General features: G+C 45.8%; 66 protein-coding genes and 1 riboswitch (2 of these 67 cut by a window edge). Of the genes, 52 read left to right on the top strand and 14 right to left on the bottom strand.

Translation table 11 applies throughout. The features are described from left to right. Positions 1 to 29 carry the start of a sensor histidine kinase gene (locus LOZ80_RS18200; RefSeq protein WP_238172644.1) on the bottom strand. The gene continues 1330 nt to the left of window position 1, outside the view, so the window shows 29 of its 1359 coding nt (coding positions 1–29); the start codon lies at positions 27 to 29; its stop codon lies off the left edge, out of view. 129 nt (positions 30 to 158) lie between these two features. On the opposite strand from LOZ80_RS18200, the gene LOZ80_RS18195 reads away from it, so the two are divergent. Both LOZ80_RS18195 and LOZ80_RS18190 read left to right on the top strand, forming a co-directional pair. Then, positions 159 to 1079 (top strand): CPBP family intramembrane glutamic endopeptidase, encoded by a 921-nt coding sequence (locus LOZ80_RS18195; protein WP_238172643.1) that lies wholly within the window; start codon positions 159 to 161, stop codon positions 1077 to 1079. A gap of 12 nt (positions 1080 to 1091) precedes the next feature. Further along, a complete protein-coding gene (locus LOZ80_RS18190) occupies positions 1092 to 2081 on the top strand; it encodes an aldose 1-epimerase (protein WP_337951023.1) in 990 nt (329 codons plus the stop codon). On the opposite strand, the gene LOZ80_RS18185 is transcribed toward LOZ80_RS18190, so the two are convergent. Further along, positions 2066 to 2422, bottom strand: a complete 357-nt coding sequence (locus LOZ80_RS18185) for a YmaF family protein (protein WP_238172641.1) — start codon at positions 2420 to 2422, stop codon at positions 2066 to 2068. The two genes, LOZ80_RS18190 and LOZ80_RS18185, sit on opposite strands and share 16 nt — an antisense overlap. An 85-nt stretch (positions 2423 to 2507) precedes the next feature. Continuing rightward, positions 2508 to 4610: an LTA synthase family protein gene (locus LOZ80_RS18180; protein WP_238172640.1), complete on the bottom strand. Its 2103-nt coding sequence runs from the start codon at positions 4608 to 4610 to the stop codon at positions 2508 to 2510. A 197-nt stretch (positions 4611 to 4807) separates the two neighbouring features. Here LOZ80_RS18180 and LOZ80_RS18175 point away from each other — a divergent pair, with 197 nt between their 5' ends. Next, entirely contained in the window at positions 4808 to 5485 is a 678-nt protein-coding gene (locus LOZ80_RS18175; protein ID WP_238172639.1) for a queuosine precursor transporter, read from the top strand. Between the two features lie 49 nt (positions 5486 to 5534). On the opposite strand, the gene LOZ80_RS18170 is transcribed toward LOZ80_RS18175, so the two are convergent. Then, a complete protein-coding gene (locus tag LOZ80_RS18170; protein ID WP_238172638.1) occupies positions 5535 to 6167 on the bottom strand; it encodes a DsbA family oxidoreductase in 633 nt (210 codons plus the stop codon). Between the two features lie 57 nt (positions 6168 to 6224). Then, positions 6225 to 7046, bottom strand: a complete 822-nt coding sequence (locus LOZ80_RS18165; RefSeq protein WP_238172637.1) for an AraC family transcriptional regulator — start codon at positions 7044 to 7046, stop codon at positions 6225 to 6227. 119 nt (positions 7047 to 7165) lie between these two features. Between LOZ80_RS18165 and LOZ80_RS18160 the strand changes: the two genes are divergently transcribed. The 9 genes from LOZ80_RS18160 (at position 7166) to LOZ80_RS18120 (ending at position 17288) form a co-directional block, all read left to right on the top strand. Continuing rightward, positions 7166 to 9193 carry a beta-galactosidase gene (locus LOZ80_RS18160; RefSeq protein WP_238172636.1) on the top strand — a complete coding sequence of 676 codons (2028 nt, stop codon included), beginning with the start codon at positions 7166 to 7168 and terminating at the stop codon, positions 9191 to 9193. 957 nt (positions 9194 to 10150) lie between these two features. Continuing rightward, positions 10151 to 10789 (top strand): transposase, encoded by a 639-nt coding sequence (locus LOZ80_RS18155; protein WP_238172635.1) that lies wholly within the window; start codon positions 10151 to 10153, stop codon positions 10787 to 10789. 92 nt (positions 10790 to 10881) lie between these two features. Continuing rightward, on the top strand, positions 10882 to 11130 hold the full coding sequence (gene yidD, locus LOZ80_RS18150) for a membrane protein insertion efficiency factor YidD (protein WP_238172634.1): 249 nt from the start codon (positions 10882 to 10884) through the stop codon (positions 11128 to 11130). Positions 11131 to 11485: 355 nt separating this feature from the next. Further along, the gene (metG, locus tag LOZ80_RS18145; protein ID WP_238173028.1) at positions 11486 to 13492 is read left to right on the top strand and encodes a methionine--tRNA ligase; all 2007 of its coding nucleotides are present in this window, start codon (positions 11486 to 11488) and stop codon (positions 13490 to 13492) included. 114 nt (positions 13493 to 13606) lie between these two features. Next, on the top strand, positions 13607 to 13900 hold the full coding sequence (locus tag LOZ80_RS18140) for a hypothetical protein (protein WP_238172633.1): 294 nt from the start codon (positions 13607 to 13609) through the stop codon (positions 13898 to 13900). A gap of 134 nt (positions 13901 to 14034) precedes the next feature. After that, positions 14035 to 14961, top strand: coding sequence for a metal ABC transporter substrate-binding protein (locus LOZ80_RS18135; protein WP_443147039.1), 927 nt, complete (start codon positions 14035 to 14037; stop codon positions 14959 to 14961). Between the two features lie 19 nt (positions 14962 to 14980). Further along, a complete protein-coding gene (locus tag LOZ80_RS18130) occupies positions 14981 to 15760 on the top strand; it encodes a metal ABC transporter ATP-binding protein (RefSeq protein ID WP_189016699.1) in 780 nt (259 codons plus the stop codon). A gap of 12 nt (positions 15761 to 15772) precedes the next feature. Next, on the top strand, positions 15773 to 16573 hold the full coding sequence (locus LOZ80_RS18125) for a metal ABC transporter permease (RefSeq protein WP_238172631.1): 801 nt from the start codon (positions 15773 to 15775) through the stop codon (positions 16571 to 16573). A 1-nt stretch (position 16574) separates the two neighbouring features. Beyond that, on the top strand, positions 16575 to 17288 hold the full coding sequence (locus LOZ80_RS18120; RefSeq protein ID WP_189016705.1) for a cytochrome c biogenesis CcdA family protein: 714 nt from the start codon (positions 16575 to 16577) through the stop codon (positions 17286 to 17288). A 15-nt stretch (positions 17289 to 17303) separates the two neighbouring features. Here LOZ80_RS18120 and splB read toward each other — a convergent pair whose 3' ends face one another. Further along, complete coding sequence (gene splB, locus LOZ80_RS18115) at positions 17304 to 18365, bottom strand: spore photoproduct lyase (RefSeq protein WP_238172630.1); 1062 nt, start codon at positions 18363 to 18365, stop codon at positions 17304 to 17306. 163 nt (positions 18366 to 18528) lie between these two features. Between splB and mntR the strand changes: the two genes are divergently transcribed. Together mntR and LOZ80_RS18105 are read left to right on the top strand one after the other, a co-directional pair. After that, the gene (gene mntR, locus LOZ80_RS18110) at positions 18529 to 18954 is read left to right on the top strand and encodes a transcriptional regulator MntR (protein ID WP_238172629.1); all 426 of its coding nucleotides are present in this window, start codon (positions 18529 to 18531) and stop codon (positions 18952 to 18954) included. Positions 18955 to 19066: 112 nt separating this feature from the next. Continuing rightward, the gene (locus tag LOZ80_RS18105; protein ID WP_238172628.1) at positions 19067 to 20035 is read left to right on the top strand and encodes a patatin-like phospholipase family protein; all 969 of its coding nucleotides are present in this window, start codon (positions 19067 to 19069) and stop codon (positions 20033 to 20035) included. Here the strand turns inward: LOZ80_RS18105 and LOZ80_RS18100 are convergent. Beyond that, positions 20022 to 20279 carry a hypothetical protein gene (locus tag LOZ80_RS18100; protein ID WP_189016718.1) on the bottom strand — a complete coding sequence of 86 codons (258 nt, stop codon included), beginning with the start codon at positions 20277 to 20279 and terminating at the stop codon, positions 20022 to 20024. The genes LOZ80_RS18105 and LOZ80_RS18100 overlap by 14 nt on opposite strands. After that, positions 20276 to 21220 (bottom strand): DUF1385 domain-containing protein, encoded by a 945-nt coding sequence (locus LOZ80_RS18095; protein ID WP_238172627.1) that lies wholly within the window; start codon positions 21218 to 21220, stop codon positions 20276 to 20278. Before LOZ80_RS18095 ends, LOZ80_RS18100 begins: the two co-directional genes overlap by 4 nt. Before the next feature lie 152 nt (positions 21221 to 21372). Here LOZ80_RS18095 and LOZ80_RS18090 point away from each other — a divergent pair, with 152 nt between their 5' ends. The 5 genes from LOZ80_RS18090 to LOZ80_RS18070 all read left to right on the top strand — a co-directional run bounded on the left by LOZ80_RS18090 (position 21373) and on the right by LOZ80_RS18070 (position 25442). Beyond that, complete coding sequence (locus LOZ80_RS18090) at positions 21373 to 21861, top strand: YqhR family membrane protein (RefSeq protein ID WP_238172626.1); 489 nt, start codon at positions 21373 to 21375, stop codon at positions 21859 to 21861. A gap of 78 nt (positions 21862 to 21939) precedes the next feature. Next, positions 21940 to 22371 carry a type II 3-dehydroquinate dehydratase gene (gene aroQ, locus LOZ80_RS18085; protein ID WP_238172625.1) on the top strand — a complete coding sequence of 144 codons (432 nt, stop codon included), beginning with the start codon at positions 21940 to 21942 and terminating at the stop codon, positions 22369 to 22371. Between the two features lie 18 nt (positions 22372 to 22389). After that, positions 22390 to 23463, top strand: coding sequence for a M24 family metallopeptidase (locus LOZ80_RS18080; protein ID WP_238172624.1), 1074 nt, complete (start codon positions 22390 to 22392; stop codon positions 23461 to 23463). 15 nt (positions 23464 to 23478) lie between these two features. Next, positions 23479 to 24042 (top strand): elongation factor P, encoded by a 564-nt coding sequence (gene efp / locus LOZ80_RS18075; protein ID WP_079409532.1) that lies wholly within the window; start codon positions 23479 to 23481, stop codon positions 24040 to 24042. A gap of 137 nt (positions 24043 to 24179) precedes the next feature. After that, a complete protein-coding gene (locus tag LOZ80_RS18070) occupies positions 24180 to 25442 on the top strand; it encodes an aspartate kinase (protein WP_189016735.1) in 1263 nt (420 codons plus the stop codon). Between the two features lie 7 nt (positions 25443 to 25449). On the opposite strand, the gene LOZ80_RS18065 is transcribed toward LOZ80_RS18070, so the two are convergent. Genes LOZ80_RS18065 through LOZ80_RS18055 form a run of 3 tightly spaced genes read right to left on the bottom strand, consistent with a single transcriptional unit; the run spans position 25450 to position 27517 of the window. After that, positions 25450 to 25914 (bottom strand): DUF441 domain-containing protein, encoded by a 465-nt coding sequence (locus tag LOZ80_RS18065; protein ID WP_238172623.1) that lies wholly within the window; start codon positions 25912 to 25914, stop codon positions 25450 to 25452. A gap of 55 nt (positions 25915 to 25969) precedes the next feature. Next, positions 25970 to 26710, bottom strand: a complete 741-nt coding sequence (locus tag LOZ80_RS18060) for a 2-phosphosulfolactate phosphatase (RefSeq protein WP_238172622.1) — start codon at positions 26708 to 26710, stop codon at positions 25970 to 25972. A gap of 3 nt (positions 26711 to 26713) precedes the next feature. Then, entirely contained in the window at positions 26714 to 27517 is an 804-nt protein-coding gene (locus tag LOZ80_RS18055; RefSeq protein WP_238172621.1) for a phosphosulfolactate synthase, read from the bottom strand. A 213-nt stretch (positions 27518 to 27730) separates the two neighbouring features. Between LOZ80_RS18055 and LOZ80_RS18050 the strand changes: the two genes are divergently transcribed. The 27 genes from LOZ80_RS18050 to LOZ80_RS17920 all read left to right on the top strand — a co-directional run bounded on the left by LOZ80_RS18050 (position 27731) and on the right by LOZ80_RS17920 (position 50801). Beyond that, positions 27731 to 27994, top strand: a complete 264-nt coding sequence (locus tag LOZ80_RS18050; RefSeq protein WP_079409538.1) for a YqhV family protein — start codon at positions 27731 to 27733, stop codon at positions 27992 to 27994. 72 nt (positions 27995 to 28066) lie between these two features. After that, entirely contained in the window at positions 28067 to 29050 is a 984-nt protein-coding gene (spoIIIAA, locus tag LOZ80_RS18045; RefSeq protein WP_238172620.1) for a stage III sporulation protein AA, read from the top strand. A 6-nt stretch (positions 29051 to 29056) separates the two neighbouring features. Beyond that, the gene (gene spoIIIAB, locus LOZ80_RS18040) at positions 29057 to 29575 is read left to right on the top strand and encodes a stage III sporulation protein SpoIIIAB (protein WP_238172619.1); all 519 of its coding nucleotides are present in this window, start codon (positions 29057 to 29059) and stop codon (positions 29573 to 29575) included. Between the two features lie 62 nt (positions 29576 to 29637). Further along, positions 29638 to 29841 (top strand): stage III sporulation protein AC, encoded by a 204-nt coding sequence (spoIIIAC, locus tag LOZ80_RS18035; protein ID WP_029197158.1) that lies wholly within the window; start codon positions 29638 to 29640, stop codon positions 29839 to 29841. A 10-nt stretch (positions 29842 to 29851) separates the two neighbouring features. Further along, positions 29852 to 30241, top strand: a complete 390-nt coding sequence (gene spoIIIAD / locus LOZ80_RS18030; RefSeq protein WP_090822608.1) for a stage III sporulation protein AD — start codon at positions 29852 to 29854, stop codon at positions 30239 to 30241. Positions 30242 to 30307: 66 nt separating this feature from the next. Then, on the top strand, positions 30308 to 31465 hold the full coding sequence (spoIIIAE, locus tag LOZ80_RS18025; protein WP_268240177.1) for a stage III sporulation protein AE: 1158 nt from the start codon (positions 30308 to 30310) through the stop codon (positions 31463 to 31465). 13 nt (positions 31466 to 31478) lie between these two features. After that, entirely contained in the window at positions 31479 to 32225 is a 747-nt protein-coding gene (spoIIIAF, locus tag LOZ80_RS18020) for a stage III sporulation protein AF (RefSeq protein ID WP_238172618.1), read from the top strand. Between the two features lie 4 nt (positions 32226 to 32229). After that, positions 32230 to 32868, top strand: a complete 639-nt coding sequence (spoIIIAG, locus tag LOZ80_RS18015) for a stage III sporulation protein AG (protein ID WP_189016762.1) — start codon at positions 32230 to 32232, stop codon at positions 32866 to 32868. 38 nt (positions 32869 to 32906) lie between these two features. Continuing rightward, positions 32907 to 33701: a SpoIIIAH-like family protein gene (locus LOZ80_RS18010; RefSeq protein ID WP_238172617.1), complete on the top strand. Its 795-nt coding sequence runs from the start codon at positions 32907 to 32909 to the stop codon at positions 33699 to 33701. 157 nt (positions 33702 to 33858) lie between these two features. Beyond that, a complete protein-coding gene (gene accB / locus LOZ80_RS18005; protein WP_238172616.1) occupies positions 33859 to 34353 on the top strand; it encodes an acetyl-CoA carboxylase biotin carboxyl carrier protein in 495 nt (164 codons plus the stop codon). Positions 34354 to 34418: 65 nt separating this feature from the next. After that, a complete protein-coding gene (gene accC / locus LOZ80_RS18000; protein WP_238172615.1) occupies positions 34419 to 35777 on the top strand; it encodes an acetyl-CoA carboxylase biotin carboxylase subunit in 1359 nt (452 codons plus the stop codon). Positions 35778 to 35922: 145 nt separating this feature from the next. Beyond that, on the top strand, positions 35923 to 36336 hold the full coding sequence (locus LOZ80_RS17995) for an Asp23/Gls24 family envelope stress response protein (RefSeq protein ID WP_189016774.1): 414 nt from the start codon (positions 35923 to 35925) through the stop codon (positions 36334 to 36336). An 87-nt stretch (positions 36337 to 36423) separates the two neighbouring features. Then, on the top strand, positions 36424 to 36984 hold the full coding sequence (gene amaP, locus LOZ80_RS17990) for an alkaline shock response membrane anchor protein AmaP (protein WP_189016777.1): 561 nt from the start codon (positions 36424 to 36426) through the stop codon (positions 36982 to 36984). A gap of 14 nt (positions 36985 to 36998) precedes the next feature. Next, the gene (locus tag LOZ80_RS17985) at positions 36999 to 37226 is read left to right on the top strand and encodes a DUF2273 domain-containing protein (protein ID WP_238172614.1); all 228 of its coding nucleotides are present in this window, start codon (positions 36999 to 37001) and stop codon (positions 37224 to 37226) included. A 128-nt stretch (positions 37227 to 37354) separates the two neighbouring features. Then, complete coding sequence (gene nusB, locus LOZ80_RS17980) at positions 37355 to 37813, top strand: transcription antitermination factor NusB (protein ID WP_238172613.1); 459 nt, start codon at positions 37355 to 37357, stop codon at positions 37811 to 37813. A 103-nt stretch (positions 37814 to 37916) separates the two neighbouring features. Continuing rightward, complete coding sequence (gene folD / locus LOZ80_RS17975; RefSeq protein WP_238172612.1) at positions 37917 to 38783, top strand: bifunctional methylenetetrahydrofolate dehydrogenase/methenyltetrahydrofolate cyclohydrolase FolD; 867 nt, start codon at positions 37917 to 37919, stop codon at positions 38781 to 38783. 8 nt (positions 38784 to 38791) lie between these two features. Next, a complete protein-coding gene (gene xseA / locus LOZ80_RS17970) occupies positions 38792 to 40162 on the top strand; it encodes an exodeoxyribonuclease VII large subunit (protein WP_238172611.1) in 1371 nt (456 codons plus the stop codon). After that, on the top strand, positions 40149 to 40403 hold the full coding sequence (gene xseB, locus LOZ80_RS17965; protein WP_238172610.1) for an exodeoxyribonuclease VII small subunit: 255 nt from the start codon (positions 40149 to 40151) through the stop codon (positions 40401 to 40403). The genes xseA and xseB overlap by 14 nt, the downstream gene beginning before the upstream one ends. Positions 40404 to 40452: 49 nt before the next feature. After that, complete coding sequence (locus LOZ80_RS17960) at positions 40453 to 41310, top strand: polyprenyl synthetase family protein (RefSeq protein ID WP_238173027.1); 858 nt, start codon at positions 40453 to 40455, stop codon at positions 41308 to 41310. A 108-nt stretch (positions 41311 to 41418) separates the two neighbouring features. Continuing rightward, positions 41419 to 43305, top strand: coding sequence for a 1-deoxy-D-xylulose-5-phosphate synthase (gene dxs / locus LOZ80_RS17955; protein ID WP_238172609.1), 1887 nt, complete (start codon positions 41419 to 41421; stop codon positions 43303 to 43305). A gap of 37 nt (positions 43306 to 43342) precedes the next feature. Continuing rightward, positions 43343 to 44179: a TlyA family RNA methyltransferase gene (locus LOZ80_RS17950; RefSeq protein ID WP_238172608.1), complete on the top strand. Its 837-nt coding sequence runs from the start codon at positions 43343 to 43345 to the stop codon at positions 44177 to 44179. Positions 44180 to 44320: 141 nt separating this feature from the next. Continuing rightward, complete coding sequence (gene ahrC / locus LOZ80_RS17945; protein WP_238172607.1) at positions 44321 to 44770, top strand: transcriptional regulator AhrC/ArgR; 450 nt, start codon at positions 44321 to 44323, stop codon at positions 44768 to 44770. Between the two features lie 15 nt (positions 44771 to 44785). Beyond that, entirely contained in the window at positions 44786 to 46516 is a 1731-nt protein-coding gene (gene recN / locus LOZ80_RS17940) for a DNA repair protein RecN (protein WP_238172606.1), read from the top strand. A 118-nt stretch (positions 46517 to 46634) separates the two neighbouring features. Beyond that, on the top strand, positions 46635 to 47975 hold the full coding sequence (gene spoIVB, locus LOZ80_RS17935; protein WP_238173026.1) for a SpoIVB peptidase: 1341 nt from the start codon (positions 46635 to 46637) through the stop codon (positions 47973 to 47975). A 233-nt stretch (positions 47976 to 48208) separates the two neighbouring features. Beyond that, positions 48209 to 49003 (top strand): sporulation transcription factor Spo0A, encoded by a 795-nt coding sequence (spo0A, locus tag LOZ80_RS17930; RefSeq protein WP_189016808.1) that lies wholly within the window; start codon positions 48209 to 48211, stop codon positions 49001 to 49003. A gap of 501 nt (positions 49004 to 49504) precedes the next feature. After that, a complete protein-coding gene (locus tag LOZ80_RS17925; RefSeq protein WP_238172605.1) occupies positions 49505 to 49960 on the top strand; it encodes a DinB family protein in 456 nt (151 codons plus the stop codon). Between the two features lie 331 nt (positions 49961 to 50291). Further along, on the top strand, positions 50292 to 50801 hold the full coding sequence (locus LOZ80_RS17920) for a DUF402 domain-containing protein (protein WP_238172604.1): 510 nt from the start codon (positions 50292 to 50294) through the stop codon (positions 50799 to 50801). Positions 50802 to 50882: 81 nt separating this feature from the next. On the opposite strand, the gene LOZ80_RS17915 is transcribed toward LOZ80_RS17920, so the two are convergent. Next, a complete protein-coding gene (locus LOZ80_RS17915) occupies positions 50883 to 50996 on the bottom strand; it encodes a YjcZ family sporulation protein (protein WP_238172603.1) in 114 nt (37 codons plus the stop codon). Positions 50997 to 51337: 341 nt separating this feature from the next. On the opposite strand from LOZ80_RS17915, the gene LOZ80_RS17910 reads away from it, so the two are divergent. Next, complete coding sequence (locus LOZ80_RS17910) at positions 51338 to 51544, top strand: XRE family transcriptional regulator (RefSeq protein ID WP_238172602.1); 207 nt, start codon at positions 51338 to 51340, stop codon at positions 51542 to 51544. Positions 51545 to 51666: 122 nt separating this feature from the next. Here the strand turns inward: LOZ80_RS17910 and LOZ80_RS17905 are convergent, their stop codons facing one another. Next, positions 51667 to 51759 carry a YjcZ family sporulation protein gene (locus tag LOZ80_RS17905; protein ID WP_145655433.1) on the bottom strand — a complete coding sequence of 31 codons (93 nt, stop codon included), beginning with the start codon at positions 51757 to 51759 and terminating at the stop codon, positions 51667 to 51669. 361 nt (positions 51760 to 52120) lie between these two features. Between LOZ80_RS17905 and LOZ80_RS17900 the strand changes: the two genes are divergently transcribed. The 3 genes from LOZ80_RS17900 to LOZ80_RS17890 all read left to right on the top strand — a co-directional run bounded on the left by LOZ80_RS17900 (position 52121) and on the right by LOZ80_RS17890 (position 54057). Then, positions 52121 to 53077 carry an MBL fold metallo-hydrolase gene (locus LOZ80_RS17900; protein ID WP_443147070.1) on the top strand — a complete coding sequence of 319 codons (957 nt, stop codon included), beginning with the start codon at positions 52121 to 52123 and terminating at the stop codon, positions 53075 to 53077. Between the two features lie 7 nt (positions 53078 to 53084). After that, entirely contained in the window at positions 53085 to 53552 is a 468-nt protein-coding gene (locus LOZ80_RS17895) for an SRPBCC family protein (RefSeq protein WP_238172601.1), read from the top strand. A 79-nt stretch (positions 53553 to 53631) separates the two neighbouring features. Further along, positions 53632 to 54057: a hypothetical protein gene (locus LOZ80_RS17890; RefSeq protein ID WP_238172600.1), complete on the top strand. Its 426-nt coding sequence runs from the start codon at positions 53632 to 53634 to the stop codon at positions 54055 to 54057. 50 nt (positions 54058 to 54107) lie between these two features. On the opposite strand, the gene LOZ80_RS17885 is transcribed toward LOZ80_RS17890, so the two are convergent. Further along, complete coding sequence (locus LOZ80_RS17885; RefSeq protein WP_238172599.1) at positions 54108 to 54683, bottom strand: guanylate kinase; 576 nt, start codon at positions 54681 to 54683, stop codon at positions 54108 to 54110. A gap of 168 nt (positions 54684 to 54851) precedes the next feature. Between LOZ80_RS17885 and LOZ80_RS17880 the strand changes: the two genes are divergently transcribed. After that, positions 54852 to 55082 (top strand): hypothetical protein, encoded by a 231-nt coding sequence (locus tag LOZ80_RS17880; RefSeq protein WP_238172598.1) that lies wholly within the window; start codon positions 54852 to 54854, stop codon positions 55080 to 55082. Between the two features lie 48 nt (positions 55083 to 55130). Further along, a riboswitch (cobalamin riboswitch) is annotated at positions 55131 to 55337 on the top strand. 139 nt (positions 55338 to 55476) lie between these two features. Then, positions 55477 to 55877, top strand: partial view of a precorrin-3B C(17)-methyltransferase gene (cobJ, locus tag LOZ80_RS17875; protein ID WP_238172597.1) — the beginning only. 1300 nt of this gene lie beyond the right edge of the window; 401 of the gene's 1701 nt are visible here — the first part of the coding sequence; it begins with the start codon at positions 55477 to 55479; its stop codon lies off the right edge, out of view.

The raw sequence follows: 55877 nt of genomic DNA, 5'->3' as shown, positions 1-55877 counted from the left end.
AGCCATAATGCGAATAATACGAAAAGCATGAGTCCTCCGACGGTTGCGAGATTATTTCTTCTATTGTGGCATGGCTCTACCATTTGCACAAGAGCATCCTTTCCAGTGAAGATGGAAGGATATAGGCGATTTCTCGCGAATAAGTGGTGAGAAGGGAGTTGGTTCTCATCGCAGGGAAGAAGTCTACAGCGGTATCTATCCTTAAAATGATTGGGAAAATACTTGTAACCCTTATTTTCATTGTTGTCATAACCGTGATATTATCAATTGCAGTAGCAGTTATTGTCATTCTTCGACACCCTGGTCAAGAGCTTGGCATGGCTGATGTGGCCAATGATGACTTCTTTGTGAAGGCGGCTTTATGGGCTCAAATAATAGGCTTTATTAGTGGCGTTCTCATCTCTTATGCGATCTTTGAGCGTCGTAAAGGATGGCCGCTTGGCTTACGAAGCACCAAGATTAGCCGTAGGTTTGGTGAGGGCCTGTTGACAGGGGCAGTATTAATTTCTGCGAGCACCTGTTTGATCTGGTTGCTAGGCTACATCCTGTTCCACCGCAATCCGTGGTCGTCTTCGCTAGGATTTGAATTGGCAGGAGGTTTCCTATTATTTATTGGCGTTGCGATCAATGAAGAGCTATTTGCTCGCGGCTACTTGCAGGGGATCGTGAAAGCGCGATTCGGGACGAGGGTTGCCGTTGCCGTTTCGACACTCGTCTTTGCTTTGATGCATAGCTTTAATCCTGGGATGTGGGACACGCCAATTCCGCTCATCAATTTGCTGTTAGCGGGCTTGCTGTTCGGTTTAAGCCGGGAATATTCCGGAGGGTTATGGATGCCGATAGGCATGCACCTATCCTGGAATTATTTGCAGGGTTGTGTGTTCGGCTTTCAGGTTTCGGGCACGCCAATGCCATCGTTATTCACATTGAAAATGACGTATTCGCCGACTGATTTTCTGATTTCAGGAGGATCTTTTGGGGCCGAAGGCAGTATCGTTACGACGGGTGTGCTGCTTGTGGGCATCACGGCAATCGTCCGATTTTATCGCAGACGATCAGGTTCTATCCATACGAACTAAGGAGGTTTCATAATGATGAATCCATATGAAATAATAACAAGTGAGTGGGAAGGGGAGTCGACGCTTCGCCTCGTCGACCATGCTGCTGGGGCCGAGGCCGAGATTATCCCGGCCATCGGACTGCATCTGTTCCGCTTCGATGTGCGGAACCAGTCCTACATCGCGAAGCCGGCCAGCGTGGCTGAGCTTCGCGTCAAGTCTTCGCGCTACGGCGTGCCCATTCTGTTCCCGCCGGGGCGCGTCAAGCAAGCGGCCTTCCCCTTCGAAGGCCGCGAATACCGGCTCCCCGCGAATCGGGAGCCCGATCATGCCCACGGCGAGCTGCGCGAGCGGCCGTGGAAGGTTGTAGCCAGCGGCGCGGATGCGGCTGGCGGGGCTTATGTTTCCGCGGAGTTTGACTTCGCGGAGCACCCGGATGTGCTGGCGTACTGGCCGCACGCCGCATGTTTTCGCTTCACGTACCGTCTGAAGGACGGCACGTTGTCGCTCAGCGGTGAAATCGCCAACCGCAGCGGCAGCACAATGCCGCTCTCGCTTGGATTTCACCCGTACTTCGCTTTCGCGGAGGGCGAAGCCAGCCGCGTGCGGGTCGTCATCCCCGCAGCGGCAGAATGGCCGCTGAGCGAGGACGGCTACGCGGCAGGGGAACCGACTCCGTCGACGCTGACAGCCGCGCTGAAGCAAGGCACGCTCGTTACAGAGCTGCCGAGTTATCCTGGCGGATCGCAGATGCTAAGTGTCGAGTCAGGGCCGCAAACTTGCGAGCTTCATTATGAAGCGAGAGCAACGAAGCTTGTATTCAATATGGGAGACAAGTTTCCCATTCATGTCCTTTTTACAGCACCTTGGACAGAGGCGGTTTCACTTGAACCCTATACGAGTATCATGAATGTTTTCAATGAGCCGTTTAAACCACAATTATCTGGCGCGCAAGGGTTATCAGCGGGTGAAACCTTCTCGTTTGAGTGGTCGATCCGAATTGAGTCTTACCATGGCTCATAACTCATGCCAATAGAAGAGTAGCCACTATAGCTATGTTGATGCAGTTCACGGATCAAACCGTCATTCTTCGCAGATAGAACCAGTGCGCCTGAGCGGGACGTGTTATACGCATTCAATTCAACAATGCCATCAAGCAAATGGAAGTGAGTTCCATCTTGAAGAGCGATCGCCGGGCCTGTGATCCCATAGAAATTATGATAGTGACCGTAGCGAATACCTGTGATGCCTTGATATTGATGAACATGACAATCATAAGCGGTCCCGTTCACGCTGAATGTATAAACCCTTATTAAGTGATGATGATCCAATTCATCTGAGGTTTTGGACTCAAAAAAGTGCACATGCGCAGGCGGCGTGCGATAGCGGATAGCAAAAACCCCCTTAGGAAACAGGATATATTTTCATCCTATTCCTAAGGGGGTTTTGTCATGACGCAGGAAGCGGGTAAAAGTTGGATTGCCCAATCTTCATTTTTTTATCATCATAGATGCGAACCTCAACTTGATGGGTTTTGTCAGCTTCTAGAAGAGGATTAGCCGTATCGGATAAGTCAACATAGAGCGTATCCTCACCGTCAAAATTTGATTTGAAGGATTGTCCGTCAATATAGACGTTGCATGAGGAATAGAAAGGTGTTCCAGTTACCTTAAGCGTATGTTCGCTGAGCAACACTTTCGTTATAACAGGATCGCCGTAACCTAGGATATAGGCAGGCTGGACAATGGTATCTTTGAATCCTTTGGCTTCATACCCATAGCGGCTGCCGAACAAGTTGTCATATTGCAGCAACTCATAATTTGCAAGATCGGATTCTTTAATTCCATAAGAAGCCCACATTTCACTTGGCGGGATGACCGGTATTTTTTGAGATAATCCGTAGAGATAGTCTGTATAATAACTTCCTTGGATGCCAGCCATATGAAGTAACTTGGGGCCGAGGAAGGCAGGACTCAACTTGAGATCCCGTTTCTCTTGATCGGCTGGCAGGAAATTGTTCCAGATAAGAAATGGCGTGTAATGCGTTTTTGTATATAAATCAGGATCGTTAGGAAGCACATATTTGGCATCTCTGTACACCTTATAGTCGTTTTCAAAGAATGGGAAATGATCTCCGAAAAAAAGAATAATCGTTGGTTCATCTTTTTTGGAATAGTAGTCTACAAGAGTTTGCAGCGCTTTGTCAGTACCCGAAATTCCCTGAGCATACGTTTCCAGAATACCTTTGGATTCCGAAGAAATATTTCCGGTAACAGCAATCGTGTTTTGAGCGAATTTCCCTGGCTTATACGGATGATGATTTTCCATGGTATTCGCAAAAACAAAATCAGGCCCTGAACTTTTCTCAGTTTCCTCGATAATTTTTTTCACAACAGCCCGATCGGCATAATTAGGCCCTTCAAAATCATTGGGGAAAAATTCGCTTGCGATAAAACGCGAGAAGCCGAAATGCTTATATACCTTTCTGCTATCAAAAAAATAACTGAAGAACGGATTGATTGACGTAGCCGTATATCCTTGCCTTGTTGCAATACTGGCTAACGAGTCCACACCGTGGTTCATGTATTGAATATATGGCAATATTTTATCGGGAGATTGACCGAAAAAGCGCATGGAATTACCGGACAATACCTCAAACTCTACATTGGCTGTACTGCCGCCGAACTGCGGTGACAGCATGTAGCCGCTAGTAAATGTTTTTTGCAGTTTGTGCAGATTTGGAATAGGATCACGGCTAAAAGTAATAGTACTCATTTGTGTCGGATCCATAAAAGATTCTCCCAACATGACAATGATATTTGGCTTTTTATCACTGGCAACTTTGTTTTCTGGAATCTGAGCTAGAATGGAATTAATAGCTTTTTTACTGTAGCCAGCTGGTTTGGATACATTCAGAAAACCTAACATTTTGACTGATGAATAGAGGTACCCATTCTCGTCATAGGTAATCGTTTGATCCCAAGGAACGGTATATATCCCATATAGATTCATGAAAGGAATAGGCTTGTCCATATAAAGACTAATTGCCAAAACAATTGCAATAACCCCGTACATACCCCGTTCAATCCAAGTAAATGCGATGCGTTTTTTTAGAATTGGCGTCAAATAGAACAACAGAGCAACGATCAATAAAAACGCCAGTATAGTTCCCATAATGTTAATCGATAAAAATCCTTTTAAAAACGCCCTGTACTCCACGATTTGATTATTGAAAAACAGGTCCCAAGGATAGTAAGGGGCACCGATCGCTTTTAATTTACTGCCGCTTATTGCAGCTAATGGAAGCAATACGATACAAAGCAGCCAGAATGATAGTCGGTAACGGCCAGTTGCAGCTATGAGAAATAAATACAAAGTTCCCACGACAAAATAAGCAAGAACCATCGATAGCGGGTGGCTCAATACCCATCTGTGAAGCTCAACATAAGATCCTCTTTCCAAATATTCGACTAGACCCATTAAGAGAAACGGCAAAACAACAATCAAAATGCGAGAAGGCAGATGCTTTAATGCTTGCAAAAAAGTAGACATTCGTGGGCTCCTGTTCTAGATATGCTGTTCCATTCGTTCATTATCATATATCTGCAGGAAAGATGAAAGATGCCAAAAAAGGTTTTTGGAAAAAAAGTTGCCACAACCTAACCGCTTCATGCTATAATCAACATCGCTTTGCAAAGCAAAGCCGCGGTTCGTGAACTTCCCGCGTTATCAAAACTAGGGGGAATAGCATGTTTAATTTTGTATGGGGCGTAGGATTCGTCCTTGTTAATTTCGTATTGTTTCTTATCTGTTACCGGATGTTCGGGAAACAGGGGTTGTATGCGTGGGTCGGGGTGGCAACCGTTCTGGCAAACATCCAAGTCGTCAAAACCATTGATATGTTTGGGTTGGTTATGACACTTGGCAACACCATGTATGGCACTATTTATTTAACGACTGATCTGCTGAATGAGAAATACGGTGAAAAGGAAGCCAAAAAGGCCGTCTGGTTTGGATTCTTCACCTTGATCATGACGATCATCATTATGCAAATGGCGATGAAGTTCACACCTCAGGAAAGTGATATTGGGCAATCTTCGTTAGAAACGATCTTTGGTCTTTTGCCGCGAATAGCACTGGGTAGCTTGACAGCGTATCTCATTAGCCAATTCCTGGACGTAAGAATTTACACGTATTTGAAAAAGGTTTTCTCCGCACGCAACCAGCTCTGGATTCGCAATAATGGATCAACAGGTATCAGTCAACTGGTTGATTCCTTCGTCTTTTGCACCATTGCTTTTGCAGGCGTCTATGATTGGAATGTTTGGCTGCAAATTTTCTTAACCACATACGGAATTAAATTTGTTATTTCAATCGCATCGACACCGGTGCTTTATATAGCCAGGAATTTTGAGTTTAAATCCTAAAAATAAAAACCGGCTTCTCTTAAATTCTAAGAGCAAGCCGGTTTTTGTTTTAGGATTTTTCCTCGCTAATCTGTTGTAAAACTTGTGAGAAAGTTGCGGCAGGCTGTGCGCCGGTAAGCGCATATTTGTGGTTGATGACGAAGAAGGGAACGCCTGTAACACCAGCTTGACTTGCAAATTCAATGTCATCCTCCACGGATTCCAGCCCATCCTTAGCTTGTAGCGACAAGGACAACTGCTCTCTGTTTTGACCTAACTGTTCGGCGAGATCAAGCAAGACTTCTACATCGCCAACATCTTTTCCATCTTCAAGGTAAGCTTGAAACATGCTATCAACAAGATCCTTTTTAATCTCTAGTGGAGAAATAGCGAGGAGTTGATGTGCTCTTAACGTATTTGGTGACTTCAGCACTTTATCAAAATCGAAATGCAAGCCTGCCGCTTTGCCTGCATCCGTAACCTGCTGGAACATCCCTTTCAAACGATCTTCATCCGCACGCATTTTTTTCATCATGCTTTCTCGGAATGGCAAGCCATCTGCAGGTGTTGAAGGATCTAACTGGTAAGCTCGATAATGAATTTCTACAGGCTCAGCTGTAAAAGTAGCCAATGCATCCATTAAATTCTTTTTGCCAATCCGACACCAAGGACAAACAATATCCTGGAAAATTTCTATAATCAATTGATTCAATCTCCTTTAAAGAAAAAATAGTAACTATATTATTATTATATACCATTATTAATTCATCTGTCTAAATCGTTCCGGTGTAAGCCCGATTTGTTTGCGAAAACTTGCCACAAAGTGACTAGTATCGCGAAACCCCACACATACAGCGATATCAGTTATCGTTTTCTCTCTTTGACTTATTAACATCTCTTTTGATTTGCGAAGTCGCAGCATAATTAAGTACGCATAGGGAGAGAGTCCAAATGCATGCTGAAACTGTGTATTTAAATGTCGAGGTGTCTTTGCAAGAACAGCAGCCATCTGTTCAAGGCCGATATCTGGATTCCCATAGTCAGCTTCCAGCCAATCCAGCAGCGGCTGCAAATGAAGCATTTGATTTCGAATTGAAATTCGATTATTCATTTGACCATGTCTTTTTAATTGTATGAAGAAATAATACAAGTCTGCTGAAGCGTCATAGTCAGAATACTCCATATCTGAATCCAATTTTCCTAATATTCGAGCCAGTTCTAACTGCAATGGACCTTCCTCGTCCCATCTGAAAACAGCCGATACCAATAAATCCATCGTGCTTAAAATAGTTTCAACGCAGTTTCCACCGAATGTGACATATTGCGTGCACCAGAATTCGGATAGCGCGCTGTAGGCATGAGGAGTACCAGGCAGTAGTAAAACTCCCGATCCTTTTGTTAAGCGGTATTTCTTTTCGCCTAGCGTAAATTCGCCTTCACCTGAATGAGTTTGCAGCCAATGGAAAAAGGGCAATCCCTGTGGTCGTATCATCTTCTCCTGTTCTTCATGATGACCAATACTTCCTATAAATAATGGAAACGGTTGCGCTGTTGATGGAGTTAATTCAAATCGCTTATGCATAGCTCTCATTCCTGTTCCATTTTATTATATAAGATTGCAAGAATATTATATTTTAAGATGGCTAAGAAACCAATACAATGTACTTATTCTTATATAACAAAAAGGCTGAGGTGCGATCCATGATCAATGAGAAGTTGCCGAAAATCTGGTATGGCGGGGATTATAACCCCGAGCAATGGGATGCAGAAGTCATGAACGAGGATTTGCGAATGTTCAAAATCGCCGGCATTGACGTCGCAACCGTCAATGTTTTCTCTTGGGCATTATCACAACCCAATGAAGACACCTACGACTTTACATGGTTGGATGACATTATTGATCGTTTGCATGCTAATGGGACTTATGTATGTTTAGCGACGAGCACGGGAGCCCATCCCGCGTGGATGGCACGGAAATATCCAGATATACTGCGGGTGGATTTCGAGGGTCGTAAGCGTAAATTCGGATCAAGACACAATTCGTGCCCGAATAGCCCGACTTATCGCAAATATTCAGAGCGAATCGCTGAGAGATTAGCAGAACGCTACAAGAATCATCCTGCCCTCCTAATCTGGCATATTTCAAACGAGTATGGAGGTTACTGTTATTGCGATCAATGCGCGGAAGGGTTCCGCAATTGGCTGCAAGCACGTTATACAACACTGGATCATCTTAATAAAGTGTGGAATACACGTTTTTGGGGACACACCTTTTATGATTGGGCGGAAATCGTTCCTCCCAACGCCCTTTCAGAAGAACGGATTGAAGATAGATCAACCTTCCAAGGAATCTCTTTGGATTATCGCAGATTCATGTCGGATAGCCTGCTAGATTGCTATAAGCTGGAATACAACGCTATCAAAAAACATACACCAGAGCTGCCAATTACGACGAATTTAATGGGGCTTTATAAAGAATTAGACTATTTCAAATGGGCCAAATATTTGGATGTTATCTCCTGGGACAACTATCCATCTTTCAACACGCCAGTCAGCTTAACAGCGATGACTCACGATCTGATGCGCGGTTTGAAAGGCGGCCAGCCCTTTATGCTCATGGAGCAAACGCCAAGTCAACAAAATTGGCAACCGTATAACTCACTTAAACGTCCGGGAGTTATGAAACTCTGGAGTTACCAAGCTGTTGCCCATGGCGCAGATACCATATTGTTTTTCCAGTTGCGCCGGTCCGTAGGGGCCTGCGAAAAATACCACGGCGCCGTGATCGAACACGTAGGACATGAACATACCAGAGTGTTCCGCGAGTGCGCAGAACTAGGCTCAGAACTGCAATCAATATCAGATAAACTACTGGACACTAGAATCAATGCGCGAGTAGGCATCGTCTACGACTGGGAAAACCGCTGGGCTGTAGAACTATCAAGCGGACCCACCGTTGCTCTCAAATATGTTGATGAAGTTCATAAATACTATGACGCCTTATTTCAGCAAAACATTCAAGCTGATCTCATTAGCACCGAAGATGAACTTTCAAACTATGACATCGTCATAGCACCTGTTATGTATATGGTCAAAAAAGGTTATGCTCAGCGGATTGAAGATTACGTTCAAGCAGGTGGGACCTTTCTTACAACATTCTTCAGCGGCATCGTCAACGAAAATGATATCGTCACCCTCGGCGGATACCCAGGAGAATTGCGCAATGTACTTGGCATTTGGGCAGAAGAAATTGACGCTCTCTTCGCGGACCAGCACAATCAAATCGTTCTAAATGAGCCTTTCGGCGCCTTAAAAGGTGAGTATCAATGCGGACTGCTATGCGACTTGATCCACGCTGAAGGAGCAGAAGTCAAAGCCGTCTATGCCCACGAGTTCTATCAAGGTATGCCTGTCCTCACCGTGAATAAATTTGGATCAGGACAAGCTTGGTACGTAGCTTCCAGCCCTGAACCCGCCTTCTTACAAGGCTTGCTTGCTAATCTCTGCAAGGATAAAGGCATCACATCGCCCATTCCACCTGTTCCCGGAGTAGAAGTCTCAACAAGAACAACGAAGGACAATCATTCCTTTCTGTTTATCCTAAATCATAATGACCACCCGACCAGCATCGAACTTGGTTCCTTTAAGGGCACCGATTTAATATCAGGCCAGCCAGTAGAAGTCACCGCCACACTGCCCCCCAAAGCAGTAATGATCCTGGAAAAGTAATCCGCCCCCTCTGCCAAATCGGCAGAGGCTTTTTCATTATTGCGCTACGCGGTTCAACCACACCCCCAACTCCCGAGACTCCGGACTGCACCTCCGAATTGCACCCGTCACCCCGCACCCGCACCCGTCACCCCGTTGTCACCCCGCACCCGTCACCCGTCACCCCGCACCCGCACCTGTCACCCCGCACCCCGCACCCCGCACCCCGCACCCCGCACCCCGCACCCCCGCACCCCGCACCCCGCACCCCGCACCCCGCACCCCGCACCCCGCACCCGCACCCCGCACCCCGCACCCCGCACCCGCACCCGCACCCCGCACCCGCACCCGCGCACCGTCACCCGCACTCACACACCCGTCACTCGTCACCCGTCACCCGTCACCCGTCACCCGTCACCCGTCACCCGTCACCCGTCACCCGTCACCCGTCACCCGTCACCCCGTCACCCGTCACCCGTCACCCGTACCCGTACCCGTACCCGTACCCGTACCCGTACCCGCACCCGTACCCGCACCCCGCACCCCGCACCCCGCACCCCGCACCCCCAAACTCCCCAAACTTCCGCGACTCCGGACTGCACCCTCGGCACTCATTATTATCTCGATTAATGCCAACTCCAGACTGAGTATATAATGGTTAGTTGTAGTATTTGATAGTGTGTTTCTTCGAATTCCGACTTCAAAACTGGGTTTTTCTTAGTATGCTGTTCCTATGCTTCAAACACCCTTTTCTGTGATATATACAAAATAGCAGGGGCAATTCGTCTAAGGCATAGATTCTATTAAATGCGTGTGGTGTAGTTAAGGTTGAGTTGAATCGTTGCTCTTTTGTATGTATCACAGAATAGTAGATTTGAAGTGGTATAGGGGGAGGAGGAAGGAAAAACACTTTACACAATTAACAAAATTTGTTATAATAAAACAAGAACAAACGTTCCGTATTGGAGGAGTGATACCATGGATACTATGAATTCGGGGTTAGAATTGTATTCCTTTGATACGGAAAAGCAGTGCGAGGATTACTTGTTGAAGTTTCGCTGGGCCCAGGGTTTCTGTTGTCCCCGTTGTGATCATCATCAAGCTTTCTATATTCGGACTCGTCGTTTGTTGGAATGTAAGGACTGCAGAATGCAAGTTTCTTTAACGGCAGGGACAATCATGCATAAATCAAAGCTTTCGTTGCTCCATTGGTTTCAAGCGATTCAATTGTTAATTCAGACGGATAAGATTTATACAGCAAGCTCACTTTCACAAATGCTTAAAATTAATTATAGAAGCGCACAATTACTATTGAAGAAAATTAACTTTGCCTTTGTTACGGAAGAAAATTGGTTGATAGCTATCGGTAAACCCAGAGTTCATGTCACCGATATGCAAGATAAACGTTCGAGTGATTTAGATCAAGCTGTGAGTTTAAGCTCTTTTTTGGAATCTAAGTTGTTGAGAATGAATGCTAAACTTACGTTTCGAAGGATGACAGCGTCGCTATGTACTGGCAGCGCTGGTCACCGGCCTTTTTTTGGCAAATGGGTTAAGTTATTTACTTCCATACATTTATATCGGAGTTTTTTTAAGTGTTACCAAATACCAGGCTAAGGATAGTTCTGAATTGACCGTATCGCCTTTTTCAGGCATGATGGAGAGATAGTATTTTCTGATTACTTTGAACTAAGGGAGAAACGGTCCTAATGAAAAAGACTCTACAAGTCCCTATTCATTTTTATCGAAAGTTTATTTCACCTTTGAAGCCACCGACTTGCCGTTTCTACCCAACGTGCTCTCAATATGCGTTGGAGGCTATTGAGGTTCACGGAGCGCTGAAGGGTTCGTGGCTATCTGTCAAAAGGATATGCAAATGTCACCCTTTTCATCCGGGCGGGGTGGATCATGTGCCGGCAAGAGCGGAAAAATTAACTCAGAATGATCAGTCTGCTTGACATGGTACGCTTCTTTTCGATATATTTGGCTAAAGATGTTATTATATGGTTTCGATGAACGGATAAGTACAGACGGATGCCTATAACAGAGAGCCGGGTTAGGTGAAAGCCGGTATAGGAGCAGGTTTGGAAGATGGTCCGGGAGAATAAGCCTTCGAGCTGCCTAGTGCTTGTGAAGACATAGGAGTAAGCTGGCTTCGTGTCCCAGCGTTAATGGGCAAGTCGTCATAGACTTACTGAGCCCCGAGCTTGTGAAAGGCGGGGGAACCTGGGTGGTACCGCGTGAGTTCAACTCTCGTCCCAAGATGGATGAGGGTTTTTTGTGTTTTTTACTATTTGTTAGGAGGAACGAATGATGTCGACACAATCCAAAACGTTTTATATCACGACGCCTATTTATTATCCAAGTGATAAGCTGCACATCGGGCATGCCTACTCCACGGTTGCTGGTGATGCTATGGCTCGTTACAAGCGTTTACGCGGTTTTGATGTTAGGTACTTAACGGGTACGGATGAGCATGGTCAAAAGATTGAACGCAAAGCACAAGAAAAAGGAACTACACCCCAGTTATTCGTAGATGGTATTGTTGCTGGGATCAAAGAGTTATGGGGAAAACTTGATATTTCTTATGATGATTTCATTCGGACTACAGAAGATCGCCATAAAGATGCTGTTGGCAAGATTTTTCAGCGTTTGCTTGATCAAGATGATATTTATCTAGGAGAATATGAAGGTTGGTATTGTATTCCGGATGAGTCTTTTTTTCCAGAGAGCAAGCTAGTTGATGGGAAATGTCCTGATTGCGGACGTCAGGTTGAGAAGATGAAGGAACAAACTTACTTTTTCCGGATGAGCAAATACGTGGATCGTTTGGTACAGTATTATGAAGAGAACCCCGAGTTCATACAGCCAGAGTCGCGTAAAAACGAGATGCTGAATAATTTCATAAAGCCAGGTCTGGAAGATTTGGCCGTTTCTCGTACGACTTTTGATTGGGGGGTTAAAGTTCCCGGAGATCCTAAGCATGTCATCTATGTGTGGATTGATGCTTTGTCGAACTATATTACAGCGCTTGGATATGGATCAGAGGATACAAGTAAGTTAGAGAAATATTGGCCGGCTGACGTGCATTTAATGAGTAAGGAAATTGTTCGTTTCCACACGATTTACTGGCCAATTATGTTGATGGCTCTTGACTTGCCTTTGCCCAAGAAGGTATTTGCACATGGCTGGCTTCTCATGAAAGATGGGAAAATGTCCAAGTCCAAAGGGAATGTGGTCGATCCCGTTACGTTGATCGACAGATATGGCTTGGATGCTTTGCGCTATTATCTAATGCGCGAAGTGCCATTCGGTGCTGACGGTACGTTCACGCCGGAAAGTTTTGTTGAGCGAGTCAATCATGACCTCGCGAATGATTTGGGGAATCTGCTGAATCGTACGATCGTGATGATCGATAAGTATTTTGATGGACAGATTCCAGCTTATGTTGCTGGGGCTACCGAGTTTGACGAAAGTCTCTTGGAGACTGTTCGTTCTACGGTAGCGAAGTACGAGGAAGCGATGGAGAAAATGGAATTCTCCATTGCGCTGTCTGCTGTGTGGCAGCTGATCAGCCGCACGAATAAATACATCGACGAGACGCAGCCTTGGTCGATGGTGAAGGATGAGGCCAAGCGCGAAACTCTTGGCTCGGTTATGTATGTGCTGGCTGAATCTCAGCGCATCTCATCTGTCTTGCTGCGTCCTTTCTTGACGAAGACGCCGCAATTGATCTGGCAGCAGCTTGGACTTGCTGATGAAGATCTGCCGCGCTTGACGGCGTGGGAAAGCGTGCAATCTTTCGGGCATCTCCCAACGGGCACCAAGGTGCAAAAGGGAGATCCGATGTTCCCGAGACTGGACGTTGAGGCGGAAGTCGCTTTCATCGTCGAGGCTATGGGCGGCGGAGCTGATGTGCCTGCTGAGCCCGCTGCGGCTACAGCTGGTGCTATCTCTGCAGCGCCTGCCGCACAAGTGCCAGCGCCGGAGTCCAAAGACGAAATCGGGATCGACGATTTCGCCAAGGTGGAGCTGCGCGTAGCCCAGGTAATATCCGCTGAGCCCGTGAAGGGCGCGGATAAACTTCTCAAGCTGCAGCTCGATCTAGGATACGAGCAGCGTCAAGTGGTATCGGGCATCGCGAAGTTTTACTCGCCCGAAGAGTTAGCCGGACGCAAGGTCATCTGCGTCACGAATTTGAAACCGGTCAAGCTGCGCGGCGAGTTGTCGCAAGGGATGATTCTCGCCGCTTCGCATGGCGATCAATTGACGCTTGCGACCGTACCTGACTCTATGCCCAATGGAGCAATCGTGAAATAGCTCAGCTTATTAGGAGCCTCTATCTCCCCAGATCAGGGAGATGGAGGTTCTTTCTATGGATGGAAGCCGGAAAGCCCGGGTATCCTAAAGGAAACTGATAACGGAGTGAGACAGATGAAAATTCGATTGGTTTTGAAAATCATTGGAGTTTCCAGCATGATTGTTCTGCTAACTGCGTGTACGTTATTCGGTGGGAATTCGGAAAAAAAGAAGGATACCAATAAGCAAAAAGATACGAAATCCAAAGCTCAGAGTACCAAGAAGCAGGAAAGTGTGATTGATCAAGAATTGAAAAAGCAATATCAAATGTATAATGAGATTATTGAATATAAAGTTAAGCAAGATCAAAAATTGATTAAGCAATCGGAAGAACATTTCAAAAAGCTGAAAGAAGAAAGTGATAAATAAAAGTAGGGCCATGCTGTGAACTTATGCGGCAGGCTCTTTTATTTTGCCTGTGAATGTATTGACTTAGGGAGGCAGGTACTCGTATAATCAATTCGTTAATAAAAATGATTACGATTTAGAGGGTGAGCGGAGTGGTGTTTTTGAAGCGAAAAAAGAGCGTTTTTAACATAGTTCTACTAGCCGTCTTCGTGTTGGCAATGGTAGGATGCGGAGGGGTTTCTAGTTCAAAAGCGAAGCTAGTAGAGGGTAAAGTGAATGTAGTTACAAGTTTCTATCCACTTTATGAGTTTACGCGCGCTATCGGTGGTGAGTATGTCAATGCGATTAATCTTGTGCCAGCGGGGGTAGAGCCACATGATTGGTCGCCAAAGAGCAGGGACATCAAAAATATGACACAAGCTCAAATGTTCGTTTATCAAGGAGCAGGATTCGAAGGCTGGGTCAAGGATTTCATTGGAAGTCTGCCTGCTGAATCGAATTTGAAAGTTGTGGAGGCAAGCAAAGGGGCCGATTTAATCAAAACTTCGGAAAATAAAGACGAATTTGATCCTCATGCATGGCTGAGCCCGTTAAATGCGATAAAAATGGCTAATAATATTAAAATAGCTTTAATCGGTGCAGATCCTGCACACAAAGAAGTTTTTGAGAAAAATTACGCCAGCTATGAGGCCAAATTATTAGATTTGGATGCTCGTTACAAGAAAGAACTTAGCCAAACGAAGAAAAAAGAGATTGCCGTTTCACACTATGCTTTTGCTTATCTATGCAGAGATTATGGCTTAACCCAAATGTCGATTATGGGATTATCTCCTGATGCTGAGCCGACTGCGCAAGATTTGAAAAAAATGAATGCATACATGAAAGAACATGATTTGAAATATATATTTTTTGAAGAGCTTGTATCTGACAAATTAGCCAAGACGCTGGCAAAGGATGCCAAGGTTGACACCATGGTTCTCAATCCGCTAGAAGGGTTAACGGATGCGCAGATGAAGGCAGGCGAGGATTATATTTCGATCATGGATAAAAATTTGAAAAATTTAGTCATTGCCTTACAATAACGAAGTCAGGGGTTCATAGATGGAAAATAACGATAAAGAATTTTGTCACCGCAGCATCGTCTCGATAGATGATCTTTCATTTTCATATGAAAATAAAAAAGTGATAGACAAACTACGCTTTGAGGTGCTTGAGCGGGATTTCGTCGGTGTTATTGGTTCTAACGGCGCGGGGAAAACGACGCTGCTCAAAATGCTTGTTGGTTTATTGAAACCAACAGCAGGTGAGATCAGGATGTTTGACCGACCCCTGAGTCAATTCAAGGATTGGGAACGCATAGGCTATGTGCCGCAGAAAAATGCTTTTAATCCCCTCTTTCCAGCAACGGTCAGGGAGATCGTGCAGTCGGGGATGTACAGCAACAAGCGAGTGTACCGCCGTCTTACGAAGGCAGACCTGCAGAAAGCCGAAGACGCCATGCTGGCCATGCGTATTGAAGACTTAGCAGACCGCCGCATTGGTCAGCTGTCCGGTGGACAACAACAGCGCGCTTTCCTCGCGCGCGCGATCGTGAACAACCCGGAGCTGCTCATTTTGGATGAGCCGACCGTTGGAATTGATGCCGAGACGCAAGTCGGATTCTTCCGAATGATCCGACATATGCATCAGCATCATCATATGACCTTCATCATGGTCTCTCACGATATGGACATGATGCAGTCATACCTAGGAACGGAGCCGCAGAAAGTAAGCGGCGGCATTAAGTTCTATGTTAAGCATACCCATGATCCCGAGGACTGCCGTGAGACGAATTTGACTCATTCCATCGGCCAGATTCGCGAGATGATCGGAGTTCAGTAAGGAGCGGGAAATTTGGATATTTTCACGGAGTACTTTTTTCAGCGGGCATTAATCGGTGGGATATTGATCGGGCTTATGGCGCCTCTCATGGGCGTTTTTCTTGTCCTACGGCGGCTTTCCATGATCGGGGATACCCTAGCGCATGTGTCTATCGCGGGGGTTGCACTGGGTTTTCTAATCAATGTCTATCCGTTAGGAGTAGGGCTTGTGTTTGCGCTTCTGGCATCTTTTGCGATAGAGAAGCTGCGCAAGGCATATAAAACGTATGCCGAGCTTTCCATCGCCATTATTATGTCAGGCGGCGTGGCGCTGGCTACGTTACTATTTACCCTTGGCAAGGGCTTTAATATGAATGTGATGAGTTATCTGTTTGGTAGTATATATACGTTAGATACAACTGATTTGTGGGTGGTTTTTGGCGTCTCCGTGCTTGTCATTGGCGTTATTGCCGCACATTTCAAAGAGTTTTTCTTAATGTTTTTCGATGAGGATGCAGCGAGTGTAAGTGGACTTCCACTTAAATATTATAATATGATGATAACGATGCTAACCGCATTAGTGATTTCTGTCGCAATCAAGATTGTGGGCGCTTTGCTTGTTTCATCATTGTTAACTATTCCTGTCGCATGCAGTTTATTAATTGCTCGCAGCTTTAAGCATTCTGTCTTTTTGGCCATTTTATTTTCTGAGATAGCTGTTGTCATCGGATTGGTGGTAGCAGGAGTCTGGGACTTGGCACCAGGGGGGACGGTTGTTCTGACACTAATTGCAATGTTGATCGGGATCATTCTAAAAAGAGGATTGAGGATTTAACATGGAATCAGTTAATTTATGGATCGCTTTATGGGCGGGGATAGCTTCATTCATTTCACCTTGCTGTTTGCCCTTGTATCCTTCTTATCTTTCCTACATAACCGGTATATCAGTCAGTGAGTTGAAATCGGGAGAAACAACGTCACGTGTCCGTCGCCAAACGATGCTTCATACGCTAAGCTTTATCGTTGGATTTTCAATCATTTTTTATACGCTGGGTTTGACGGCAGGCTTTCTGGGAAATTTCTTTTTTGACTATCGTGATTTGTTGAGACAAATTGCCGCACTGTTAATTTTTATTATGGGATTGTTTTTATTAGGGATTTTCCAACCGCAATGGTTAATGAAAGAACGGAAGCTGAAGATCAGTTTTCGTCCTGCAGGATACCTTGGTTCTGTTCTGGTGGGAATGGGATTTGCAGCAGGTTGGTCGCCGTGTGTTGGCCCCATCCTCTCGGCAATTCTGGCTCTGGCCACAACGGAACCTGGGACATGGTTCCAACTCACAACAGCTTACTCGCTAGGGTTCGCGATTCCGTTTTTTGTGCTTTCGTTTTTCATAGGATCGACCAAATGGATTCTAAAGTATTCCAATCTCATTATGAAAATAGGCGGGGGCCTGATGGTTGTGATTGCCGTTTTACTCTACACCGGTAAAATGACGCAAATCACGCTATGGTTGAACACCATAACCCCCGATTGGTTGAAATTTTAAGCTGTAATTCGCGTTTTAAGTAAAATATTCAATTTTGGCTTGGGGGAATTTATCGAAGATTTGTTCGGTGATAAATTCCCTTAGTGTGTTGGCTTGTTCATCTTTGTACACATATTTCCCTTTTCCATATTTACCCCATTTGTATTTTCGTTTTTCTTCGTCCATTTCCAGTTTGGTTTTGGGGTATCGTTTCTCGATAATATTTTTGGCGGTACGGGTGAAGCGATGCTGGATCATTTCAAAGGTTAAATCGCTGGCAGCATCCGCTGGCAGTTCCTTGTGAAGTCGCTCAAGCAGCATTGCATATCCTTCTTCCCAGCCTTCATGCCAAATAATCGGCGCAATGATAAATCCTAGGGGATAGCCTGCGTGGGCGACTTTGCCGGCAGCTTCAATGCGTTCATGAAATTTGGATGTGCCGGGTTCGAAATTTTTGATAACGTAATCGGCATTGACGCTAAAACGGAACCGGGTATGTTTGTTATGTTTGGCATCTAGCAGGGAATCGACATGATGGTATTTGGTCACAAAGCGAAGGCGACCATGCTCCTGTTGACCCATGAATTCAATAAGCTCTTTCAGCGAGCCTGAGATATGCTCCAGACCGACAGGGTCGGAAGTGCAGGCTGCTTCAAAACGCGTGATCTCTGGTTCCCGCTCTTCGATATATTGTTTGGAGGCTCCTAAGATATCGTCCATATTTACATAAACACGGATATAGGGCTTCGCGCCCATCGTTGTTTGGAGATAACAGTAATGACAATGTCCCATGCAGCCGGTTGCAATTGGAATGGCATATTCCGCTGACGGTTTGGAAGTTTCGAATTTAAGTGTTTTGCGCAATCCGACGACAAGTGTACGTTTGGCAATTTTATATTTTTCCAGTTCAGAGTCACCAGGCAAGTCGCGAATTTGATTATGAGAGGTCGTCATATGAATCTCCAAGCCTTGCTGCTTGGCCCATTCATAAATACGTTGACCTTTGGGATAATTCATGGCGTCGGGTTCAAAATAAACAAGCTCAGGGACAAAAACAGACGTAGTCGGCGCAGGTCTATTGAGTAATTCCGTTGTCATGGAAGACTCCTTTCATCGTAAAGCTAGCAAGTTTAGTTTGTCCCATAGTGTGCCTGGTTATGGACGCTGTGAATCATGGGATATTTGACCGCATCTGGGTAGATGCATTATGATAAGTAAGCAGTGGACAGGAAATAAAGGATAAGCAGGGGGAAATAAAGCAATGGCTACGCCAAGTATGGAAGACTATCTGGAGAGAATTTACAAGCTTATTGACGAGAAAGGCTACGCTCGTGTCTCCGACATTGCTGAAGGACTTGAGGTACACCCCTCTTCCGTAACCAAAATGATTCAAAAATTAGACAAGGATCATTACTTGATCTATGAGAAATATCGCGGACTTATGTTGACGCCCAAAGGCAAAAAGATGGGGAAACGTCTTGTTGATCGCCATCTGTTGCTTGAAAATTTCCTAACGGTTATTGGTGTCCAAGAGGACAATATATATAAGGATGTTGAAGGAATCGAACATCATTTGAGTTGGGATTCCATCACTTGTATTGAAACACTGCTCGAATATTTTCGCAGGGACCCGAACCGCTTGGAAGACCTCGTGAATGTTCGCAAAGAATTAGAGGTTGAAAATTAGACAGAGACCGTCTTTACGGTGCTCTGTCTTTTTTTTGTGGGTATAGAAACAAACTGCCCCCGCATACATAACAAAGTAAGCCCTATGCTTAGGGGACGGGGAGTGATGTGATTTGATCATCAATGGCGTGTTTGAAGGCGGCGGCGTCAAAGGGATCGCGCTGGCAGGTGGCGTCAGTGCGGCTATGAAACAGGGACTGGTCTTCAATCAAGTGGCGGGTACAAGCTCTGGGTCCATTGTAGCGGCCTTGCTGGCTGCTGGTTATACCGGAGAAGAGATGAAGGAACTGATCCTTAGAGCGCCCTTTAAATCGTTTATGCAGCGTTCGCCTATTTTCAATGCAAAAATTATTGGGCCAGCCGCGCGGCTGCTGATTAAAAAAGGACTCTATGCTGGAGAAGCGCTTGAATATTGGGTTCAGCAGCAACTGGCAGCCAAGGGTATCCGTACTTTCGGAGATTTGAAGCCTAATCAACTACGGATTATTGCTTCGGATATTACACAAGGGAAACTGTTGATTCTGCCTGACGACATCGCACAGTATGGAATCGACCCTAAGCGGTTTTCGATTGCCAAGGCGGTGCGAATGAGCACTAGCATTCCTTATTTTTTTGACCCCGTGATGATTCGGCGCAAAATAAAAAGCTCTGGAAAGGCTACGCCGTTCACAGAGCAATTTTATTATATTGTGGATGGGGGTCTCCTGAGCAATTACCCTCTCTGGGTTTTCGATCAAGAAACCGATCGTGAGGAGATGATCCCCGTTATCGGATTCCAACTCGTCGGTAAAAGCGATGCGCATACCAGGAAAATTAAAGGTCCAATCACCATGTTGGAAGCTCTCTTCGGTACGATGCTGAGCGCTCATGATGAGCGCTACATTGAACAAAAGAATCGATTCAGAACGGTGAAAATTCCGACGCTTGGTGTGGGGAATACGCAATTTAATTTGTCCAAAGAATTGAGTATGGCATTGTACGAATCGGGTTTTCAAGCTTCAAATGATTACTTCGACAAGTGGTCTGCGCAAATTTACGAAGAAAATTATGATAAATATGTTTTGAGAACTAATGGTACTTAGGGAAATCATCGGGTTCTGAATCTTTGGTGCCGTTAATAACGCGAAATTTGGCGTTTTTCCTCTTGACCTTGGCTGAGCCGCGGCTTGAGGTGAACATTTTCCAACGGGATGGCGGGAATTTGTAAAGGAGAAAGATGATCCCTAACACGAGAACGGGAATGAATAAAGTTCGTAAACTTACCAACAAACCAATCGCAATCAAAATCGCAATGGCGATCTCAATGGGGGAAAATTTTCTTCTCATGCCCGTCCCTCCGAAATTCGTTGTTCCGCTTCACGCATGCGGTTGAAAGAAGCAATCGAAACCTCGACTTGATGATCTTCAGGCTCTTTGGTTGTCAAGAGCTGCAGCCATAATCCCGGATAGCCCAAGTAACGAAGGACTGGTACTTCGCGAAGCGAGTTCGTGAATCTTAGCACTTCATAAGAAACGCCGATCACAACAGGAAGCAGCAGCAATCTTTGTAGGATGCGCTCGACATATCCGTCGTAATGAATGAATGAGTAAATGACAACACCAATTAATACGGTGAAAACGATGAATGAGCTGCCGCAGCGATAATGCAGGGTATTGAACTTCTGTACATTGCTGACGGTAAGCTCGACACCGGCTTCATAAGCGCTTATGACTTTGTGTTCTGCGCCATGGTACTGAAATAGTCGGCGAATCATAGGTGTTAGGGATATGAAGTAAATATATCCAACCAATAAAATGATTTTGATAACACCCTCTATAAGATTATGAAGAATTTGATTGCTAAATACATTTTGAAATAAAAACTGTTCAATAACAGCAGGCACTAGTGTAAAAACGAATTTTCCAAATAAAAATGAAATGACACCCACCACAGCTACACCAAGAACCATTGAAATATTAGAAAAGAAGCCGGGTTTCTCTTCTTTCTTTGTTCCTTTGTCTTCCTCGCCTTCTTGTTCTGCGAAGGATTCAGCTGAAAAGTTTAGATGTTGGGCGCCTTTGGCGCTGGATTCGATAATGCCCACAATACCGCGAACAAAGGGTATTTTCTTGAGCGATTGAACCCAAGGAATGACTTTCTTAGGTACTTCCAAATAATCAAGCGAACCATCTTTTTTGCGCACGGCGGTTACATGCACATTTTTCCCTGCGAACATGACGCCTTCGATGACGGCTTGTCCTCCATATATACTGTTTTGTTCTGCCATGAGTTCCACCTTCTTATCCTTCTCGAATTCGGTTAATGTACTTTCTTATTGTAACGGATTCACAGGTTGAATGCTACCGATAACGGTAGAACATACTAATCATACCTGAGGAAAGACAGGCAACTTCTGCTGTGAAAGGAAGAGACCGGAAAATGGGCGCGATAAATGAAGGGAAAATAAAAACAAATCGGTGGCTTTATACCATTTACATTGGTTTTTTCGCTGGATTGATTTGGGGAGCATTGAAAATTGTTGAACACTATCTGAAATTCACCAAGATCGTTATTGGCTTCCTGATTGAGCCGTTTTTCAAACATGATTTCTTGCTGACGTGGCAAGGCATCTTGATGGGCTGGGGATTTTTTATACTCTTTTCCATTGTGGCTGCATTCTTGTATATGGTCACTATGTGGAAGCTGCAAGGTCCTTGGTGGGGACTCGGCTACGGAGCTTTCTGGTGGGCAGCCATTTACTTGCTGATCGGCCCATTGGCAGGCATGACCTATTGGATTAATAATCTGGATATCAATTCGATTATCTCTGATTTTTGTTTATTTCTGTTGTGGGGAATGTTTATCGGGTATTCCATTTCCATCGAATACACGGATATCAGAACGAGACAACCTATACACAAGACATGAAAGTTATGGTAAAATATCAAGGGTCAAATAGGCAGCAATCGCCTGCTTTGGCGAAATATGCTGGGGAGTGATGTCCTGTTGAAAAAGGTTCTGCTTATTAACGGGCCTAATTTAAATATGCTGGGTGTAAGAGAACCTGGCGTCTACGGAACGTCTTCACTTTCAGCCATTGTTCAAGGCTTATCAGAATTAGCTGAAGGACTGTCTGTTGAGCTAGAAAGTTTTCAATCGAATCATGAAGGCGAGATTATTGATAAAATTCATGAAGCTTTTGGTACGAAAGATGGTATCTTGATAAATCCAGGAGCATTTACGCATTATAGTTATGCGATTCGCGATGCTTTGGCAGCAGTTCAAATACCGACTGTCGAAGTCCACCTATCGAATATTCATAAGCGTGAGGAATTCCGACATCATTCCGTGATTGCCCCTGTTGTCATCGGTCAGATTTGTGGCCTTGGCCCCCAAGGGTACGAGCTAGGATTACGAGCATTACTATCCCATATGTAAGAAAGATTGGTGATTTGGATGCAGGAGAACCGTATTGAACGTCTTCGCAAGGTTATGGAGCAGCAAGATTTGCCGGCACTACTCATCACGAACGCATATAACCGTACATATGTATCTGGTTTCACGGGTTCTTCCGGGTATGTCCTAATAACGTTGGATCGAGCTTTACTGTTAACTGATTTTCGCTATATGACACAAGCCCCACAACAAGCGAAGCTATTCGAGGTTGTCGAGCATAAGCCTAAGGCTATTGAGACTGTGCGCGAGCTTTTGCAGCAGCAAGGGATTACGAAAGTAGGCTTTGAGCAAGCAGATGTCACGTATGGCGATTTCCTTGGTTTCCAGGCAGGCTTAGCAGGAATCGAATTAGTGCCTACTTCGCGTATTGTTGAATTGATTCGGATCGTCAAAGATGAAGCGGAATTGCAAATTATGCAAGAAGCCGCGGATTTGGCAGATCAAACATTTACACACATCTTGAATTTCATCAAGCCCGGTGTGCAGGAGAAAGATATTGCCCTTGAAATTGAGATGTTTATCCGCAAAAATGGAGGAACATCGACATCGTTTGAGACGATTGTAGCTTCCGGGGAACGTTCCGCGCTTCCTCATGGTAAAGCGAGCGATCGCGTGCTACAATTAAACGAGTTTGTCAAATTAGATTTTGGAGCGTATTATAAAGGGTATTGCTCTGACATTACTAGAACGGTTATGCTTGGAAAGCCGACAGACAAACATAAAGAAATTTATGAGATTGTGCTTGAGGCTCAGTTGAATTGTCTGGCCAACCTGAAACCGGGGATTACTGGCAGAGAAGGCGATGCTTTTGCACGTGATGTTATCGTGAAGCATGGCTATGGCGATTATTTCGGTCACGGTACCGGACACGGATTAGGTATGGAGGTTCATGAATCTCCGCGCTTGTCGAAAACCGAAGAGATGATTTTAACACCTGGTATGGTGGTTACCGTTGAACCCGGCATTTATCTCCCTGACTTTGGTGGAGTTCGAATTGAGGACGATGCAGTAATTACTGACACCGGCATTAAAATACTTACACATTCTACCAAAGATTTTCTTATTATTGACTAGCGGAGGGATTTACAAGTGATATCAGTTAACGATTTCAAAACAGGTCTTACGATTACAGTAGAGCATGATATTTTTACCGTTCTGGATTTCCAACACGTGAAGCCAGGTAAAGGTGCAGCATTCGTGCGCTCCAAGCTTAAAAACCTGCGTAACGGAAACACAGTTGAACGTACGTTCCGCGCTGGTGAGAACGTAGGCCGCGCACACATCGACAATCGTGAAGTGCAATTCCTTTATTCCGGCGGCGATGAATTTACGTTCATGGATACAGAAACTTACGATCAGTTCGCTCTTTCCCGCGAGCAGTTGAAATGGGAATTGAACTTCTTGCTCGAAAACATGAACATCAAAATTTTGAGCTATCAAGGTGAAATCCTCGGGATTAACTTGCCGAAGAGCGTTGACTTGAAAGTTGTTGAAACAGAGCCGGGCATCAAAGGCAACACAGCACAAGGCGCTCTCAAAAGTGCAAAAGTGGAAACTGGACTTTCCGTTCAAGTGCCGCTTTTCATCAATGAAGGCGACGTTCTTACTGTAGATACCGAAGATGGCAGATACATCTCTCGTGCTCAGTCTTAATTAAGACAAGCCTCTCTGACTCTGATGAGTTGGGGAGGCTTTTTTTGATGCAGCAAGTATTTCTTACCACAGTTGTGCAGTTTTATGCTATAATATTGAATTGTTATGCACTAGTATGCGTTAGGAGTGGGTCAGCTTTGTCTCTAATCGTGATGAAATTTGGCGGTAGCTCTGTCGGTGATGCGGAGCGAATGAAACGTGTTGCAAAAAGGATTGTAGAACGAAAGCAAGCAGGACATAGCTGTGTTGTTGTCGTTTCGGCAATGGGAGATACAACAGATGATTTGATCGACCTGTCTAAGCAAATTTACGATGGAGCCCCACCGGCTCGTGAAATGGATATGCTGTTAACGACCGGGGAGCAAGTATCTGTCGCATTATTATCGATGGCGATACATAATCTTGGCGAACAAGCCGTGTCTTACACGGGTTGGCAAAGTGGGATTTACACGGAAGCTGTTCATGGAAAAGCAAGGATTTCCGATATTCAGCCGCAGCGTGTTTTGAACGCGATTGAACAAGGCAATGTGGTCATCGTTGCCGGATTCCAGGGGATGACCGAAGCTGGTGAGATTACAACACTGGGTCGCGGCGGATCGGACACAACAGCTGTCGCGCTGGCTGCTGCTATCAAAGCAGACCTGTGCGAAATCTACACGGATGTGGACGGGATTTATTCAACAGACCCGCGCATCGTGAAAGTGGCAAGAAAGCTGAATGAAATTTCTTATGACGAAATGCTGGAGCTGGCTAATTTGGGAGCTGCGGTTCTTCATCCTAGGGCTGTTGAATATGCCAAAAATTACAACGTTACCCTCGTGGTGCGTTCAAGCTTTACTTACAATGAAGGTACCAACGTGAAGGAGGAAGCAGTGATGGAACAAGGAATCGTTGTTCGTGGCATCGCGTATGACAAGAATGTAGCAAGAATTAGTATTCTGGGTGTTCCTGAGAAACCGGGGCAATTGGCTAAAGTGTTCATTTCACTTGCTGAAGTGCAAATTGACGTTGATATTATTGTACAAAGCGGTGTGATCAATGGTTCCGCTGATTTCTCTTTCACGACGACCCTTGCTGATCGCGAGCGGGCCTTAGCGGTTATCGAACAAATCCGTGAAGAGATTGGTTACCGCGAAGTTACTTCCGAAGTAAACCTTGTGAAGGTGTCCATCGTTGGAGCAGGCATGGTAAGTACGCCTGGTGTCGCTGCTACGATGTTCAAAGTGATTTCCGACTTGGGCATTTCCATCTCGCTGGTTAGCACCTCCGAGATCAAAATGTCCTGCGTCATTGATAACTCCAATTCCAACTTAACCGAAGTGATAAGTGCTTTGCACACGGCTTATGGCTTGGACACTACCGAGCAAGCTTTCGTTGGCGGGCCGGAAGATCGCCGCTAACCGAGACTTATCTTATTTTATCTGCAATAAAGTAGGCTAATTTCAATAAAAAGGCCGTTATGCCGGCAGCCATCAAAGGGCCTACCGGAATACCGCGCATAAAGACAATGCCAAAGATAGAACCGATGACAAGACCCACAATTAATTGTGGGTCTATTTTCAGTAGTTCCAGCCCTTTGCCATTCATATAAGTAGCGATGGCTCCGCCAAGGAGCGCGATGATGCCAGGCCACGTTGTGAAAACAGAAACGATATCCTTCATGGAGATTCGCTCGCTCGCAAAAGGGACGAGCACCCCGACAGTCAGGAATAACAAGCCGAGCTCCAAGCCTCTTCGCTCCATCGTCGGAAAGAAGCGATCCAGACCAATCAGCTTCACCGCGAGCAAGAGGCAGGCCGCTGTCGTAATGATCGGCGAACGGCCGATCAGTCCGATAATAATCAATACAACCAAGAGTATATCGCCATTCATCTGCTTATCCCCTCACGCTTTAACTTCCATCCTAGTTTATGAGGGGGGCTTGTATTTAGAACGCTGAGCGTGCCAGGCTTCGCGGCAGCAGAATCATTTGATCATGTTCCCAAATCGGGACTTGATCCATGATATTCGTCTTGGCACAGAGTATCAGATCATCGTGAAAGCCGGATCTACTCATTTTTTTGCCATTGGCACAGGAAACAAGCGTTTCAAATAAGCTATCCTTGCTGTGCAGGTAACTGCTTCTCATCGTTAGACCAAAATCATTGATGAGGACGTTTTTCTCGCCTAGTGAACGGGTGAACTCTTCCAAGATAAGCCCTGCGCAGATCCCGTCTTCGAATGAAAAAACATCCTGTGTACCGGCGCATAGAATGACCGTATCTTTTTTGAAAGCAATGGCAGCTTGGGCGCAGGCTCGGCCGTTGAGCAAGGCTCCTGCGAGGATGTGGTCGGCTTTCATCGACTTCTGAATGCCTCTGGTTCCATTCGTCGTCGTAAGGATGATCCGTTTGCCTTGTACGGCTTCTCTTGTATATTCTAGGGGAGAATTGCCAAAATCAAAGCCGGGGATTTTTTTGCAGTAACGTTCCCCGCCCAAGAGATCGCCCTCTTGAACTTGTTCCTTGGCCTTCATAACGGTTTCGACAGGAACAATCGCTTTGCAACCGTTAGCGAGTGCGGTGATGATCGTGCTAGTAGCACGTAAAACATCAACGACAATGACGGTCTTATGAAGCAAATCGTCACTTCTTGCTTCGCCGATGTTGGCGACTACCTCGATATGCATCTTCTAATCCTTTCTGGTACCCAAAGACAACGTATCCGAACGAAGTCCTCTGCGCAATGCTTCCAGTGCGATCAGTTCATCCGGTGAAATATTTCCCAAATGAATATCAGGCCCGAGCATGCTGATCAAATGCACCTGTTGACTTTTGAGCGGCGCTTCCCATAGAAGCTGCTGCCCATTAACGGAGGAAAGCACATTCTGCAGTTCCTCATCCTTACATTTGCCTGCCTGATCGAAAATACCCACACCTATTCCGGATTCCCGCGCTTCAATCGTCACCAGTTTGGCTCCGTGTTCGGTGTCAATCATGACAGTTTCAATGAGCTCCTCCAATTCGATGGTCGAACCCCACCCTTTTTTACCATATTCCGTGATGACCTCCAAACCCTCTTCCATACCGCGAAGGATCAATTCATTTCTGAGTTTGCGTTCTATTTCAATCGTTCCGTTGGAAATTTCAACCCCGTTAAAGCCGAGTGCGATGATCATATCAAAAAAGGAGTCTACAGCATGCTGTGTAATGGCCACTTCCAAAAAAGTGCCTCCGGGATAGATGCAAATCCCTCTTTCCTTGGCCAAATTGATTTTACTTTTCAATAAGTCTTGGGGATAGAGCGGCGACGTGCCGAAGCCAAGTTTAATCATGTCCAGATGACTGCTGGAGGTGTTCAATAAATCCTGGAAAGCGTACATGCCCAAGCCTTTATCCATAACCATCGTTTGACCCAGCGTTCTAGGTTTGGCCTGCCTTTGTCCTGTGGGGTCGGCCAGAACGGGGTTCCATTTTAAATAAGAGGTCACTTCCATGGTATTACTCCTCACTGTCCTTCGAAGGATCAATTATGTGAACAGCATATGCACCCGGATAAATGGTGGTGCCCAGCATGCCTAAAATCAGACGAGCCCGCATAAGGTAGGGTAAAAAGCTTTAACCCTACCTTATGCAAGAAGTTCGAGCTAACTCTCACTCCGCAATCATGCATGGAGATCTAAATCTTTTAAAGGAGGTAGTAAAAAGAAATGAACAAAATTGTCCTAACGATGGCCTCGCTGAGGATGATGTCGGGAAGTATTGAGATTATTGCCGCTATTCTCATGTTGAGGCTGGCCACGGTGGAGAAGGCGCTCCTAGTGAACTCTGGTTTGGCTCTAGTAGGTCCTCTAGTACTATTAGCGACAACTACCATCGGTTTGGTAGGAATCGCTGAGAAGCTCTCCTATGGCAAGATGCTGTGGGTGATTGCGGGTGTAAGCTGTCTATTTATTGGTATTTTAAAAAAGTAATCGGTCATATTTCTTTCTATTAAGCATAGAAATGAATATAGAAGACTGGACAACTTGGAGGGATGTCAGGCTATGCTCACAACGATTATGCATTTGTTCCCCCAGTCGCTCCGGCTTCTGTTAGCCGAACTGTCGCCAGAAGTACAAGCTAGCGTTGAAGAGATCCGGATACGAGAGTCGCGCCCTTTCGAGATTAGCTGGGGTGATCGGTATGCCTTTCTGGATGAGCGGGGCCAAATCGTCGCGCAGGAAGCCAGGGCCTATAAACCGAATCGTCAGGATTGTCTGACCCTGCTGGAGATGTTGACGAATCATTCCTTATACACCTTTGAAGAAGAGCTTAGGCGTGGCTATATCACCATTGTCGGAGGCCATCGAGTAGGACTAGCAGGACGTACGGTGCTGGAACAAGGCCATGTCAGACAAATTCGTGATGTGAGTTCCTTCAATATCCGGATTGCTCGTGAACTGCAAGGGGTTGGCCAAGCCGTGCTGCCGCACCTGTATGATCCCGTGATGAGAAGTATTCATCATACGCTCATCATTTCGCCGCCGCAGCAAGGGAAAACAACGCTCCTCCGTGATATCGCGAGATTAGTGAGCCGAGGTGAGTGGGGGACGGACAGTCTAGCGAATGCCGGCAAGAAGGTTGGGGTCATTGATGAACGATCCGAGTTGGCTGCTTGTGTGAAAGGTGTCCCTAGATTCGATCTTGGGCCGCGCACAGATGTCCTTGACGGTTGTCCCAAGGCGGAAGGCATGATGATGATGATACGGTCTTTATCACCTGATGTGCTGATCGTCGATGAAATTGGGCGCCCAGAAGATGCCCAAGCTATTCATGAAGCGGTTCATACCGGAATTCGGGTAGTCGCCACAGCTCACGGTGCCGACTACGATGATGTACGTATGCGGCCTGTACTCAAGCAACTGCTGGAAGAAGGTGTATTTACGAGATATGTCATCTTGCAGCGTCGCAGAGGGGCAACAGCTGCCTATCGGATCATGGATCGTTACGGCAAACCCCTCGAATCCATTCCAGTAAGGAAAGGATGAGGGAAGATGCTTAAATTCGTTGGCGGGGTACTCATCATTGGCGCAGCGACTTTATTTGGATTTCTGAAGGCAACGCACTACATCAGGCGTCCCAAACAAATTAGAGCGCTTATCAGCGCTTTAGGACGAATGGAGACGGAAATCACTTATGCCCTCACACCGCTGCCTGAAGCTTTCATTTCTCTGAGTAAACAAGTGCCTGACCCCTTGTCATCACTATTTCGCATAACGGCTGAACGTTTATTGAGCAGTGATGGACTATCCACGCGGGAGATATGGTGCATGAGTGTACAGGATGTCTGGACACGCACCTCGATGAAACAAGCCGAGCAAGAAGTTGTTCTGCAGTTAGGCTCCGTTCTTGGACTGACAGATCGCAGCGACCAGATCAAACATATTCGGCTTGCCATCAGCCAACTGCAAACCGAAGAGACCGAATCCAGGGAAGAACAACGGCGCTACGAGAAAATGTGGAAAAGCCTTGGTGTTCTCATCGGCGCATTAATCGTGATTTTGATGTATTAAGGGTAGCAAGGACATTGCCGCAAGCGGCAGTCGTTCCTTGTCAACAGAGTGAGGTGCCTGGAATGAATGTAGATGTGAATGCCATTTTCCAGATCGCCGGCATCGGCATCATCATCGCGATGATCCATTCGGTGCTCAAGCAGATGGGCAAAGAGGATATGGCTCACTGGGTCACGGTTATCGGCTTTGTGGTCGTGCTCTTCATGGTCGTCAGTATGCTCGATCATTTATTTAAAGAAATCAAAACCATTTTCCTATTCCAATGAGGTGGGCCAAATGGAAATCATCCAGATTGTAGGCCTCGGACTCATTGTTACGATATTAACGCTCATCATCAAAGAGCAGAAGCCGATGTTCGCTTTTCTGCTGGCTGCCTTTACAGGCATCATGATCTTCCTGTTTCTGATTGGTAAAATTTCTACGGTCATTCAGGTGCTTGAGGATCTGGCGCAAAAATCCAGCATTAATATGGTTTTCCTCAAAACCATCCTCAAAATCATCGGCGTCGCCTATATTGCTGAGTTCGGTGCCCAAATAGTTCGGGATGCCGGCCAGGAATCTATTGCCTCCAAGATTGAGCTTTCAGGCAAGGTGCTCATTATGGTGATGGCGATTCCCATCATTACCGTCATTATCGAAACCGTCGTTAAGCTGCTGCCGGCTTAGATGATTTACTTAGGAGTGACAGGAATGAATCTACTTTATTCGCACCAGAGACTGAATCACCGTTGGATGATTGTATGTATCCTGATTATGGGCTTCTGGCTCGGGATGACGAACCTGTCTCATGCAGCATCTCCAACGGATGCCATTATCAAAGAGCAGGCCAATCATTTGAATACAGAACCTGTCGAGCAATACTGGGATAAGCTCATGAAAGAGTATGGCGGATATTTCCCGGAAAGCAAGCCGCCAACCTTTATGGAACTTCTGCTGGGGACGAAGGGGATTAGTTTCAAAAGTATTTTCAAAGGACTTCTTAGCTATGTCTTTCATGAAATTATTATCAATGGCAAGCTGCTGGCTTCGATCGTTATCCTCACGATTTTCAGTATGATTCTGGAGACGCTGCAAAGCTCATTCGAACGGAATACCGTGAGCAAGCTAGGCTATTCCATTACCTACATGGTGATGATCATCATCGCTATCAATAGTTTCAGTGTGGCCATCGGCTATGCCAAAGATGCCATCACATCGATGATTCAGTTCATGCTTGCCCTTGTTCCCTTGTTGTTGACTCTGCTGGCTTCTATGGGCAATGTGACTTCCGTTGCCATCTTGCACCCGCTCATTGTCTTCATGATTCACACGGTTGGCACAGCGATTTATGTGTTTGTTTTCCCGCTGCTGTTCTTCTCGGCGGTTCTGCACATCGTTAGTTCGCTGAGCGAGAAGTACAAGGTAACTCAGCTTGCAAACCTGCTTCGCACGATTGCGCTCAGTATGCTTGGGGTATTCGTAACGGTATTCCTTGGCGTTATTTCGATACAAGGGACAGCAGGGGCGGTCAGAGACGGCGTAGCCATTAGGACGGCCAAGTATATCACCGGTAACTTCGTGCCGGTTGTCGGTCGATTGTTCTCCGATGCGACAGAAACCGTAATCGGGGCTTCCTTGCTAGTGAAGAATGCGATTGGACTCGTGGGGGTTGTCATACTTGTGATGCTTTGCGCCTTTCCAGCGATCAAAATTTTGACGCTTGCCTTCATTTACAACTTATCAGCAGCGATAATGCAGCCGTTGGGAGACAGTCCCATGATCGCATGTCTGCAAACGATCGGGAAGAGCTTGATTTACGTGTTTGCTGCTTTAGCTGCCGTTAGCCTAATGTTCTTTCTAGCCTTAACCATCATGATAGCCATCAGTAATGTGTCTGTGATGATGCGATGAAAGGAGCCCAACTATGGATTGGTTAGCTGGTTGGCTGAAAACCGTCATCATGGTCATCATGTTGGCCACCTTTGTGGATTTACTGCTTCCAAGCAATACTATGCAGCGCTATGTCAAAACAGTTATGAGCCTATTCATCCTATTGACCCTGTTGTCCCCGGTTCTGCAGTTGTTCCAGAAGGATTGGAACATGGATCAATTGATTGGTCAAGCCGAGCAAAAACAAAACGAGAAGTCGCTGGTTGCGAGCAATGCTGGCAGCAGCGGAATGAAGTCGCTGGAAGCTATTACAAAGGAAGGCCAAAGGTTGCAGGCCGAAGGGCAGAAGCAGTCTCAACAGATGCTGCAAACGCAGCTCGCTGGCATGATGAAAGAGGATTTGCAGAAGCAAACAGACCTTCTCATTCAGGATGTTCAGGTAGCAGCGCAGATCGACAATAATGGGAAACCCGTGATCATGAAAGTCAGGGTAACCCTTGATGATATAGAAGCAAAGAAGATGACTTCCAAGCAAGGAAACTCCCAAAGCATAGCGGTTATGGAACCTGTGAAACCGATCGACCCGATTCGGATCGAACCAGGAGCAAAGCTTTCTGATAGCAGTACTACGGATGTTAAGGCTGCTGCAGCTCCAGGATTACCTGCTGCCTATGAACAAGAAGCAGAGCGGCTTAGACAAAGCATTGCCCGGAATTGGTTAGTAGAGTCAGCTCAGATTGATATCCAGCTTGCACAAAGGAACGGAAGGATTGCGAGGTGAATCGATGGGAACATTGCTGCAATGGATGGAGCACAAATTCGGCGGAGGTCCGGGAGGGCCCAAACGTAAAAATACGCTGCTATGGGTCATTATGATTGGACTTTTAGGAGCTGCGCTGATGATTATGAATGCCTTTATGACTGTAAAAGATGTCGATCCCATCAATGCGGGCCGAGCTTCCCCGCCACCAAGTAAAGAAACATTTCTAGGCAGCTCACCCAAGGAAAATTCTACCTTTCATGACTACGAGGCGGCTTATCAGTCCCAATTGAAAGAGATCTTACAAAAAATTGTCGGTGTCGGCGATGTAGAAGTGCTCGTTACGATTGAATCAACGGAGGAAATGACCGTCGACAAAAATTATAATGACAATCAACAAATGACGACAGAACGCGACAATGGCGGGGCAACCCGGAATATATCCCAGGTAACGCGGAGTGGTGAAGTGGTGATCTATCAAGTGTCAGGCGACCAAAAACCACTTGTGCTCAAATATATTAAGCCTAAGATTAGAGGGGTTATCGTTGTCGCAAAAGGTGCCGAGAATCTTACCGTGAAAAAAATGATTACAGAAGCCGTTGAACGAGGCCTTGGCGTCGAGGCGCACCGCATCTCCATCTTACCCCGCAAAACGGGTGAATAAAAAAGCAAATATCAACCAAATATGAGGAGGAATATTCAATGAACGCAAAAAGACAAACAATTTGGCTCGTATCCATGCTCAGCTTAATGGTGGTGCTTTCTGCTTATTACTTGTTCACAGAGGATGTCAACAAACTCGATTTGGCAGCGTCAAGCACGGCGCAAACCGGCCAAGAAGTGAAGATTGATATGAGTCAAGCTGATCCTGCGAATGCCGCTAAAACAGATGTGAAAGCAACAACAGGCAAGGATGCAAAAGTTGACACGAAAGTTGCGACGCCACAAAATGCGACAAAAACCGACGCCAAGACAGAGGTTAAGACGGATGCCAAAACGGACGTGAAAACAGATGTCAAAACAGATGCCAAAACAGATGCAAAAACAACAACAAGCACGGGTACTTCCAAAGCACCGCAATCCAGCACAGCCAAGACAGATGATCAAGTGCTGAAGCAAGTGGAGGAGCAAGCAAGAACGACATCAGCTAGCGATTATTTCACGAATGAGCAAATGAAACAGAGCGAATATTTCAGCAAAACCTCGTCCGATTTGATGGAAATTATTATTGATGCCAAGAAATCGCCAGAAGCGGTTGCGAAGGCAACCAATGATTTATCTAAACTGACGGATGTTCAAGAAAAAGTAGAAAATCTGCAAGATGTGTTGATGAAAGAATTCCCGCAAGCGATTGTGAATCAAGATGGAAACAAGTGGAAAGTAACGGTTCAAAGTGATAAATTGGAAAAAAGCCAAGGTGTTACCATCGTCGATATGGTCGTTAAAGAGTTAGGCGCAGCACCAGAAAACATCAAGATTCAGTATGTGAGCCCATAGGCGAAAGAGCGAGGTCAACGCACATGGGAATGGCGATGGAAAGGGTCCGGACAAACTGGACTCTTTCCATTTCTTGCGTTTATGGGTATAATACATACGTTGCGGCTATGAAACCGCATTTTTTATTGGTTCACCAACGTCTAAAGGAGTGACATGAATGTTCAAATTGAGTGAAATCAAAGAGTTGATCAAACTCGTCGATCAATCCTCTTTACAAGAACTTGAGATCGAAAATGAAGGCGCACGCCTTGCTATTCGTAAACCAAGCAAATCAGAGCCTATTTACGTTACGGCTCCCGCACAACACACATATGCACCAATTGGTCAAGCTAGCATTGCGAATACGGCCCCTGTTGCCGCTTTGGATGCAGCGCTGCCTGCGACTGGACATGTTAAGCAAGAGGACTCATCTTTACATAAGATTGTTTCACCGATGGTAGGAACTTTCTATCAGTCTGCTTCTCCAGGTTCTGCTCCTTTTACGAATGTTGGCAACAAAGTAGGAGATAAATCGGTTGTATGTATCATTGAAGCCATGAAATTAATGAACGAAATCGAAGCCGAAATCAAAGGTGAGATCGTGGAAATTCTCGTTGAAAACGGTCAGCTTGTAGAATACGGACAGCCTTTATTCTTGGTGAAACCGGAGTAAGCGCGTTTAAAGCGAAGGCTTACGATGTAAGTTTTCCTAACGGAAAACTTTTAGGAGGAAAAACAATGAACTTTCACAAAATCCTAATAGCGAACCGAGGAGAAATAGCTGTTCGTATTATCCGGGCTTGTCGTGAGCTTGGCATTTACAGCGTAGCTGTTTATTCGGAAGCAGATCGCGATGCTCTGCATGTGCGATTAGCCGATGAAGCCTATTGTATTGGACCGACTGCCTCCAAGGACAGCTATTTGAACTTTACGAACCTGATGAGCGTGGCTACGTTGACAGAATGTGATGCCATTCATCCGGGGTATGGGTTTCTAGCAGAAAATGCGGACTTCGCAGAAATTTGCGAAAGCTGCAATATCACGTTTATTGGACCTTCACCCGATGCGATTAGTCGCATGGGCGATAAGGCGGTTGCCAAGCAAACGATGAAAGAAGCCAGAGTGCCGATCATTCCAGGTTCTGATGGCTTGGTCGACAACGTCGACGACGCGATTGTTATTGCGCGGGATATCGGGTATCCGATTATTATCAAAGCAACAGCAGGCGGCGGCGGCAAAGGTATTCGTATTGCCGAGAATGAAGATACGCTCGTTCAACAAATTACCGCTGCGCAGCAAGAAGCTCAGAATGCTTTCGGCAATGCCGGCATTTATTTGGAGAAATATTTGACGGGGATGAAGCATGTTGAGATTCAAATTCTAGCCGATAAGCACGGAAATGTTGTTCATTTGGGTGAACGCGATTGCTCCGTGCAGCGACGCAGACAGAAGCTCGTAGAAGAAGCTCCTTGTCCGATTCTGACGGAGGAAACGCGTACAGCGATGGGCCAAGCAGCCGTTCGCGCTGCCAAAGCGGTGAATTACTCCGGAGCGGGTACGTTAGAGTTCCTCCTGGGTCCTGACGGCAATTTCTATTTCATGGAAATGAATACGCGAATTCAAGTTGAACATCCCGTAACCGAGATGATCACTGGTATCGATATCATTCAAGAGATGATTCGCGTTGCTGAAGGCAACCCGCTTTCTTTCAAACAAGAAGATGTGCGCATCAATGGTTGGGCCATCGAATGCCGTGTCAATGCGGAAGATCCGAATCGCAACTTCATGCCTTCGGCCGGTCAAGTGAAGTTTTACCTGCCACCCGGTGGCTTCGGCGTTCGTGTAGATAGCGCAGTCTATCCAGGGTACACGATTCCTCCGCACTACGATTCCATGATCGCGAAGCTGATCGTATGGGGGAGTACGCGTGATGAAGCGATTGCCCGCATGAAACGAGCACTGAATGAGTTCGCTGTTGATGGCGTGAATACAACGATTCCCTTCCATTTGAAACTTCTCGAGCATAAGAAATTTATCAAGGGTGACCATGATATTAAGTTCTTGGAAGAGCATGATGTAAATGATGCGGATTCGTAAATTCTAAGAGAATCATTTGTCATATTTTTGGCCAAATGGTATAGTAATAAATTAAGATAGCTTATCCATTCCTTGGATCAAGCGCCAGGAAGAAGTTCATATTACGAAGCATAGTTGCTTCACAAAAATCTAAGGAGGTGCCCCAATGAGCACAATCGCTCCGGATTACGTCAAAACAGATATAGGCAGCATCCAGATTGCCCCCGAGGTTATTGAAATCATTGCCGGTTTGGCAACGGTAGAAGTACAAGGTGTAGCGGGGATGAGTGGCGGATTAGCTGGCGGTATTGCTGAATTGCTTGGACGCAAAAATTTGTCCAAAGGCGTAAAGGTAGAAGTCGGACAACGTGAAGCGGCCATTGACGTCTCCATCATCATTGAATATGGAAACCGAATCCCAGAAGTTGCAAGTGACATTCAAAACAATGTGAAGAATGCTATTGAATCAATGACTGGCTTAAACGTTGTTGAGGTTAATGTTCATATTCATGATGTACATTTTAAACAGGCAGAGAAACCGGTTGAAGAAGAAACAGCAGCTGCCCATCGTGTGAAATAGGCGGAATTGCTGCATCCATATGGATCAATTGAAACCCCCTACAGGTTGCAGGGGGTTTCCTCTAACTTAGGAAGGGGACAAGCTTACGTGGGTAAAATTGTGGACAGGCTCTTGCTTCTTCTTTATAGTCTAATTATTTTAGTTGCTTCTATCGTTGTATTGTTCACAGCTTCAAGCTGGATCCCGTTAGAACAAGCAGGTCAAACATTGAGTAATTTCTATTTTGACAAAAACTATGCCTACCCAGCTATTACAATCAGCTTGATCATGCTGCTTATCTCGGTTCGATTTCTCATCCTGACTCTCCGTCGCGGCCGCGCGCAAGCGCCGTCTATCGATCAAAGAACCGATTTTGGGGATATCCGCATTTCGATTGAAACCGTGGAGAATCTTTCGTTGAAAGCGGCGGGACGTACCAAAGGGGCCAAAGATCTCAGAGCACGCGTAAGAGTGAATCAATCCGGCCTAGAAATTACGATTAGAACGATTGTTGATGGAGAAAGTTCGATTCCAGAATTGACGGAAGAGATGCAAAATACTGTGAAAAGTTACATAGAAGACATTACCGGCATTCCAGTTGCTTCCGTAACCGTATTCGTTGCGAACATCGTGCAATCAGCCCCAACTTTTAAAAGCCGAGTCGAATAGAGGTGAACCCACTCATGTGGAATGAGCTTTGGGCGTCCCATAGGGGCAAAGTGTGCGGAGTGGCAGCAGGCGTTTTTTTGGGCTTCATTTATTTGTTTTTTGGATTTTGGGATATGTTGATCTTTGGTTTCATCGTTTTGCTCGGATATTATATCGGGAACAAGCTGGATCGCAAGGAAAGTTTCGTCATGCTGGAAGACATTTGGCGCTATCTCACGCAAAAATGGAGAATGTTTCGCTAAAATCCCTGGTTCATCCATGGATTTTTTTGTTTGGATTCATTCCAATATGACGTATACTAGTAAAAAGAGTTTTTAGGACGAAGAACAGAAGTCAGTTTTGCCAGAGCAAAACGCCTAGGAGGACCATAATGAAACGCAGAGTGGCACGAGAAATTGCTGTACAAAGTCTTTATCAAATTCAGATGAACGAGGCAACCCCGCAGGAAGCTGTGCAAGTCGCGATTCATGAAGCAGAGCATGATAATGAAACAGGGCTGGATTTCAAAGGGGAGAAAATAGATCCGGTCTATATCGTAGAATTAGTTGAAGGAACTTATAGTCATAAAGTTAGCATCGACGAGCTGCTGGAAGAGTACCTCAAAGGGTGGGCAATGGACAGGCTCTCACGTGTGGATCGTGAAGTGCTGCGTTTGGCTGTCTACGAAATGTTGTATAGAGACGATGTTCCACCAAAAGTTGTCGTGAATGAAGCGATTGATTTGTCGAAGCATTATGGGACAGACGAGTCTGGCAAGTTCGTGAATGGCGTTCTGGGTAAAATGATTAAGGAAGTCGACGACCTCAAAAGCAAAGTATCGCCGTCTTAATTCAATTTGATAATACGAACCATTTCTATATAGCAAGCGTTGTATTCGTAAGTACAACCTTACGATGTAAGCTTATCTACGAAAATTCTGAGGGGGAAATAGCGTGTCTGGACAAGTTATTAACGGAAAAGAATTGGTAAGTTCCATACGTGAGGAGATCAGGAGAGATGCAGCGGCATTAACAGCTGGCGGCAATCAACCTGGTCTTGTTGTTGTTATTGTCGGGGAAGATGCAGCTTCACAGGTTTACGTTAGAAATAAGGCAAAAGCATGTGATGATGTAGGGATATACTCGGAAGTCCACCGCCTGCCTGAGCAAACGACACAGCAAGAATTAATTGATCTGATTCATCGATTTAATAGCGATAGTCGAATTAACGGAATTCTCGTTCAATCCCCACTGCCAAAGCATATCAATGAAGAAGCCGTTGTGGATGAAATTGACCCGCTGAAGGATGTGGATTGCTTCCATCCAGTGAATGTCGGGAATCTGATGATTGGCAAAGACGGCATGAAGCCTTGTACGCCTCATGGGGTTATTGAAATTCTGAAGCGTACGGGCGTTGACATTGCGGGCAAGCATGCTGTGGTTGTCGGGAGAAGCAATATTGTCGGAAAACCGATGGCTATGCTGCTCTTGCGTGAACATGCTACCGTATCAGTCGTGCATTCCCGCACTCCGAATATGGAGGGAATTACGAAGCAAGCCGACATTCTCGTTGTAGCTGTAGGGAAGGCTCATTTGATCAAAGCGCATCATGTCAAACCGGGTGCAGTTGTTATCGATGTAGGGATGAATCGTCCGGCTGACGGGAAGTTGACAGGAGACGTTGACTTCGAAGCGGTAAAAGAAATTGCCAGTGCGATTACACCTGTACCAGGTTGTGTGGGGCCGATGACCATCACTATGCTGCTGCGCAATACGGTTGATGCCGCAGCACGTGCAGCCAAATCGAATGTGAGTGTTTAATCGGGCTTATGGCGAGAAACGACACGAAGATCTTATCGGTCAAGGAATTAAATCGATATATTAAACTGTTGCTTGAAGGCGATTCTCGTCTTCAGGATGTCTGGGTGCGTGGTGAAATCTCCAATTTCACCCATCATTCCAGCGGGCATATGTATTTCACGATCAAAGATGCTGAAGGCAGATTGAAAAGCATTATGTTTGCTTCTCATAACCAGAAGCTCGGATTTATTCCCAAAGAGGGAACGAAAGTGATCGCTCGCGGTAATATTTCCGTATATGAAAGAGACGGAGCTTATCAGTTCTATGTCACCGCGATGCAGCCGGATGGCATCGGCAGTCTGTATCTAGCCTTCGAGCAGTTGAAGAAGAAGCTCGAAGTTGAGGGGCTGTTCGCCGCGGAGCGCAAGAAACCGATTCCTCGGTTTCCGCGCGCGATCGGCGTGATCACTTCGCCGACAGGAGCCGCGGTGCGTGATGTTATCATCACGCTGCAGCGCCGCTACCCGTCGGTTCAGATTCTTCTGTACCCGGTCCTGGTACAGGGCGCGCAAGCGGGGCCTTCGATCGTCAAGGCGATCGAAGCCATGAATAGACTCGGGGAAGCCGATGTGCTCATCGTAGGCCGCGGAGGCGGCTCCTTGGAGGAGCTGTGGGCGTTCAACGAGGAGATCGTCGCGCGGGCTATCGCCGCCTCCGCTATTCCCGTCATCTCGGCCGTCGGCCATGAGACGGACTTCACGATCGCGGACTTCGTCGCCGATCTGAGAGCGCCGACGCCTACGGCGGCGGCTGAGCTCGCGGTGCCGAACCACCTCGAGCTGAAGCAACAGCTGGCGCAGCAGTCGCAGCGGCTGCACTACGGGCTGCTTCAGCAGCTGCGCCGCAAGCAGGAACGGCTGGAGCGCGCGAAGCGCTCCGCGTTCCTGACGAACCCCCGCAGGCAGCTGCTCATGCAGCCTGCCGAGCGGCTCGACCGGCTGCATGAGCAGCTCGGTTACCGCATGCGCCAGCGCATCGCCAAGCTGGCGGAGCGCCATATGAAGCTGGAGCGCAGCTTATCCAGCTTCAACCCCAAAGAGCAGGCCGTGTTCGCGAAGAGCCGCCTGGATACAGCGGGGCGGCAGATGCTCACGGCCATGCAGACCCTCCTGCGCTCGAAGAAGCAGGAGTGGCAGTCAGGCGTCCGTCACTTGGACGCCCTCAGCCCGCTGAAGGTTATGCAGCGGGGCTACAGCTTGGCGTATGACGATCAAGAGCAGCAGCTCATTCGTTCCGTTACCCAAGTGCAAGTAGGGGATACGGTGAAGATTCGCCTGAAAGATGGCAGATTGAATTGTCAGGTATCGGGGATGGAGGAGAACAAAGATGTCAACGAGTGAAACCGAAGTTAGCTTCGAACAAGCGATTGAACAGCTTGAGCGCATAGTGGCTCAGTTGGAGAGCGGGGATGTACCGCTGGAGAAAGCGATTGACTTGTATCAGGAAGGCGTTCGACTCTCGCATCTATGCGGGGTGAAGCTTGAACAAGTGGAAAAGAAAATTGAGATGCTGGTTGAAGGGGAAGCAGGCACTGTAAGCAGAAAGCCTTTCCAACCTGCCTTGGAAGATAAGGGGAATTAGGTTGAAGACGACGTCCACCATTCAGGAATATATCGCTTCCCATGTCGACATGGTCGAAGCTGCATTAATACAAGCATTGCCCGAAAAATGGGATGTTCCCAGTTCACTTAGGGAGTCAATGAACTACTCCTTAATGGCAGGGGGCAAAAGACTGCGCCCGATCATGGTGCTCGCCGCAGCGGAGGCTCTTGGAGGCTCCCAAGCAGCGGCCTTGCCGGTAGCCTTGGCCATCGAAATGGTTCATACCTATTCGCTGGTTCACGATGATCTGCCGGCAATGGACAATGATGATTACCGCCGGGGCAAACTGACGAACCACAAGGTCTATGGAGAAGCTATGGCTATTCTGGCCGGTGACGGCCTGCTTACACAAGCTTTCTACAGCGTCACCAGAGCTCACCGAGAGCACGCCATCCCAGCAGAGCGGGTGCTTGCCATTACCGAGGAACTGGCCGATTATGCAGGGGCTCGCGGGATGGTAGGCGGTCAAGCTGCGGATATGCTTGGCGAGCAAGGGCTAACCAAGCTCGAGGAACTGGAATTCATTCACTTGCACAAAACAAGCGATCTCATTGTCTTCTCCTTGCGCGCAGGCGCTCATATCGCCGGGGCTACGAATGCGCAGCTCAGTGCTTTGACGGACTTCGGCAATGCGCTTGGGTTAGCATTTCAAATTCAGGATGATATTCTGGATATTATCGGTGATGAACAGAAGCTGGGCAAACCGGTCAAAAGCGATGAGAAACAGCAAAAGGTGACGTATCCTTATTTCATCGGACTCGAAGCTTCCGAGAAAAAAGTGAAGGAATTAACGCTTCAAGCCAAAGCGGCGCTCCTTCAAGCCAACTTGGCGAATCCAGAGCGCTTGCTGCAACTGGCGGATTATTTGATGCAGCGAGACCACTAGGTTGGGGCACCGAACGGTGCTCTCTTAGGTGGACTTACACGATTTACCCAAAACTATGATATAATGTTGAAATCTTAGCATTTTCACATTGAAAGTGAGGAAACAAGCGTGCTGCTCGAACAAATCAATCGGCCTGAGGACTTGAAACGGTTATCCTTGACGGAGCTTGAGACATTGGCAGGTGAAATCCGTCAATTTCTGATTGAAAAGCTGTCCGTTACAGGCGGACACCTTGCCCCGAACTTAGGAGTGGTTGAGCTCACTATTGCTTTACATACCATGTTCCACAGCCCGTATGATAAATTGATTTTCGACGTGGGCCATCAAGCTTACGTTCACAAAATTTTAACCGGTCGCAAAGATAAATTTGATACGCTGCGTAAATATAAGGGCCTTTGTGGCTTTGTCAAACGTTCCGAAAGCGAGCATGACGTCTGGGAGGCTGGACATAGCTCAACTTCTCTATCCGCCGCTATGGGGATGGCGATGGCTCGCGATCTAAAAGGTGAACACAACAAGGTTGTTGCCATTATTGGTGATGGCGCAATAACCGGTGGTATGGCGCTGGAAGCGATGAATCATATTGGTCACGAAAAGAAAAATATTATGGTCATTCTGAATGACAACGAAATGTCCATTGCGCCTAACGTAGGTGCTATTCATAATTATTTGAGCAAAATTCGTTCGGATCGTCATTATTTGAAAGCCAAGGAAGAAGTCGAACATTTACTGAAGAAAATTCCTGCCATCGGCGGCACGCTGGCCAAAACAGCGGAAAAGCTGAAGGACAGTCTGAAATATTTTGTTCTCAATGGCGTTTGGTTCGAAGAGCTTGGTTTCACCTATATTGGTCCTATCGATGGACATAATTTGCATGTACTGTTCGAAACACTCAAGCAAGCAGAAAAAGTAAACGGTCCTGTGCTGGTGCACGTCGTTACAACCAAAGGAAAAGGTTATACACCTGCTGAAAAGGATTCGCATACATGGCATGGTCTGGGACCTTACAAGATCGAATCAGGCCAAGTGCTTAAATCCGTAGGTCCCCCTATGTATACAGAAATTTTTGGCAATACATTAATCGAACAGGCTGAGAAGGATTCACGCATTGTTGCTGTGACACCTGCCATGCCTGGTGGTTCCGGACTGCTGAAATTTGCAAAGCATTTCCCTGATCGGATGATTGATGTAGGGATTGCGGAGCAGCATGCGGCTACGTTGTGCGCGGGTCTGGCTAGTGAAGGGTTGAAGCCTGTTTTTGCCGTGTATTCAACATTCCTTCAAAGAGCATATGACCAAGTCGTGCATGATATTTGCCGGCCTAAGCTGAATGTTACATTCGCGATTGACCGTGCCGGTTTCGTTGGACCTGATGGGGAAACGCATCAAGGGGTATACGATATTTCGTTTTTGCGGACATTGCCGAATATGGTTTTGATGATGCCTAAAGATGAGAAGGAACTTCGTGACATGATGCAAACGGCGCTTGAATACGATGAAGGCCCGATTGCCTATCGTTACCCGCGTATCAATGGGATCGGAGTTAGTATAGACGAAGAGCCGACGGCGATTCCGATTGGGAAGTGGGAAACACTTCGTGAAGGCGACTATGCCGCAGTGTTGGCTGTCGGTCCAATGGTTCAAGTCGCTTTGGATGCTGCGGAGCAGTTGTCCAAAGAAGGCATTCATCTGCGTGTTGTGAATTCACGATTCATCAAACCGCTCGATGAAGCTTACTTGCTGCAGCTTGCCAGCGACTCCATTCCAGTCATTACAATGGAAGAGGGGACAATCCAAGGTGGTTTCGGAAGTGCGGTTTTGGAATTTTATGCAGGTCACAATGTCGTTGGCATGCATGTGAACGTGATGGGAATTCCGGATTACTTTGTGGAGCATGGGTCCGTGAAGGAACAGCGTGAAGAAGTCGGTCTTACAACGACTAATTTGATTGCAGAAGTTAAGAAGCTAGTACCACGTAAACGACAACGGGCCTAGGCCTCGTAACGATACGAATAGGAGTTACACAAACACAATGTCAGCATCAGATAAAGAACGGGTAGATATATTGCTTCTTGAACAAGGCTATTTCGAAAGCAGAGAAAAAGCAAAGGCCGCCATTATGGCAGGCCTTGTTTTTGCTGATGAAGAACCTGCAGACAAAGCCGGCATGAAGATTAGTCGGAAAGCTGTATTGAGAGTGAAGGGTGCGCTGCATCCTTACGTCAGTAGAGGCGGACTTAAGTTGGAGAAAGCGCTCAAACAATTCAGCATTGATTTGAACGGGGCCGTTATGTTGGATATTGGAGCTTCAACAGGAGGCTTCACCGACTGCGCGCTGCAAAATGGGGCGTCATCCGTGTATGCGGTTGATGTCGGTTATAACCAATTGGACTGGTCGCTGCGCAATGATGAGCGGGTCCACGTGATGGAGAGAACGAATTTCCGTTATACGAAAGTCGAAGATCTGAACGGGCCGCGACCAACGTTTGCAAGTATTGACGTTTCCTTCATTTCATTGCGCATCATTCTGCCGCCGCTCAAGGAGATCTTATTGGATCAAGGGCATGTTGTTGCTTTAATCAAACCTCAATTCGAAGCTGGCCGAGAAAAAGTCGGCAAGTCCGGAGTCGTCCGCGATCCGGCTGTTCATGCGGAAGTTCTTCATACAGTGCTTACGTTTGCAGAAGAGCTTGGATTTCGATTAAAAGGGTTGACGTATTCTCCCATTACTGGCGGCGAAGGGAACATTGAATTCCTGGCTTATTGGTCAAGTGATTCCCAAGGTGAAGCTTCTTATGTTGACGCCGCGTCTTTGAAAGGGTTTATTGCCGAGATGGTCAAAGAAGCCCAGAAATTGCATGGCAAATAAACTCATCTTTGCGAACGCCTTTCGCGGCCCAGAGATGGGTTTTTTCACTTCATAAAAAGGTTTTCCGAGTAAATCCGCGAATTATGAGATTAGGTCGTCGAACAAAAATCAGAAAATTACTTTTCACATAGAGGTGTAAGTATGAAAGGTCAAAGGCATGTAAAAATCAGAGAAATCATAACGAACAATGAGATCGAAACACAGGATGAATTGGTGGAATCTCTGCGAGCTGCCGGTTTCCATGTCACGCAAGCAACCGTATCCCGCGATATCAAAGAGCTGCACTTGATCAAGATTCCTTTGGATGATGGGCGTTATAAATACTCCATGCCTGCAGATCAACGCTTCAATCCGATGCAAAGGCTGCGAAGAGCGTTAAGCGATCATTTTGTCAGCATTGATTCTACCGACAATCTGGTTGTAATGAAATGTTTGCCGGGGACTGCGAATACGATCTGTGCACTTATTGATAATTTGGAGTGGAATGGTGTCATGGGAACGATCTGTGGCGATGATACCATTCTCGTTATTTGCCGCGGCAAGGAGAACAGTGGTACGTTTGTTAATGAAGTAATGTCCTTACTATCTTAATGCCAGGAGGCGCAGATGCTTACAGAACTTTCGATACGTAATTTGGCCGTAATTGAACATGTACATATTCGTTTCAAAGCAGGTTTTCATGTCCTGACAGGGGAAACCGGAGCCGGTAAGTCCATCATCATTGATGCGCTTACACTTATTGTAGGGGGCAGAGGGTCGTCAGACCTGGTCCGGTATGGCGCTGACAAAGCGGAGATTGAAGCGATGTTTGAATTGCCGCCATCACATCCGGTTTGGCATACGCTTACAGAAATCGGCATCCAGGCGGATTCCAGCGAACATTTGCTTATACGGCGTGAGATTACGGCTACTGGTAAAAGTTCAAGCCGGATTAACGGCCAACTTGTTAATTTGACGATGCTGCGCAAAACGGGTGAATGGCTGGTTAATATTCATGGGCAGCATGAACATCAATCTTTATTAAATGTCGAAGAGCATTTGCACTCTCTTGATTTATTCGGAGATTCGGAGATTCAGGCGGCCAAAAAAATCTATCAAGCAGCTTATGACGAATATATGAAACTTCAAAAGGATCTGCGCGATATTCAAGAAACGAGCAAACAAGCACTGCAAATGCTAGATCTTTATCGTTTCCAGATCGATGAGATTTCAGCAGCGAAGTTGAAAATTGGTGAGGATGAAACACTCGCGGAAGAGAAACGCAAGCTCGCCAATGCGGAGAAATTGTATCAGAGCAGTTCGGAGGCGTATGACTTTCTCTACGCGACCAATCGCGGATTAGATGCTGCCGGCAAAGCCGTTTCTCGTATTCAAGATATTGTTCAGCTTGATCCTGCGAATTTGGCTCCACTCTTAGAGCAAGCACAATCCGCCTACTATCAACTGGAAGACGCGGCTTATCAACTGCGAGATTACCGCGATGGCATTGAATTCAATTCTTCCCGATTGGATTTTATTGAACAAAGATTGGATACAATCACGTCTCTTCGCCGAAAATATGGAGAGAATATTAAAGAGATCCTCACCTATTTGGAAAAAATCAAAACCGAAGTCGACACCATTGAAAATAAAGACGAGCATATCCGAAAAATAGAAGAAAAACTGATCGTCTTGGAAAAACAGCTTAGCGTGGCTGCGTTGGATCTGTCCAATCTGCGCAAAGGGATCGCTCAACAGTTGGGTGTTCAGATCGAACATGAGCTGCGTGATCTGCAAATGGAGCGGACCCAATTCCGTGTCCAGGTTGAGCAGGCGGTCGATGAACGAGGCGGTATCGAAGTTGAGGGCAAGAAAGTTCGCTATTCGCGTCACGGTATTGATCAAATTGAATTCCTGATGGCTCCGAACCCAGGTGAGCCCTTGCGTGGCTTGAGCAAGATTGCTTCTGGCGGGGAGCTTTCACGGATCATGCTCGCGATGAAGACTATTTTTGCAAGGATTGATCAAATTCCTGTTCTTGTTTTTGATGAAGTGGATACTGGCGTCAGCGGTCGCGCGGCGCAAGCTATCGCTGAGAAAATGTCAGTGCTGTCGACAACGTGCCAAGTATTCTCAATTACTCATTTGCCTCAAGTTGCCAGCTTCGCCGATGTTCATTTCTATATTCGTAAAGAAGTGGATCAAGAGAGAACGTTCACGCGTGTTCAAGACATGCCGGATGCGGGGCGCATTGAGGAATTAGCCCGCATGCTTGGGGGCGTGGAAGTGACGGAAACGACGCTGCATCACGCAGGGGAAATGCTTGCCATGGCAAGAAATAAGAAATCAAGGGTATAAAAGTATAGATAGTCATCATTTTCAGTTATAAAACAGGGGGACTGGGGTTAACTTATAGGTACGCATTTGACGACGATGTTCGTCAGGGCCCTAGGATGTGTGAAGGAGCGTGAAGATATTGCAATCCAGCAAAAGAAAAAGATTGTTCGGACTCCTGCTCGTCTTCTTCGTTTGTATGGTAAGTTTGTCTCCGCCTTTTCAAAGCTTTGCCTCCTTTCCTCAAGAACTTCGCTTATTCAGTGGCCAAGGGAAGCAGTTACAATTAACGATGCCGGTGAGCGCCCAAGTGACGGTCAAAGATACCGACATTGTAAAAGTAAATGGCAATGCCCAGCACTCATTTCAAGTTAATCTGAACGAACCCATCTCTTTGCAATCCGACCATTCTGGGCAGACCGAAATGAAGCTCAAATTGTTCGGAGCCATCCCCATCAAGACGGTTAAAGTGAACGTTGTGCCAGATTTGAAAGTGATTCCTGGCGGCCAAACCATCGGCGTAAAAATTAAGTCTGCCGGTATTTTGGTTGTAGGCCATCACTTGGTAACCGTTGCCCAAGACCAAAAAGTTTCGCCAGGGGAAGAAGCCAAGATTCAAGTTGGCGATCTCATTACGAAGATTAACGGCAAGGATTCCAGGGATGTAAGCAAGATTGCCGATCTGGTTGCCAAATCGGGAGAGAGCAAATCGCCGCTTGATCTGAAAATTCTTCGCAACAATGAAGAAATTTCTGTGAAGCTGCAGCCTGTTTACGACATTGTGGACAAGTCTTATCGCTTAGGATTGTATATTCGAGATTCCGCAGCTGGTGTTGGTACCTTAACCTTCTATGCACCTGATCAAGGCGTCTACGGCGCTCTGGGGCACGTTATTACCGACATGGACACCCAAACACCTATTATTGTAGGTGATGGCGACATCGTATACTCGAACGTTACATCCATCTCCAAGAGCCACAATGGAGATCCGGGAGAGAAACATGCTACGCTGTATAAAGACAGTAAAGTAATCGGCAATATTGAGAGAAATACCGCCTTCGGTATTTTTGGCAAAATGTATGCAGCACCTGACCACAGCTTGGATAAAGAAGCCATTCAAGTTGCTTTTGCCGAAGAAGTGAAGGAAGGTCCAGCACAGATCTACACCGTTGTAGAAGGTCAAAAGGTTGAGAAGTTTGACATTCAAGTTGTTCATGTGTCCAAACAAGATTTTCCGGGAACGAAGGGTATGGTTATCAAAATTACAGATCCTCGCTTGCTGGATAAAACAGGCGGTATCGTACAAGGCATGAGCGGCAGTCCGATTATTCAAAATGGCAAACTAATCGGTGCTGTGACCCATGTATTCGTAAACGATCCAACAAGCGGCTACGGCTGTTTCATTGAATGGATGCTGCAGGACTCAGGAATTATCCTCAGACCTTCATCAGCTAGTCCCGATAAAGAATCAAAGGCGAGTTAGTGGCCTTTGATTCTTTATTCTATTTTAACCTCATTCTACATCTGTATATGCATTTTGAAGTGTTAATGTCGAAAAATGTAATTTGAAGAAGATAAATATACTATTATATAAGAAAGTGAAATAAAAGAAAAGAAAAATAATATTCGACAGAAGGAATTTAAGTTGGGGTGTCGAATACCTTTACACAAGAGAGAATTAACTAACTGTTTAATAGCCTAAAGGAGGATTTAAAGTTGCAAAAAATTCAAGTATTACTAGCTGATGATAATCGTGAGTTTACCCATTTGTTGTCTGAGTTCATTGGTGAACAAGAAGACATGGAAATTGTAGGTGTAGCGTACAACGGCAATGAAGTTCTCCGCTTTCTTGAACAACAACGAGAGCTGCCGGATGTGCTCATTTTAGATATTATCATGCCGCATTTGGATGGTCTGGGCGTACTTGAAAAGATGCGTGAAATGAATCTTCCGTCCCAACCGAAAATCATCATGCTTACTGCATTTGGCCAAGAAAACATTACTCAAAAAGCTGTGCAGCTTGGAGCTTCTTATTACATACTTAAGCCGTTTGATATGGAAACGTTAACTAACCGGATTCGGCAGCTTGTAGGCAACAATCAAGCAACAGCTACAACATCAACTTCACGAGCCAATGTTGTACATATGCCAAAAGGCAAAAACTTGGATGCCAACATCACGAGCATCATACATGAAATTGGCGTTCCTGCACATATTAAAGGATATCAATATCTGCGCGAAGCGATTACGATGGTCTACAACAATATCGAAATCCTCGGTGCGATTACGAAAACCTTGTACCCGGCAATTGCCGAGAAGTACAAAACAACGCCTAGCCGCGTAGAGCGCGCGATCCGTCACGCGATTGAAGTCGCTTGGACGCGCGGCAACATCGACAGCATCTCCTTTATTTTCGGCTACACAATTAATATCTCGAAATCGAAACCGACGAACTCGGAATTCATCGCGATGGTGGCTGATAAGCTTCGTATTGAGCATAAGGTCTCTTGAGAGCGTTAGGAGTATTGAATAGGGAGTGAATTGAGGAAGAATAAAAAAGAATCGCCTGATGATAGGTGATTCTTTTTTTTGCGCTCCTACACTAAACAAATAAGCACATTCAGCTAACTTATTCTCAGCGTATCGAACTACGCCATCATAATGGATCGACCAAAGCACTAACGAACTCAATACCCTTTATTTAGCCAAAATGAGGTATTTGGAAAATCTAATGAATTCCCATCACGTTATCTCGAGCAAACGGTCACCATTCCGCTTACCTGTTGCTCGATAACGCCAATTGAGTTCATTAGATCGCCAAACTAGCCAATTTCTCGTCTATAAGCATCATACAGTTCATTAGAGTGGTAGGTTGATTGCACGGGGATCGGGCAGGACAATTTAACCAAATATCGAATAGATAGTCTTTGAATACTTCGAAAATACTGGAATGGACTTCAGGGTTGTTAATTGCGTTCAAGTAAATGATGAGATGAAGAGGGGGAAACCGAAATGAAGACGATCAAATGCATGATGGACCACCTGTACTGGGCGGACGGACGCATCTTGGATGCGCTAGAGAAGAGCGAGAAGAAGAACAAGGACCTTCTGAAGCTGGTTCGGCACGTCGCGGTGGCGGAACGAGTCTGGCTGTCCCGATTGCAGGGCAAGGGCAGCACGCAATATTCGTTGTGGGAGGAAGCGGAAGACCTGGTGGCGATCCGGACGATGTTCGACGATAACGCCGTGCAATATCGCGTCTATATCGAAGGGCTCGAGGAATCCGAGTTGGACGAGATGATCGACTATGCGAACCAGAGCGGAGTTCCGTTCCAAACGTCCATCCGGGACATCCTGTTGCAGGTTCTCTTACATGGGCAATATCACCGTGGACAGATCAACCGGGCACTTCGGATCGAATCGGCAGAGCCTGCCCAAGTCGATTACATCACGTTCGCAAGGCTCTAACAGGGTCTTATAATCACTGTTACTCGAAATGGGATTGGCATAGAAAAGCCAGCAAACCCTTGTGTTTACTGGCTTCTTGCACTTCGAATTTATTTGTCACCCAACATCTTCGGCGCTTTGCGCAAAGCTTACCGTGACTTGCTCTTCCTACGGTGAAAGACCAGCCAAGCGATAGCAATCGTGCCGAGGACGAGCGGAATGCCGAGGGCAAGCGTGTAACCTAAGTGAAAGAGACTCATTTTCAAAATTACCTCCTCATAAAAACACCTAATCTTAGCATGAAAAAAAGAGGAAGATATTATGTATGAATGTCTAGAAAGGTCTGGAAAACATGAGTAATCAAATCACAATTAAAGCGCTCAAATACGGGAATCACAAGCACTATGAGTGGACCTCAACTGTCTTGGAAAGAACGGACACCTACATCATTGTTTTAAGTGAATACGGGAGAAAACTGCATCACCACACGAAGCAAAAGGTATTTACGGTTAATAATTGGAGCATTGAGTTTTTTTCATTTGACTCCTGGTTTACGGTGAGTGCCGATATTATGGATGGGCTTATCCATCAGTTCTATTGCAATATTAATGAGCCGGCAAAAAGCAGTCCACATGAGGTTACCTTTGTTGATTTGGATCTGGACTATGTTCGGCGGCAGGGGGAATGGCTGGTTGTGGACGAAGACGAATTCTTGGTGAATGCAGTGAAGTTTGCATATCCAGATTCGTTAATTCAGCAAGCAAGAAATGAACTGGAGCACCTAAGGCAGCGCATTCAAGACAATAAATTTCCTTTTGACGGGACGATCGAACGCTTCATTTCTTGCATTCCTGAGCAATAAGAAGGATTACTCATTTACATAGTAAACATTCAAAAGCTACCTGTTTTCCAGGTAGCTTTTGTTTATTTGTTAGAAATCAGATTACCAAACAAATGCGCTAGTGATGATAACGAGCAAGATGAAAAGAACCAAAATTGCTGCAGAATTACTGTAGCCTACACCAGTTCCACAACCTACGCCACCTACGTATGACATTTAAATTCACCCTCTCGTAAGGAATTCGTGTGTCTTACAGAATTAATGTATGACAAATGCTCATAGATGTTTGGGCAGGGGGAAGGAATGTGCTGATGTCCCGATTGGACATCCCGCCGGAAATTTAATCTAATATTCAGGTAAGGCGACTGACAAAGGAGTAGAATAAGGTTATTCACAATTTGGACATAATAGATAGGAGTGATGGTTGTGAAAATGTTCAAAAATTTTCTGCAAGGTTTCTTTTTCGCTTTTGTCTCCATTGGTGCGCTTCCTTTTTTACTCGTCAAAAGCTTTCTTGAAAATTATTTCTAAGGGACGGATGGAGGCTGCGCTGCACAATGAAATATGAGCTCGGTCGGTGCTTGCTGAATGATCGGCTTCATGAGTCCGGCATGACCGTTCAGGAACTTGCGCAGACATTGCAAACAAAGCCAGAGAAGCTGGTTGATTTTATCGACAACAAAAGAATCATGCCGTTGAAATCGGCTATCCAAATTGCGGCAACCTTACGATGTGAGGTTACCCAGTTATATGAACTGATCTAAATCCGGATGGATAGATATAGGCAATAGCAAGAGCACTCTGATCATCAGAGCGCTCTTTTCTTGTTTTTGTATGTGAAAAAGCCGCCTATTAGAATAGGCAGCCCTTTCTGTACAGTTTGGAATTACCAAACAAATGCACTAGTGATGATAACTAATAAGATGAAAAGTACCAAAATAGCTGCTGAAGAATTATAACCGCCAGTTCCACAACTCATCCGAATCAACCTCCAAGTTTGAAATGGTTTGTGTTTCGAGATAGCTTATGACTATTTTGAAGGAATGCTTGGGCGCAGTGATGGATTGTGCTATTGTCCCGATTGCCGAAGAATTTTGGAACCATACGATGAAAATTTACGTTATTACATCTAGTCAATTTATTTTTGTATATCGGCATTGGAAAAATAAAAGACTAATTCACAAAAGATCAGCTTGGAGGCCGCGAAGGTGTTATTGACTTGGATTGTTATTGTTGCAGTAGTTGTGATTTCGGTCATTATTTTTATGAATGTGTACCCGCAGTTTGGGCGAAAACCCTCACAGGTGAAAATTCAGGAGTTAACGGGTTCGCCACAGTATATCAACGGGAAGTTCCAAAATCCTGTGCCTACGATGATGGATACGAGCCTGAAGACATCATTAAGCATTTTGCGTGATTTTTCGAAAAGCAGTCCGAATCGGCGCCCTGCGAGTCCGCCTGGTATGGATGTGCCTTCTTTCGAGATAGATAGGGAAACGAAGGTCACATGGTTTGGGCACTCGGCGTCGCTTCTAACCATTGACGGGAAAACACTGCTCTTGGACCCGATGTTCGGGCGGGCTCCTTCGCCTTTCCCTTGGTTCGGCAAAGGCAGATATAGCGGCGGATTGCCTTTTGAAATTGCTGAATTACCGGAGATTGATGCTGTTCTGCTATCCCATGATCATTATGATCATTTGGATTATGGATCGATTATGAAATTAAAGCATAAGGTGAAACATTTTCTGGTACCACTGGGTGTTGGCGGCCATTTGATTCGTTGGGGCATCAAAGCTGAATCAATTGCCGAGTATGACTGGTGGGATGAGTTGACTTTCGAAGGTCTTAAGCTGGCTTGTACACCGGCAACCCACTTCTCGGGTAGAAGCTTAACTGACCGCGGCGCTACGTTGTGGTGTTCGTGGGTAATTCAAGGCCAGAAGTCGAAAGTATTCTTCAGTGGCGACAGTGGGTATGCACCACATTTTAAAGAGATAGGTAACAAATATGGTCCGTTCGATCTGACATTAATGGAATGCGGTCAATATGATAAACGCTGGTCGGATATTCATATGATGCCGGAAGAAACCGTTCAAGCGCATCTGGATGTAAAAGGGAAGCTGCTGATTCCGATACATTGGGGAGCCTTCACGCTGGCGGTTCACGATTGGAACGATTCGGTGTCTCGAGCCGTCAGAGCAGCGTATGAGAGCGATGTTGCGATTGCAACTCCCAGAATAGGTCAAACCATACACATACAAGCGGCAGAGTATCCGCAGGCGCCGTGGTGGAGATAAGGATTCTATGCCGTTAATTAAGCAAGAATTACTGATCCATGCGCCGATTGATGTGGTCTTTGATTTAACGCGGAGCATCGATATCCATGAGGCGTCGACCTCCCAAACGAAGGAGAAAGCGATAGCAGGCAGGACGCGTGGTTTCATTGAACTCGGCGAGACAGTCACCTGGGAAGCCGTTCATTTAGGCGTCAAACAGCAGTTGACGGTTCAAATAACGGAAATGGAGAAACCAACATATTTTGTCGATGAAATGGTGCGGGGAGCGTTCCAAAGGTTCCGGCATTCCCACCACTTTTATGCGGAGGAGCAAGGAACACGTATCGTCGATACGTTCGATTATACCTCACCTTATGGCGTATTGGGGAAGCTGGCTGATTGGTTGTTCCTGGAGCGATATATGGCTAATTTCCTGAGCAAGCGCAACCAGTTTATCAAGGGCCAAGCGGAGGATTTAGCGAAGGTAACTCGTTGAGAACTGGATACTCAGACAGTCACATGGTATTATGGATTAGGTTGGGAGTTCGAAATGAATCAGGAGCGAAGAAAAATCTATGGCTGAACAAAAAAGTGAAAGAAAATTTCATTTCATGGGTGTACTGCTTGGAGTAGCCGTTGATAATCTAGGAACTTATATATCGACTGCATTATTTGGTAGTATATATTTTGCAGGACGCCCTGTGAATGAAGAAGCGATAAAAGCAATCTATTCGAATATTGGATTATTGCTTATCTTAATGATCATGGGTCTGTTTTGGTCATTTTTCGGAGGGTTCATCGCGGCAAAGGTAGCAAAACGAGCCGAATATTTCAATGCAGCTATTATCGGTGTTATCGGGGCTGCAATTGGTTTTGATTCGATGCTGACGGATCATGGGGTTCCCTTGTGGTTCGAATTGATTGGCTTTGTTGTCATTATTCCAATTTCGTTGTTAGGCGGCTATGTAGCCTTGAAAAGAAAAAAGGCACCATTAAAGTAAAAAAAGAGACTCGGAATTGATTCCGGGTCTCTTGTCTTTAAATCGCTGAGTCAGCTTGTTGTCGTAGGCATATGGGCGAGCATCGTTGCTTTCACTTTGTTGATTGTTTCTTGCAGATCCATGTTTTCAAATACATGCTCGCAGTCTTTGCGATAGGAGACTTCCTCTATGTAATGATTCATATAGTGATCGATGACGTCTGTCGAGGTATTGTGGGCGAGCAGGCGTTCCATGATGGTTTGTTTGTTCACATAGATGAATAAGCGCACCGCACGTTCTCCATAAATGTACTTGAAGCGGTTGGCGGCGTAACGATTAACAATGACATAAATCATTCCGTTTTTGCGCAGGGATTCATCGATGTCGGCTTTCTTAATACCGTAGAAATTTCCGTCAATTTCGGCGGTTTGAAAGAACTCACCAGCAATATCACTTTCAATAAAAGCGTTCCGCGTAGTGAAGTTGTAGTCCTTGCCGTTGATTTCCTTCGGTCTTGGTGTGCGGGTCGTATACGAAACAACGGACGAGAAGCCAAGTTCTTGGGCAATGCGGTGGGCAATGGTTTTGCGACCCGAACCGCTTGTACCGGTAAACACAAACACCAACCCATTGTCATGACTACTCATATCAATTCCTCCTTCATGATTGAAATGAAAGCGATATCTTGATAGTTTTATTATAGTATGAAAATTCAGAAAATTAAAGAAATACTTTTGAAAAAGAAGAGAATGTTTAGCAGTGATGTATCGTATACTAAATAGGAATAGATTGTTTCATAGAAAGGAAATTAAAGAATGCCCAAATATGCGAATGCAAGTGCGGAAGCTACGGCTTTTTTGAGTGAGCGAACAGGCAGCAGCCAGTTAGAGTGTTTCACTTATATTGATCCGGAACAAGCGGAAAACAGCTTTTTTATTGTAAAAACAAGCAATAAAGTTATTCATGTCTCTTTCGCAGAAATTAACTTTGATCCTACAAATTATCGGAGTTTACTAGAGGGTTTGTATCGTTCAATCTATGAATAAGTAAAGTACGTGACAAAGCCTATCAATAGATGATAGGATGATTCTAATTGCATATCAATGGATTTAGGTGCTGTATGTCTCCATTTGCATATAGTTTAAAAGGGAAGACCGGTGAAAAACCGGCACGGACCCGCCACTGTAATAATCAAGCCGTGCAATAACGGCAGCTCCTTGCAGCAAGTCACTGGGCATATACCTGGGAAGACGCAAGCAGTTGATTAAAGTCAGGAAACCTGCCTAAATCAACAACACAATAACCTACGAGGACTTAGGCCGTGTTAGAGAGCGGTTACTCCTGTTTCATTGACTTGTAGTAATTTACCAAGCATTTCTAACATGTCTCATGTTGGAAATGCTTTTTTTTAGCTTAATTAGGGAGAAAGGGTGATCCGAAATGGCAGGAAAATTGCTCATTATTGGCTTTGGCCCAGGGAGCTTTGAACATATTACCAAACGCGCAAGGGAAGCCATTCAAGAGAGTGAAATCATCATTGGTTATAACACCTATGTTGATTTGATTGCCGGCTTATTGTCGGAGCAGCAGGTTGTCCGGACGGGGATGACGGAAGAAGTCAGTCGTGCTCAGGAAGCTGTCAGACAAGCTAAACTAGGCAAGAAAGTAGCTGTCATCTCGAGTGGAGACGCCGGCGTATACGGGATGGCCGGGCTAGTGTATGAAGTGCTAATGGAGCAAGGGTGGAAACGTGAAGGCGGCGTAGAGGTTGAAGTCATACCGGGGATTTCGGCAGTACACTCTTCCGGTTCCCTGCTGGGAGCTCCTATTATGCATGATTC

It is taken from the genome of Paenibacillus sp. HWE-109 (assembly GCF_022163125.1).
GTDB lineage: Bacteria > Bacillota > Bacilli > Paenibacillales > NBRC-103111 > Paenibacillus_E.
This window is presented reverse-complemented; position numbering and strand designations above follow the sequence as displayed.

Excerpts from the sequence above, each read along its gene's own strand:
- LOZ80_RS18190 (WP_337951023.1), top strand. The coding sequence starts at position 1,092 with ATGATGAATCCATATGAAATAATAACAAGTGAGTGGGAAGGGGAGTCG.
- LOZ80_RS18180 (WP_238172640.1), bottom strand. The coding sequence starts at position 4,610 with ATGTCTACTTTTTTGCAAGCATTAAAGCATCTGCCTTCTCGCATTTTG.
- LOZ80_RS18175 (WP_238172639.1), top strand. The coding sequence starts at position 4,808 with ATGTTTAATTTTGTATGGGGCGTAGGATTCGTCCTTGTTAATTTCGTA.
- LOZ80_RS18165 (WP_238172637.1), bottom strand. The coding sequence starts at position 7,046 with ATGCATAAGCGATTTGAATTAACTCCATCAACAGCGCAACCGTTTCCA.
- LOZ80_RS18160 (WP_238172636.1), top strand. The coding sequence starts at position 7,166 with ATGATCAATGAGAAGTTGCCGAAAATCTGGTATGGCGGGGATTATAAC.
- LOZ80_RS18155 (WP_238172635.1), top strand. The coding sequence starts at position 10,151 with ATGGATACTATGAATTCGGGGTTAGAATTGTATTCCTTTGATACGGAA.
- yidD (WP_238172634.1), top strand. The coding sequence starts at position 10,882 with ATGAAAAAGACTCTACAAGTCCCTATTCATTTTTATCGAAAGTTTATT.
- metG (WP_238173028.1), top strand. The coding sequence starts at position 11,486 with ATGTCGACACAATCCAAAACGTTTTATATCACGACGCCTATTTATTAT.
- LOZ80_RS18140 (WP_238172633.1), top strand. The coding sequence starts at position 13,607 with ATGAAAATTCGATTGGTTTTGAAAATCATTGGAGTTTCCAGCATGATT.
- LOZ80_RS18130 (WP_189016699.1), top strand. The coding sequence starts at position 14,981 with ATGGAAAATAACGATAAAGAATTTTGTCACCGCAGCATCGTCTCGATA.
- LOZ80_RS18120 (WP_189016705.1), top strand. The coding sequence starts at position 16,575 with ATGGAATCAGTTAATTTATGGATCGCTTTATGGGCGGGGATAGCTTCA.
- splB (WP_238172630.1), bottom strand. The coding sequence starts at position 18,365 with ATGACAACGGAATTACTCAATAGACCTGCGCCGACTACGTCTGTTTTT.
- mntR (WP_238172629.1), top strand. The coding sequence starts at position 18,529 with ATGGCTACGCCAAGTATGGAAGACTATCTGGAGAGAATTTACAAGCTT.
- LOZ80_RS18100 (WP_189016718.1), bottom strand. The coding sequence starts at position 20,279 with ATGAGAAGAAAATTTTCCCCCATTGAGATCGCCATTGCGATTTTGATT.
- LOZ80_RS18095 (WP_238172627.1), bottom strand. The coding sequence starts at position 21,220 with ATGGCAGAACAAAACAGTATATATGGAGGACAAGCCGTCATCGAAGGC.
- LOZ80_RS18090 (WP_238172626.1), top strand. The coding sequence starts at position 21,373 with ATGGGCGCGATAAATGAAGGGAAAATAAAAACAAATCGGTGGCTTTAT.
- LOZ80_RS18080 (WP_238172624.1), top strand. The coding sequence starts at position 22,390 with ATGCAGGAGAACCGTATTGAACGTCTTCGCAAGGTTATGGAGCAGCAA.
- LOZ80_RS18065 (WP_238172623.1), bottom strand. The coding sequence starts at position 25,914 with ATGAATGGCGATATACTCTTGGTTGTATTGATTATTATCGGACTGATC.
- LOZ80_RS18060 (WP_238172622.1), bottom strand. The coding sequence starts at position 26,710 with ATGCATATCGAGGTAGTCGCCAACATCGGCGAAGCAAGAAGTGACGAT.
- LOZ80_RS18055 (WP_238172621.1), bottom strand. The coding sequence starts at position 27,517 with ATGGAAGTGACCTCTTATTTAAAATGGAACCCCGTTCTGGCCGACCCC.
- LOZ80_RS18050 (WP_079409538.1), top strand. The coding sequence starts at position 27,731 with ATGAACAAAATTGTCCTAACGATGGCCTCGCTGAGGATGATGTCGGGA.
- spoIIIAA (WP_238172620.1), top strand. The coding sequence starts at position 28,067 with ATGCTCACAACGATTATGCATTTGTTCCCCCAGTCGCTCCGGCTTCTG.
- spoIIIAB (WP_238172619.1), top strand. The coding sequence starts at position 29,057 with ATGCTTAAATTCGTTGGCGGGGTACTCATCATTGGCGCAGCGACTTTA.
- spoIIIAC (WP_029197158.1), top strand. The coding sequence starts at position 29,638 with ATGAATGTAGATGTGAATGCCATTTTCCAGATCGCCGGCATCGGCATC.
- spoIIIAD (WP_090822608.1), top strand. The coding sequence starts at position 29,852 with ATGGAAATCATCCAGATTGTAGGCCTCGGACTCATTGTTACGATATTA.
- spoIIIAE (WP_268240177.1), top strand. The coding sequence starts at position 30,308 with ATGATTGTATGTATCCTGATTATGGGCTTCTGGCTCGGGATGACGAAC.
- spoIIIAF (WP_238172618.1), top strand. The coding sequence starts at position 31,479 with ATGGATTGGTTAGCTGGTTGGCTGAAAACCGTCATCATGGTCATCATG.
- spoIIIAG (WP_189016762.1), top strand. The coding sequence starts at position 32,230 with ATGGGAACATTGCTGCAATGGATGGAGCACAAATTCGGCGGAGGTCCG.
- LOZ80_RS18010 (WP_238172617.1), top strand. The coding sequence starts at position 32,907 with ATGAACGCAAAAAGACAAACAATTTGGCTCGTATCCATGCTCAGCTTA.
- accB (WP_238172616.1), top strand. The coding sequence starts at position 33,859 with ATGTTCAAATTGAGTGAAATCAAAGAGTTGATCAAACTCGTCGATCAA.
- accC (WP_238172615.1), top strand. The coding sequence starts at position 34,419 with ATGAACTTTCACAAAATCCTAATAGCGAACCGAGGAGAAATAGCTGTT.
- LOZ80_RS17995 (WP_189016774.1), top strand. The coding sequence starts at position 35,923 with ATGAGCACAATCGCTCCGGATTACGTCAAAACAGATATAGGCAGCATC.
- LOZ80_RS17985 (WP_238172614.1), top strand. The coding sequence starts at position 36,999 with ATGTGGAATGAGCTTTGGGCGTCCCATAGGGGCAAAGTGTGCGGAGTG.
- nusB (WP_238172613.1), top strand. The coding sequence starts at position 37,355 with ATGAAACGCAGAGTGGCACGAGAAATTGCTGTACAAAGTCTTTATCAA.
- xseA (WP_238172611.1), top strand. The coding sequence starts at position 38,792 with ATGGCGAGAAACGACACGAAGATCTTATCGGTCAAGGAATTAAATCGA.
- xseB (WP_238172610.1), top strand. The coding sequence starts at position 40,149 with ATGTCAACGAGTGAAACCGAAGTTAGCTTCGAACAAGCGATTGAACAG.
- LOZ80_RS17960 (WP_238173027.1), top strand. The coding sequence starts at position 40,453 with ATGGTCGAAGCTGCATTAATACAAGCATTGCCCGAAAAATGGGATGTT.
- LOZ80_RS17950 (WP_238172608.1), top strand. The coding sequence starts at position 43,343 with ATGTCAGCATCAGATAAAGAACGGGTAGATATATTGCTTCTTGAACAA.
- ahrC (WP_238172607.1), top strand. The coding sequence starts at position 44,321 with ATGAAAGGTCAAAGGCATGTAAAAATCAGAGAAATCATAACGAACAAT.
- recN (WP_238172606.1), top strand. The coding sequence starts at position 44,786 with ATGCTTACAGAACTTTCGATACGTAATTTGGCCGTAATTGAACATGTA.
- LOZ80_RS17925 (WP_238172605.1), top strand. The coding sequence starts at position 49,505 with ATGAAGACGATCAAATGCATGATGGACCACCTGTACTGGGCGGACGGA.
- LOZ80_RS17920 (WP_238172604.1), top strand. The coding sequence starts at position 50,292 with ATGAGTAATCAAATCACAATTAAAGCGCTCAAATACGGGAATCACAAG.
- LOZ80_RS17915 (WP_238172603.1), bottom strand. The coding sequence starts at position 50,996 with ATGTCATACGTAGGTGGCGTAGGTTGTGGAACTGGTGTAGGCTACAGT.
- LOZ80_RS17910 (WP_238172602.1), top strand. The coding sequence starts at position 51,338 with ATGAAATATGAGCTCGGTCGGTGCTTGCTGAATGATCGGCTTCATGAG.
- LOZ80_RS17905 (WP_145655433.1), bottom strand. The coding sequence starts at position 51,759 with ATGAGTTGTGGAACTGGCGGTTATAATTCTTCAGCAGCTATTTTGGTA.
- LOZ80_RS17895 (WP_238172601.1), top strand. The coding sequence starts at position 53,085 with ATGCCGTTAATTAAGCAAGAATTACTGATCCATGCGCCGATTGATGTG.
- LOZ80_RS17890 (WP_238172600.1), top strand. The coding sequence starts at position 53,632 with ATGGCTGAACAAAAAAGTGAAAGAAAATTTCATTTCATGGGTGTACTG.
- LOZ80_RS17885 (WP_238172599.1), bottom strand. The coding sequence starts at position 54,683 with ATGAGTAGTCATGACAATGGGTTGGTGTTTGTGTTTACCGGTACAAGC.
- LOZ80_RS17880 (WP_238172598.1), top strand. The coding sequence starts at position 54,852 with ATGCCCAAATATGCGAATGCAAGTGCGGAAGCTACGGCTTTTTTGAGT.